The sequence below is a fragment of the Nocardioides marmoribigeumensis genome (genome assembly GCF_031458325.1).
Taxonomy (GTDB): Bacteria; Actinomycetota; Actinomycetes; order Propionibacteriales; family Nocardioidaceae; genus Marmoricola_A; species Marmoricola_A marmoribigeumensis.
Window position 1 is genome coordinate 1,969,561 of the sequence record NZ_JAVDYG010000001.1, and the last position, 56,221, is coordinate 2,025,781.

Annotated in this window: 57 protein-coding genes, 3 tRNA genes and 1 pseudogene (2 of these 61 running past the window's edge); 27 read left to right on the forward strand and 34 right to left on the reverse strand. The window is 71.6% G+C overall.

The annotated features are described in order from the left end of the window. Positions 1-105, reverse strand: partial view of a GNAT family N-acetyltransferase gene (locus J2S63_RS09415; protein WP_310301623.1) — the beginning only. It extends 600 nt beyond the left edge of the window; 105 of the gene's 705 nt are visible here — the first part of the coding sequence; its start codon is at positions 103-105; its stop codon lies off the left edge, out of view. Positions 106-169: 64 nt separating this feature from the next. On the opposite strand from J2S63_RS09415, the gene J2S63_RS09420 reads away from it, so the two are divergent. Genes J2S63_RS09420 through J2S63_RS09430 form a run of 3 tightly spaced genes read left to right on the forward strand, consistent with a single transcriptional unit; the run spans position 170 to position 3,270 of the window. Beyond that, positions 170-1,504: an aminotransferase-like domain-containing protein gene (locus J2S63_RS09420; RefSeq protein ID WP_310301625.1), complete on the forward strand. Its 1,335-nt coding sequence runs from the start codon at positions 170-172 to the stop codon at positions 1,502-1,504. 17 nt (positions 1,505-1,521) lie between these two features. After that, a complete protein-coding gene (locus J2S63_RS09425; RefSeq protein ID WP_310301627.1) occupies positions 1,522-2,463 on the forward strand; it encodes a D-alanine--D-alanine ligase family protein in 942 nt (313 codons plus the stop codon). Positions 2,464-2,484: 21 nt separating this feature from the next. Further along, positions 2,485-3,270 carry a lysophospholipid acyltransferase family protein gene (locus J2S63_RS09430; protein WP_310301629.1) on the forward strand — a complete coding sequence of 262 codons (786 nt, stop codon included), beginning with the start codon at positions 2,485-2,487 and terminating at the stop codon, positions 3,268-3,270. A gap of 1 nt (position 3,271) precedes the next feature. Here the strand turns inward: J2S63_RS09430 and J2S63_RS09435 are convergent, their stop codons facing one another. The 10 genes from J2S63_RS09435 to rpmH form a co-directional block, all read right to left on the reverse strand. After that, complete coding sequence (locus tag J2S63_RS09435; protein WP_310301631.1) at positions 3,272-4,198, reverse strand: Abi-alpha family protein; 927 nt, start codon at positions 4,196-4,198, stop codon at positions 3,272-3,274. 1 nt (position 4,199) lies between these two features. Then, positions 4,200-5,504, reverse strand: a complete 1,305-nt coding sequence (locus tag J2S63_RS09440; protein WP_310301633.1) for a DUF445 domain-containing protein — start codon at positions 5,502-5,504, stop codon at positions 4,200-4,202. A 174-nt stretch (positions 5,505-5,678) separates the two neighbouring features. Continuing rightward, positions 5,679-6,848, reverse strand: a complete 1,170-nt coding sequence (locus J2S63_RS09445) for a ParB/RepB/Spo0J family partition protein (protein WP_310301635.1) — start codon at positions 6,846-6,848, stop codon at positions 5,679-5,681. Continuing rightward, positions 6,845-8,080: a ParA family protein gene (locus J2S63_RS09450; RefSeq protein WP_310301637.1), complete on the reverse strand. Its 1,236-nt coding sequence runs from the start codon at positions 8,078-8,080 to the stop codon at positions 6,845-6,847. The genes J2S63_RS09445 and J2S63_RS09450 overlap by 4 nt, the downstream gene beginning before the upstream one ends. 364 nt (positions 8,081-8,444) lie before the next feature. After that, positions 8,445-9,113: a 16S rRNA (guanine(527)-N(7))-methyltransferase RsmG gene (gene rsmG, locus J2S63_RS09455; RefSeq protein WP_374725111.1), complete on the reverse strand. Its 669-nt coding sequence runs from the start codon at positions 9,111-9,113 to the stop codon at positions 8,445-8,447. 61 nt (positions 9,114-9,174) lie between these two features. Then, positions 9,175-9,684 carry a Jag family protein gene (locus J2S63_RS09460; RefSeq protein WP_310301641.1) on the reverse strand — a complete coding sequence of 170 codons (510 nt, stop codon included), beginning with the start codon at positions 9,682-9,684 and terminating at the stop codon, positions 9,175-9,177. Positions 9,685-9,742: 58 nt separating this feature from the next. Beyond that, positions 9,743-10,747 (reverse strand): membrane protein insertase YidC, encoded by a 1,005-nt coding sequence (gene yidC, locus J2S63_RS09465; RefSeq protein ID WP_310301643.1) that lies wholly within the window; start codon positions 10,745-10,747, stop codon positions 9,743-9,745. A gap of 9 nt (positions 10,748-10,756) precedes the next feature. Continuing rightward, entirely contained in the window at positions 10,757-11,041 is a 285-nt protein-coding gene (gene yidD / locus J2S63_RS09470) for a membrane protein insertion efficiency factor YidD (protein ID WP_310301645.1), read from the reverse strand. Beyond that, entirely contained in the window at positions 11,038-11,499 is a 462-nt protein-coding gene (gene rnpA, locus J2S63_RS09475) for a ribonuclease P protein component (RefSeq protein ID WP_310301647.1), read from the reverse strand. The genes yidD and rnpA overlap by 4 nt, the downstream gene beginning before the upstream one ends. Beyond that, positions 11,447-11,584, reverse strand: a complete 138-nt coding sequence (gene rpmH / locus J2S63_RS09480; RefSeq protein WP_310301649.1) for a 50S ribosomal protein L34 — start codon at positions 11,582-11,584, stop codon at positions 11,447-11,449. The genes rnpA and rpmH overlap by 53 nt, the downstream gene beginning before the upstream one ends. Before the next feature lie 633 nt (positions 11,585-12,217). Between rpmH and dnaA the strand changes: the two genes are divergently transcribed. The 13 genes from dnaA to J2S63_RS09545 all read left to right on the forward strand — a co-directional run bounded on the left by dnaA (position 12,218) and on the right by J2S63_RS09545 (position 25,209). Beyond that, entirely contained in the window at positions 12,218-13,696 is a 1,479-nt protein-coding gene (dnaA, locus tag J2S63_RS09485) for a chromosomal replication initiator protein DnaA (RefSeq protein ID WP_310306658.1), read from the forward strand. A gap of 409 nt (positions 13,697-14,105) precedes the next feature. After that, entirely contained in the window at positions 14,106-15,254 is a 1,149-nt protein-coding gene (gene dnaN, locus J2S63_RS09490) for a DNA polymerase III subunit beta (protein ID WP_310301651.1), read from the forward strand. A gap of 53 nt (positions 15,255-15,307) precedes the next feature. Further along, positions 15,308-16,264, forward strand: coding sequence for a phosphogluconate dehydrogenase (NAD(+)-dependent, decarboxylating) (gene gnd, locus J2S63_RS09495; RefSeq protein ID WP_310301653.1), 957 nt, complete (start codon positions 15,308-15,310; stop codon positions 16,262-16,264). A gap of 12 nt (positions 16,265-16,276) precedes the next feature. Next, on the forward strand, positions 16,277-17,404 hold the full coding sequence (gene recF, locus J2S63_RS09500) for a DNA replication/repair protein RecF (protein WP_310301656.1): 1,128 nt from the start codon (positions 16,277-16,279) through the stop codon (positions 17,402-17,404). Between the two features lies 1 nt (position 17,405). Continuing rightward, positions 17,406-17,969: a DciA family protein gene (locus J2S63_RS09505; protein ID WP_310301658.1), complete on the forward strand. Its 564-nt coding sequence runs from the start codon at positions 17,406-17,408 to the stop codon at positions 17,967-17,969. 308 nt (positions 17,970-18,277) lie between these two features. Continuing rightward, a complete protein-coding gene (gyrB, locus tag J2S63_RS09510) occupies positions 18,278-20,401 on the forward strand; it encodes a DNA topoisomerase (ATP-hydrolyzing) subunit B (RefSeq protein WP_310301660.1) in 2,124 nt (707 codons plus the stop codon). A gap of 65 nt (positions 20,402-20,466) precedes the next feature. Continuing rightward, positions 20,467-23,100 (forward strand): DNA gyrase subunit A, encoded by a 2,634-nt coding sequence (gene gyrA / locus J2S63_RS09515; RefSeq protein ID WP_310301662.1) that lies wholly within the window; start codon positions 20,467-20,469, stop codon positions 23,098-23,100. Beyond that, positions 23,100-23,738 (forward strand): DUF3566 domain-containing protein, encoded by a 639-nt coding sequence (locus J2S63_RS09520; protein WP_310301664.1) that lies wholly within the window; start codon positions 23,100-23,102, stop codon positions 23,736-23,738. The genes gyrA and J2S63_RS09520 overlap by 1 nt, the downstream gene beginning before the upstream one ends. Before the next feature lie 78 nt (positions 23,739-23,816). Continuing rightward, positions 23,817-23,893 (forward strand) — tRNA-Ile (locus tag J2S63_RS09525). Positions 23,894-23,927: 34 nt separating this feature from the next. Next, on the forward strand, positions 23,928-24,056 hold the full coding sequence (locus J2S63_RS09530) for a DLW-39 family protein (protein WP_310301665.1): 129 nt from the start codon (positions 23,928-23,930) through the stop codon (positions 24,054-24,056). Positions 24,057-24,087: 31 nt separating this feature from the next. Continuing rightward, positions 24,088-24,163 (forward strand) — tRNA-Ala (locus tag J2S63_RS09535). Between the two features lie 81 nt (positions 24,164-24,244). After that, complete coding sequence (locus tag J2S63_RS09540) at positions 24,245-24,406, forward strand: hypothetical protein (RefSeq protein ID WP_310301666.1); 162 nt, start codon at positions 24,245-24,247, stop codon at positions 24,404-24,406. 221 nt (positions 24,407-24,627) lie between these two features. Beyond that, entirely contained in the window at positions 24,628-25,209 is a 582-nt protein-coding gene (locus J2S63_RS09545) for a TMEM165/GDT1 family protein (protein ID WP_310301667.1), read from the forward strand. Between the two features lie 3 nt (positions 25,210-25,212). Here the strand turns inward: J2S63_RS09545 and J2S63_RS09550 are convergent, their stop codons facing one another. The 3 genes from J2S63_RS09550 to J2S63_RS09560 all read right to left on the reverse strand — a co-directional run bounded on the left by J2S63_RS09550 (position 25,213) and on the right by J2S63_RS09560 (position 27,696). Beyond that, the gene (locus J2S63_RS09550; protein WP_310301668.1) at positions 25,213-26,685 is read right to left on the reverse strand and encodes an MDR family MFS transporter; all 1,473 of its coding nucleotides are present in this window, start codon (positions 26,683-26,685) and stop codon (positions 25,213-25,215) included. 133 nt (positions 26,686-26,818) lie between these two features. Continuing rightward, entirely contained in the window at positions 26,819-27,112 is a 294-nt protein-coding gene (locus J2S63_RS09555; protein ID WP_310301669.1) for a hypothetical protein, read from the reverse strand. 110 nt (positions 27,113-27,222) lie between these two features. Next, positions 27,223-27,696: a CBS domain-containing protein gene (locus J2S63_RS09560; RefSeq protein ID WP_310301670.1), complete on the reverse strand. Its 474-nt coding sequence runs from the start codon at positions 27,694-27,696 to the stop codon at positions 27,223-27,225. 127 nt (positions 27,697-27,823) lie between these two features. Here J2S63_RS09560 and J2S63_RS09565 point away from each other — a divergent pair, with 127 nt between their 5' ends. Then, positions 27,824-28,936, forward strand: a complete 1,113-nt coding sequence (locus tag J2S63_RS09565; RefSeq protein WP_310301671.1) for an NAD(P)H-binding protein — start codon at positions 27,824-27,826, stop codon at positions 28,934-28,936. On the opposite strand, the gene J2S63_RS09570 is transcribed toward J2S63_RS09565, so the two are convergent. From J2S63_RS09570 to J2S63_RS09580, 3 genes are all read right to left on the reverse strand, one after another. Continuing rightward, a complete protein-coding gene (locus tag J2S63_RS09570) occupies positions 28,927-29,616 on the reverse strand; it encodes a response regulator transcription factor (protein WP_310301672.1) in 690 nt (229 codons plus the stop codon). The genes J2S63_RS09565 and J2S63_RS09570 overlap by 10 nt on opposite strands. A gap of 92 nt (positions 29,617-29,708) precedes the next feature. Next, the gene (locus J2S63_RS09575) at positions 29,709-30,581 is read right to left on the reverse strand and encodes an oxygenase MpaB family protein (protein ID WP_310301673.1); all 873 of its coding nucleotides are present in this window, start codon (positions 30,579-30,581) and stop codon (positions 29,709-29,711) included. Between the two features lie 5 nt (positions 30,582-30,586). Continuing rightward, entirely contained in the window at positions 30,587-31,498 is a 912-nt protein-coding gene (locus J2S63_RS09580; RefSeq protein WP_310301674.1) for an oxygenase MpaB family protein, read from the reverse strand. A 93-nt stretch (positions 31,499-31,591) separates the two neighbouring features. Here J2S63_RS09580 and J2S63_RS09585 point away from each other — a divergent pair, with 93 nt between their 5' ends. Next, complete coding sequence (locus J2S63_RS09585; protein ID WP_310301675.1) at positions 31,592-32,215, forward strand: TetR/AcrR family transcriptional regulator; 624 nt, start codon at positions 31,592-31,594, stop codon at positions 32,213-32,215. A gap of 15 nt (positions 32,216-32,230) precedes the next feature. Here the strand turns inward: J2S63_RS09585 and J2S63_RS09590 are convergent, their stop codons facing one another. After that, positions 32,231-33,034, reverse strand: coding sequence for an MBL fold metallo-hydrolase (locus J2S63_RS09590; protein ID WP_310301676.1), 804 nt, complete (start codon positions 33,032-33,034; stop codon positions 32,231-32,233). Positions 33,035-33,086: 52 nt separating this feature from the next. On the opposite strand from J2S63_RS09590, the gene J2S63_RS09595 reads away from it, so the two are divergent. Together J2S63_RS09595 and J2S63_RS09600 are read left to right on the forward strand one after the other, a co-directional pair. Beyond that, positions 33,087-33,965, forward strand: a complete 879-nt coding sequence (locus J2S63_RS09595; RefSeq protein WP_310301677.1) for an SURF1 family protein — start codon at positions 33,087-33,089, stop codon at positions 33,963-33,965. Continuing rightward, complete coding sequence (locus tag J2S63_RS09600) at positions 33,962-34,378, forward strand: DUF3817 domain-containing protein (protein ID WP_310301678.1); 417 nt, start codon at positions 33,962-33,964, stop codon at positions 34,376-34,378. The genes J2S63_RS09595 and J2S63_RS09600 overlap by 4 nt, the downstream gene beginning before the upstream one ends. A gap of 34 nt (positions 34,379-34,412) precedes the next feature. Here J2S63_RS09600 and J2S63_RS09605 read toward each other — a convergent pair whose 3' ends face one another. Continuing rightward, positions 34,413-35,045 carry a hypothetical protein gene (locus tag J2S63_RS09605; RefSeq protein ID WP_310301679.1) on the reverse strand — a complete coding sequence of 211 codons (633 nt, stop codon included), beginning with the start codon at positions 35,043-35,045 and terminating at the stop codon, positions 34,413-34,415. Positions 35,046-35,238: 193 nt separating this feature from the next. Between J2S63_RS09605 and J2S63_RS09610 the strand changes: the two genes are divergently transcribed. Next, the gene (locus J2S63_RS09610; RefSeq protein WP_310301680.1) at positions 35,239-35,760 is read left to right on the forward strand and encodes a peptidylprolyl isomerase; all 522 of its coding nucleotides are present in this window, start codon (positions 35,239-35,241) and stop codon (positions 35,758-35,760) included. Between the two features lie 26 nt (positions 35,761-35,786). After that, complete coding sequence (locus J2S63_RS09615; protein ID WP_310301681.1) at positions 35,787-36,692, forward strand: rhomboid family intramembrane serine protease; 906 nt, start codon at positions 35,787-35,789, stop codon at positions 36,690-36,692. Positions 36,693-36,799: 107 nt separating this feature from the next. Here the strand turns inward: J2S63_RS09615 and J2S63_RS09620 are convergent, their stop codons facing one another. The 3 genes and pseudogenes from J2S63_RS09620 to J2S63_RS09630 all read right to left on the reverse strand — a co-directional run. Next, on the reverse strand, positions 36,800-38,941 hold the full coding sequence (locus J2S63_RS09620; RefSeq protein ID WP_310301682.1) for a DEAD/DEAH box helicase: 2,142 nt from the start codon (positions 38,939-38,941) through the stop codon (positions 36,800-36,802). 41 nt (positions 38,942-38,982) lie between these two features. Continuing rightward, complete coding sequence (locus J2S63_RS09625) at positions 38,983-39,144, reverse strand: cell division protein CrgA (RefSeq protein WP_310306660.1); 162 nt, start codon at positions 39,142-39,144, stop codon at positions 38,983-38,985. Between the two features lie 54 nt (positions 39,145-39,198). Next, positions 39,199-39,432: pseudogene (locus J2S63_RS09630) on the reverse strand (cell division protein CrgA); the annotation flags it as partial. A 44-nt stretch (positions 39,433-39,476) separates the two neighbouring features. Between J2S63_RS09630 and J2S63_RS09635 the strand changes: the two are divergent. Further along, positions 39,477-40,220 (forward strand): DUF881 domain-containing protein, encoded by a 744-nt coding sequence (locus J2S63_RS09635; RefSeq protein ID WP_310301683.1) that lies wholly within the window; start codon positions 39,477-39,479, stop codon positions 40,218-40,220. A gap of 12 nt (positions 40,221-40,232) precedes the next feature. On the opposite strand, the gene J2S63_RS09640 is transcribed toward J2S63_RS09635, so the two are convergent. From J2S63_RS09640 to J2S63_RS09685, 10 genes are all read right to left on the reverse strand, one after another. Beyond that, positions 40,233-40,682: a hypothetical protein gene (locus J2S63_RS09640; RefSeq protein ID WP_310301684.1), complete on the reverse strand. Its 450-nt coding sequence runs from the start codon at positions 40,680-40,682 to the stop codon at positions 40,233-40,235. Beyond that, entirely contained in the window at positions 40,683-41,906 is a 1,224-nt protein-coding gene (locus tag J2S63_RS09645; protein ID WP_310301685.1) for a fatty acid desaturase family protein, read from the reverse strand. 37 nt (positions 41,907-41,943) lie between these two features. Further along, on the reverse strand, positions 41,944-43,038 hold the full coding sequence (locus J2S63_RS09650) for a ferredoxin reductase (RefSeq protein WP_310301686.1): 1,095 nt from the start codon (positions 43,036-43,038) through the stop codon (positions 41,944-41,946). Positions 43,039-43,162: 124 nt separating this feature from the next. After that, positions 43,163-44,974, reverse strand: coding sequence for a Stk1 family PASTA domain-containing Ser/Thr kinase (gene pknB, locus J2S63_RS09655; RefSeq protein ID WP_310301687.1), 1,812 nt, complete (start codon positions 44,972-44,974; stop codon positions 43,163-43,165). A 2-nt stretch (positions 44,975-44,976) separates the two neighbouring features. After that, complete coding sequence (locus J2S63_RS09660; RefSeq protein ID WP_310301688.1) at positions 44,977-46,458, reverse strand: serine/threonine protein kinase; 1,482 nt, start codon at positions 46,456-46,458, stop codon at positions 44,977-44,979. Beyond that, positions 46,451-47,920, reverse strand: a complete 1,470-nt coding sequence (locus tag J2S63_RS09665; RefSeq protein ID WP_310301689.1) for a peptidoglycan D,D-transpeptidase FtsI family protein — start codon at positions 47,918-47,920, stop codon at positions 46,451-46,453. The genes J2S63_RS09660 and J2S63_RS09665 overlap by 8 nt, the downstream gene beginning before the upstream one ends. After that, positions 47,917-49,302 carry an FtsW/RodA/SpoVE family cell cycle protein gene (locus tag J2S63_RS09670; protein WP_310301690.1) on the reverse strand — a complete coding sequence of 462 codons (1,386 nt, stop codon included), beginning with the start codon at positions 49,300-49,302 and terminating at the stop codon, positions 47,917-47,919. Before J2S63_RS09670 ends, J2S63_RS09665 begins: the two co-directional genes overlap by 4 nt. Continuing rightward, entirely contained in the window at positions 49,299-50,843 is a 1,545-nt protein-coding gene (locus J2S63_RS09675; RefSeq protein WP_310301691.1) for a PP2C family protein-serine/threonine phosphatase, read from the reverse strand. Before J2S63_RS09675 ends, J2S63_RS09670 begins: the two co-directional genes overlap by 4 nt. After that, on the reverse strand, positions 50,840-51,325 hold the full coding sequence (locus tag J2S63_RS09680) for an FHA domain-containing protein FhaB/FipA (protein ID WP_310301692.1): 486 nt from the start codon (positions 51,323-51,325) through the stop codon (positions 50,840-50,842). Before J2S63_RS09680 ends, J2S63_RS09675 begins: the two co-directional genes overlap by 4 nt. Then, a complete protein-coding gene (locus tag J2S63_RS09685) occupies positions 51,325-52,020 on the reverse strand; it encodes an FHA domain-containing protein (protein ID WP_310301693.1) in 696 nt (231 codons plus the stop codon). The genes J2S63_RS09680 and J2S63_RS09685 overlap by 1 nt, the downstream gene beginning before the upstream one ends. Positions 52,021-52,315: 295 nt before the next feature. Between J2S63_RS09685 and J2S63_RS09690 the strand changes: the two genes are divergently transcribed. Further along, a tRNA-Leu gene (locus J2S63_RS09690) sits at positions 52,316-52,399 on the forward strand. A 160-nt stretch (positions 52,400-52,559) separates the two neighbouring features. After that, a complete protein-coding gene (locus J2S63_RS09695) occupies positions 52,560-53,471 on the forward strand; it encodes a restriction endonuclease (protein WP_310301694.1) in 912 nt (303 codons plus the stop codon). Between the two features lie 14 nt (positions 53,472-53,485). Here the strand turns inward: J2S63_RS09695 and J2S63_RS09700 are convergent, their stop codons facing one another. Further along, the gene (locus tag J2S63_RS09700) at positions 53,486-54,715 is read right to left on the reverse strand and encodes a tyrosine-type recombinase/integrase (protein ID WP_310301695.1); all 1,230 of its coding nucleotides are present in this window, start codon (positions 54,713-54,715) and stop codon (positions 53,486-53,488) included. Further along, positions 54,712-55,251, reverse strand: coding sequence for a helix-turn-helix domain-containing protein (locus J2S63_RS09705; protein ID WP_344116906.1), 540 nt, complete (start codon positions 55,249-55,251; stop codon positions 54,712-54,714). Before J2S63_RS09705 ends, J2S63_RS09700 begins: the two co-directional genes overlap by 4 nt. A gap of 119 nt (positions 55,252-55,370) precedes the next feature. Between J2S63_RS09705 and J2S63_RS09710 the strand changes: the two genes are divergently transcribed. Then, positions 55,371-55,571: a hypothetical protein gene (locus J2S63_RS09710; protein WP_310301696.1), complete on the forward strand. Its 201-nt coding sequence runs from the start codon at positions 55,371-55,373 to the stop codon at positions 55,569-55,571. A gap of 37 nt (positions 55,572-55,608) precedes the next feature. After that, positions 55,609-56,221, forward strand: the 5' portion of a protein-coding gene (locus tag J2S63_RS09715) for a DUF7660 family protein (protein WP_310301697.1). The gene runs 89 nt beyond the window's last position; the window shows 613 of its 702 coding nt (coding positions 1-613); the start codon lies at positions 55,609-55,611; its stop codon lies off the right edge, out of view.

Consider the following 56,221-nt stretch of genomic DNA (forward strand, 5'->3'; position numbering starts at 1 on the left):
GGCTCGACGGCGCACCGGGTCGAGCTCCCACAGCAGGTCGGAGCGCACCGCGGGAGGCAGGTCGAGCAGCGTGTCCTGGGTGAGGCGGGCCAGGCGCCTGGACATGTCGTCTCCTCCCCCTCGTGCCAGTGGGATGATCCAGGGTAGGCCCACCAACGGAGGACACCTCATGCCCGACGGCTCCCGTCGCACGCCCGAGAGGGTGGCGAGCACGCGTCTCGACAGCTACGTCGACCGCTACGCCGCCCGCACCAAGGGAATGACCGCGTCGGAGATCCGAGCTCTCTTCGCCGTCGCCAGCCGACCCGAGGTGGTCAGCCTGGCCGGCGGCATGCCCAACATCTCAGGTCTCCCGCTCGACGTCGTCGGGGGGGCGATCAGCGACCTGGTCGCCACCAACGGCCCCGTCGCGATGCAGTACGGCTCGGGCCAGGGCGACCCGGTCCTGCGGGAGCAGATCTGCGAGGTCATGCGGCTCGAGGGCATCGAGGCCCACCCCGACGACGTCGTGGTCACGGTCGGCTCCCAGCAGGCAGTCGACCTGGTCACCCGGGTCTTCTGCGACCCGGGCGACGTCGTGCTGTGCGAGGCGCCGTCGTACGTCGGGGCGCTGGGGGTCTTCCGCGCCTACGAGTGCGACGTGGTGCACGTGGAGATGGACGCCGACGGGCTGGTGCCCGACGCGCTGCGCCAGGCGATCCAGACGGTCCGGGCGAGCGGCCGCACGATCAAGTTCCTCTACACGATCCCCAACTTCCACAACCCGGCCGGCGTCACGCTCAGCGCCGAGCGCCGGGCGGAGGTCCTCGAGATCTGCCGCGAGGCCGACGTGCTCGTCCTGGAGGACAACCCCTACGGCCTGCTCGGCTTCTCCGGGGAGCCGATGCGCGCGATGCGCGCCGACGAGCCCGACGGCGTGATCTACCTCGGGTCGTTCTCCAAGACCTTCGCCCCCGGCTTCCGGGTGGGGTGGGCGCTGGCTCCCCACGCGGTGCGCGAGAAGCTGGTCCTCGCCCAGGAGTCGGCGACGCTGTGCCCGCCGGCGTTCAGCCAGATGGCGATCTCGGCGTACCTCCGCGCCCACGACTGGCAGGGCCAGATCAAGCAGTTCCGCGAGATGTACCGCGAGCGCCGCGACGCGATGATCGAGGCGCTCGACGACATGATGCCGGCGGCCGCGCGGTGGAACGTCCCGCAGGGCGGGTTCTACGTCTGGGTCACGCTGCCGCCCGGCCTGGACGCCAAGGCGATGCTGCCGCGCGCGGTCACCGCGCGCGTGGCCTACGTCCCGGGCACCGCGTTCTTCTCCGACGGGTTCGGGTCGCAGTCGATGCGGCTCTCGTTCTGCTACCCCACCCCCGGTCGCATCCGTGAGGGCGTCCGCCGCCTGGTCGGGGTGATCGAGGAGGAGCTCGAGCTGCGCCAGACCTTCGGCGCCGGTGGCCTCCCGGGGAGCACGGCCCTGGCCCGGGGCTACGAGGGCCCCCACACCGACCTGTCCTGATCCTCCGAGGAGCTGCTGTGTCCGAACGTGTGCTGGTCCTGGCCGGCGGTCTGTCCCACGAGCGCGACGTCTCGCTGCGGTCGGGACGGCGGGTCGCCGAGGCCCTGCGCGACCGCGGCTTCGAGGTCGAGGTGCGCGACGTCGACTCCACCCTCCTGGCCTCGCTGCGCGACGACCCGCCGGCCTGCGTGCTCCCGCTGCTGCACGGCGCCACCGGCGAGGACGGCGCGATCCGGGAGGTGCTCGAGCTCGCCGGCATCCCCTACGTCGGCTCCGGGCCGGCCGCCTGCCGCGTCGCCTTCGACAAGCCGGTGGCCAAGACGGTGGTGGCGGCCGCGGGCCTGGCGACGCCGGAGTGCGTCGTGCTCCCGCACGAGACCTTCCGTGAGCTGGGCGCCGCGGCGGTGATGGAGGCGATGGCCGAGCGCCTGGGCCTTCCGCTGATCGTCAAGCCCGCCCGGGGCGGCTCGGCGCTGGGCTGCACCGTGGTCCGGTCGGTGGCCGACCTGCCCTCGGCGATGATCGACGCCTTCGCCTACGGCGACGTCGCGCTGGTCGAGCGCTTCGTGCAGGGCGAGGAGGTCGCGGTCGGGGTGTACGACGACGGCGACGGCCCGCGCGCCCTCCCGGTCGTCGGCATCGTCCCCGACGGCGGGGTCTACGACTACACCGCGCGCTACACCGCCGGGTCCACCGAGTTCACCGTCCCGGCCCGCCTCTCCGAGGAGCTCACGGCCGCGTGCGCCGACGTCGCGCTGCGGGCGCACGAGGCCCTGGGCCTGCGCGACCTCTCCCGCACCGACCTGATCGTCGACGCCGAGGGCACGGTCTGGTTCCTCGAGGTCAACGTCGCCCCCGGCATGACCGAGACCTCGATCGTGCCGCTGGCGGTGGAGGCCTCCGACGTCGAGCTCGGCGAGCTGTTCGGCCGCTTGGTGCGCGCTGCCGCCTCCCGCTGAGCGACCCCTAGGATCACTGACATGGCCGACCTGCCCTACCGCGCGATCATCGTCCTCGGCAAGACCTGGTTCCGCGCCATGGACTTCCAGTGGCGCGTCACCGGCTCCGAGCACATCCCCAGCGAGGGCGGCGCGGTCCTCGCGATCAACCACGTCTCCTACGTCGACTTCATCATGGCCGGCTACGGCGCGGTGCCGTCCGGGCGCCTGGTGCGCTTCATGGCCAAGCGGGAGACCTTCGACCACCGGCTCAGCGGTCCGCTGATGCGCAGCCTGCGTCACATCAGCGTCGACCGCGCCGACGGCCAGGCGTCCTACGACGAGGCGGTGCGCTACCTCAAGGACGGCGAGGTGGTGGGGGTCTTCCCCGAGGCCACGATCTCGCGCAGCTTCGAGATCAAGGAGCTGAAGACCGGCGCGGTGCGCATGGCCGCCGACGCCGGCGTACCCCTCGTGCCGATGGTGCTGTGGGGCACCCAGCGGCTGATCACCAAGGACCACCCCCGCGACTTCGGCCGCCACAAGACGATCAGCGTGACCATCGGTGAGCCGATCAGCCCCGAGGGCGCCACCGCGGTGGAGAAGACCGCCGAGCTGCGCACCGCGATGGGCGCGATGCTCGACAAGGCGGTCGCGGAGTACCCCCCGGACGAGCAGCCCCCGGGCTCCTGGTGGCTGCCGGCCCGCTACGGCGGCACCGCGCCCACGCCCGAGGAGGCCAAGCGCCTGGACCGCGAGGAGCTGGCCGAGCGCGCCGCGAAGCGCCGTGCCAGGGCCGAGGCGGCCCGCGCGAAGAGGAGCGGCTGAGCTACTCCGCCTGGGGCTTGGCGTGCCGCGGCACGTCCTCGAGCTCCTCCATCGACAGGTGGAGCCCGAGCCCGTCACGGCAGAAGTCCTCGCCGAACGGGGTCAGGTGGATCGAGCGACGCACCACCTTGGCCCGCCGCACGCTGGCCATCGCCTCGAGCACGTCCGGCTGGGCCTCGAGCACCTGGTACTCCATCGGGTCGCGCAGCGTCTCCCGCGAGAACCAGATCAGGCCGAGCCGCTCCAGGTTGTGCAGGTAGGACGGCACCCGGTCGACGAACCGGCACCCGGCCAGCGCCCCGATCATGTTGAGGTTGGGCTGCACGAGGTTGGACGAGACCGTGCCGACCAGCCCGCCCGTGCGCACGTCAACGGTGGCCTGCGGTCCCTTGCGCAGCAGGAGCAGGAGGATGCGGCCCTCGTCGGGGGCGAGCTCCTCGATGATCCGGGCGTACGCCGGGTGGCCGCGGTCCTCGCTCCAGACGTCGCGTGAGGCGCGCAGCAGGTCCTGGCCCGCCTCGTGGAGCGGGTTGACCGGCTCCGGCGCGGCCGGGGGCGGGGCGGCCTGGGCCGGCGAGACGTTCTCGACGGTCTCGGTGACCACGCGGATGACCGGGTGGTGCGCCGCGGCGGAGCGCACGTGCCGCAGTCGCTCCTCGACGTCCTTGCCGACCAGCGCGCGACTGATCGCGGCGGCGGCGACCTGCAGGTCCTCGGCCAGCTCACCGGCGTGACCGGGGTGCATCGCGACGTCGACGACCCGTCGACCGGCGCTGACCCCCGTCGCCGCGGCCCAGAAGCCGATGCGGAACGACGAGACCGCCACCACGCGGGCGAGACCCGGGATGTCGGCGGCGGTGATGTGGTCGGAGCCCTTGAGCACCTCGAGCTCGCGGCCGTCCTGGCGCCGCCCGTTGCGCTCGCTCACCTCAGCGCCCCCCGCTCGTGCCGAAGATCAACAGGTGGGCCACCCCGCCCGCGAAGCCCATGATCGCGCCGTGGGCGTAGAGCATCCACTCGTCCTCCTTGATCGCCGCGCGCAGCATCTCGACGAAGTCGCGGGGCGGCAGCTCGCGGACGCGGTGGGCGAACAGCACGCGGATCTTCTCGCTCTGCCGCTTGGAGAACCCGGGGTCGCGGAAGGGGGTGATGGTGTGCGCGGCCGAGTCGTGGGCCACCTGGTCGCGGATCGCGTCGAACTCCCGCGCCCCCACCGCCACCCGCAGCGCGGCGCGGGCCGGCCCCGCCGCCCGGTCGATGGCCGGGCCCATCGCCTGCTCGAGCATCTGCTGCGTGCGGTCGCCGCGCGGCCCGTAGAGCAGGAAGTCGCCGATGTTCTCCAGCGTGATGACGTCGTCGGCCACGATGCGGGCGTAGACGTCGGCCACCTGGGCCTGCCGACGCAGGAACAGGCCGTGCAGCTTGATGCCGAGGATGCGCTTCTCCTCGACCGGCTCGAAGATCAGGGCCATGCCGAGCAGGTTGGTCACCCAGCCGACGATGACCCCCATGAACGGCAGGAGCCACCAGATGCCGAACTGGTGGTCGATGAAGGCGACCGGGATGCCGAGCAGGAATCCGAAGACGAACCCGAAGTTGACCATGAGCTTGAGCTCGCGGCCGCCCACGTCGTAGAAGATCCGGTTGACCAGCGCCGGGTTGTGGCGGAAGTGCTCGATCACCATGATCTTGGGGTCGAGCAGCTGGTCGATGTGCTCGCCGATCTCGTCGGTGATGTCGCCGATGATGTCCGGGAGCTGCTCGGTCACGCGCGAGATGATCGCCTCGCGGATCCGCGGCGGCAGGTTCTTCCACAGCTGCGGGTGCTGGCGGCGCATCACGCCGTCGACGATCTCAGGGACCTGCGGCTCCATGATCGTGACGATGTGCTCGGCGATCGCAGGCGGGTCGAGCTGCTGGTAGAAGTCGGCCGGCGTGCCGATCTTGGCGATCACCTTGTCCACGGCGATCGAGCCCATCTTGGCCGCGCGGGCCGGGACGATCCCCTGCCACCCGATCTTGCCGTAGAGCAGTCCCGGCACCTCCTGCAGCTTGTGGGGCAGGAGCCGGGCGAGGTCGGCCAGGCCGGGCACGCTGACGCCGTACAGCCGCACGGGGTTGAACAGCATGATCACGCCGGTCCAGTTGATCAACCAGCCGATGACCGCGGTGAAGACCGGGATGGTCCAGAACACGACCCACTCGTTCGAGAAGAACTCGGAGATCGCGTCCACGCAAGCACTCCTCGGGCGACGGGCTGGTGTCGCCGAAGATTATCGGACCTCCCGCCCCCCGAGGGAGGGCAAACGGCTGCTCCGGGGTGTGATGCTCGTCCTGGGATCGATCAGTCGATCTGCTGACTTCTCGCTTTGTCGACAAAGCGATCAGTCGCTCAGTCGATGAGTGGCTCAGTCATCTTGGGGACTCGTCGACTCGTCGTCATGACGACGTTCGTACGACGGGTCGATCGTGCCGATGATGCGGTCGAGGTCCTCGAGCGAGGCGTACTCGATGGTGATCTTGCCCTTGGACCGGCCCAGGTCGACCTTGACCCGGGTGTCGAACAGGTCCGAGAGCCGGTCGGCCAGGTCGAGCAGCGCGGGCGAGGTCGGGGACTTGCGCCGCGTGGTGGCCGGCTTGTCGTCCTGGTGGTCCCCGAGCGCGACGATCTCCTCCAGCGCGCGCACCGAGATGCCCTCGGCCACGACCCGGCCGGCGAGCCGGTCCTGGGCCTCGCCGTCGAGCACGCCCAGGAGCGCCCGGGCGTGACCGGCGCTCAGCACGCCCGCCGCGACGCGTCGCTGCACCGACGGCGACAGCTTGAGCAGCCGCAGGGTGTTGCTGATCTGGGGCCGGCTGCGACCGATGCGGCTGGCCAGGTCCTCGTGGGTGCACCCGAAGTCCTCCAGCAGCTGCTGGTAGGCGGCCGCCTCCTCCAGCGGGTTGAGCTGCACGCGGTGCAGGTTCTCCAGCAGGGCGTCACGCAGCATCGCGTCGTCGCCGGTCTCCCGGACGATCGCCGGGATCGTGTCGAGGCCCGCCTCCTGGGTGGCGCGCCAGCGGCGCTCACCCATGACGAGCTCGTAGCGGGCCTCCTCGCCGGCGACCTCGCCCTCGGTGAGACGGCGTACGACGATCGGCTGGAGCAGGCCGACCTCGCGGATGGAGTGGACCAGCTCGGCCAGGCCCTCCTCCTCGAAGACCTGCCGGGGCTGGCGCGCGTTGGGGATGATCGCCGTGACGGGGAGCTCGGCGAAGTAGGCCCCGGCGACCAGCGGCGGGTCCCCCTGGCTCTCCTGGCTCTCCTGGGCCTCCTGAGCCTCCTGAGCCCTAGTCGTCGCACCCTCGTCGTCCGCCGACCCGGCCTGCTCGTCGGCGCCGTGCCGCGGTGTGCCCTGGGCCGGGGGCGCGCCGCCGGGCATGCGCCCGATCCAGTCCGGCGACGCCGTCACGCGGTCGACCACGGCCGTGCCGGTGCCTCCCTCTGCCGGGGGAGTGGCCGGCGACGGGGGCGCGGTGGGGATCAGTGAGCCGAGGCCCCGGCCGAGCCCGCGACGGGGAGGGGTGGTGTCGGTCATGCGGGTCCTTCCTCAGGGGCGGCGGGGGTGCTCGCGTGCGGGGCGCCCACCGGCACGGCTGCCGGGGCGGGGACGGTGGCGCTGGTGGTGCTGGTGGTGCTGGCGGTGCTGGCGGTGCTCGTGGTGGACGCCACGCTCGCCGGGACCGGGCGCAGGGCGACGGTCACGGTGATCGGCGCGGTGCGCTGCTCGCTCACGACCGGGCCGGCCCCGGGCGCCGGGTCGGCGTCCGCCTCTGCCCGAGGCTCCGGCGCGTGGACCGGCTCTGCCTCGGTCACCACAACAGCCTCAGCCTCGGCGACCGGCTCGGTGACCGGCTCGGCGGGACCGCCCTCGGCCTCCCCCATGGCCGCTCCACGCACGGCGATCTCACGCGCCGCCTCGAGGTAGCTGAGCGCACCGGGCGAGTAGGGGTCGTAGGCGATCACGCTCTGGCTGAAGCTGGGCGCCTCGGAGACGCGGACCGAGCGCGGGATGTAGGTGCTGAGCACCCGCTCGCCGAAGTGCGCGCGGACCTCGTCGGCGACCGCGGCGGAGAGCCGGGTGCGGGCGTCGTACATCGTCAGCAGGACCGTGCTGATCTCGAGGTCGGGGTTGAGGTTGGCCCGGACCAGCTCGACCGTCTCGAGCAGCTGGCCCACGCCCTCGAGGGCGTAGTACTCCGACTGGATCGGCACGAGCACCTCCTTGGCGGCCACCAGCGCGTTGAGCGTGAGGAGACCGAGGGAGGGCGGGCAGTCGACGAGCACGTAGTCGAAGCGGTCCTCCGCGGAGGCGTCGAGGCCGGGCAGCGCGTCGAGGGCCTTGCGCAGGCGGTTCTCGCGGGCGACCTGGCTGACCAGCTCGATCTCCGCACCGGCGAGGTCGACGTTGCTCGGGACGACCCAGAGGTTGTCCACCTCGCCGGCCGGTCGCGCGAGGTCGGCGAGCGAGGCGCCGTCGACCAGGGCGTCGTAGACCGAGGCGTGCTCCCGGCCGTGCTCGATCGCCAGCGCGGTGGAGGCGTTGCCCTGGGGGTCGAGGTCGATGACCAGCACCTTGAGCCCACCCTGGGCGAGGGACACGGCGATGTTCACCGCGGTGGTGGTCTTGCCCACCCCGCCCTTCTGGTTGGCCACGACGAGGACGCGTGGCGCGGTCGGGCGTGGCAGCCGGACGGGCTCGAACGAGGCCGGAGCGGTGGGGGTCTCCCCCGCGTGGGCCTGGTCGTCCGCCTCGAGGGTGCTCGTCACCCGGTCACCGTGGTGCGTGGCGGGCGTCGTTTCACGTGAAACAGGGCCGTCCTCGACCTCGGACCCCACACTTTTCCTCCCTTGTGGAAAAGCCTGTGCACGACGCGGGGCCGGGTCGACAGGAGCGACAGGGGTGACGGGCGGGGCCGGTGCGACGGTGGCGGCGGCGGGAGTGTCGGTGTCCTGGGGGGCCGGCTGTCCGGCCGCGGGGCTCGCACTGCCGGCCGGGCTCGCGCTGGGCCCGGTGGTGAGGGGCGTCCCGGCTGAGGTCTCCCGGCGGTCCCGGCGACGGGAGCTGAACCAGGCCCGGGCCCGTGCGGTCCGGTCGGCCTGGGCGGAATGACGAGCCGACACGGGGCACTCCTCAGTGAGGGCGACGGCCCTTCCGCTGGGTGCTGCGGGGGCGCGGCCGTCGCGACGAACGGGACGGGACCCAACCTAATTCTCGGGCCCGCGCCGCATCCACTCGCACCGCCGTGGTGGGGACAACTATCTGGTCTGCACCGAGGGTGAGCACCGTCGCAGCCTCGTCGGCGCGCGGCCACGGGAGCCCCGCGAGCTCCTCGGAGGCGCTCGCGCCCTTCATCGCCAGGACGGCTCCCGCGGGTGCGCAGAGCGGCAGGCACCACGCGAGCAGCCGCTCCAGCGGGGCGACGGCGCGCGAGGTGACCACGTCGAACCTCCGGGTGCCGTGCAGCTCCTCGGCGCGCCCCCGGACGACCTCGACCTGGTCCAGCGCGAGGTCGTCGACGACCTCCTGGAGGAACGTGGTGCGCCGCAGCAGCGGCTCGATCAGCGTCACGCGGAGGTCAGGACGGCGGACGGCGAGCACCACGCCGGGCAGGCCCGCGCCGCTGCCGACGTCGGCGACCGAGGCGCCCTGGGGGATCGCGTCGGCGACGACGGCGCAGTTGAGCAGGTGGCGCTCCCACAGCCTCGGCACCTCGCGGGGCCCGATCAACCCGCGCACCACCCCGGCCTCGGCCAGCCAGTCGGCGTACCGCTCGGCGACAGGGAGACGGGAAGCGAACACCCCCGTCGCCTCAGGAGGCGCCGGGGGTGTTTCACGTGAAACGTGGTAGGTCATCGCTCGCTCACGACGCCGGCGTGATCACCACGTAGCGCCGGGGCTCGACGCCCTCGGACTCCGAGGCGAGCCCCTCTCCGGCCACCACGTCGTGCACGACCTTGCGCTCGAAGGGCGACATCGGCTTGAGGGAGACCGGCTCGCCGGTGTCCTTCACCTCGGCGATCGCGTCGCGGGCGATGCCCTCGAGCACCTCGCGGCGACGCGCGCGGTGCCCGCCCACGTCGAGCATGAGTCGCGAGCGCTCGCCGGTCTCGCGCAGCACCGCGAGGCGGGTGAGCTCCTGGAGCGCGTCGAGGACCTCACCGTTGCGCCCGACGAGGCGGTCGAGGTCGCCGCCCACGATCGAGACGGCGGCACGGTCGCCCTCGACGTCCATGTCGATGTCGCCGTCGAGGTCGGCGATGTCGAGGAGCTCCTCGAGGTAGTCGGCCGCGATGTCACCCTCACGCTCGAGCTGCTCCCGCCGGTCGACCGGCGCGTCGTCCTGGACCGTCTCCTCCGCAGAGTCCGTCATCTCCGTCTTCTCCGTTCTCAGCACGTCTCGGTGCACTGGTGGTGGTCGTGGAGCCCTGTCAGGGCTTCTTCTTCGGGGGGTTCTTGGGTCCGCCCTTGGGAGGCGGGGCGCCCTTGCGCTGCTGCCGGCTCTGCCGCTTGGGCTGCTGGCGCGACTGCCCGGGCTCCGCCGCGGTGCCGGACGCGGCATCCGCCACCGGAGCGCCGTCCTCGACCGGCGGGAGCCCCTTGCGCTTGCGCTTCTCGGCGTCCCGGTGCGCCTTCGCCTTCTCAGCGGGGGTGCCGGGAGCGGGGTTGTTGCGGATCACGTAGAACTGCTGGCCCATCGTCCACAGGTTGGAGGTGGTCCAGTAGATGAGGACGCCGATCGGGAACGCGATGCCGCCGACGGCGAAGACCAGCGGGAGGACGTAGAGCAGCATCTTCTGCTGCTGGGCGTACTGACCCTGCAGGGCGTCGGCCGGCATGTTCTGGGTCATCAGCTGGCGCTGGGTGAGGAAGGTGGTCGCCGTCATCGCGATGACCAGCACGGCGGCGAGGACCTTGACCTGACCGGCGGAGTCCCCGCTGGCCTTGGTGAACGTGTCGGCGATGTGCGCGCCGAAGATCTTGGCCTGCGACAGGGAGTCCGCCTGGTCCTGGGTCAGCACCCCCTTGGCGATGCCGTGGGCCGCCCGGTCGATGGTGCGGAACAGCGCGATGAAGATCGGCATCTGGACGATGAGCGGCAGGCACGCGGCGAAGGGGTTGGTCCCCGACTCCTTGTAGAGCTTCATCGTCTCCTGGCCGAGACGCTCCCGGTCGTGGCCGTACTTCTTCTGCAGCTCCCGCACCTTGGGCTGGATCAGCTGCATGTTGCGGCTGGACTTGATCTGCTTGACGAAGAGCGGGATCAGCGAGGCGCGCACCACGAGCGTCAGGCCGATGATCGAGAGCACCCACGTGATGCCGGCGTCGGCACCGAACACCGCGCCGAAGACCCGGTGGAACCCCGAGAGCACCAGGGAGATGAGGAAGTACAGCGGCGCCATGATGGCGCCGCCGATCGCCGACAGGGCTGACACGCGCGCTCCTTAGGAGGTGGGGGTCGGGGTGGAGTCCGGGTGGTCGTGCTCGGCCTGCTCGTCCAGGACGGCTGATGCGCCCCGTCGCGGGACGGGGTCGTAGCCCCCAGGGTTCCAGGGGTGGCAACGCCCGACCCGGCGGACGGCGAGCCACGAGCCCCGCAGGGCGCCGTGCTCGGTCACCGCCTCGAGGGCGTAGGCGCTGCACGTGGGGTAGAAGCGGCACACCTGGCCGTAGAGCGGGCTGATCGCGAACCGGTAGCCCTTGAGCAGCCAGATCAGGACGTACTTCATCGACGTACTCCGGATTGGGCGCGGTGGAGCACGCGCTGCACGCCCCGCGTGAGGTCCTCACGCAGCTCGGCGTACGACGACTCGGCGGCCGGTGGCAGGGCGCGGACCACGAGCAGCGACCCGGCAGGGAGCTCGGCGACGACCTCGCGGCTGAGGTGGCGCAACCGGCGCTTGACCAGGTTGCGCTGGACCGCACCGCCGACGGCACGGCTCACCACGAACCCCACACGAGGGGGCTCGCCGGCCTCCGGACCCCCCTCGGGCACGGCCACGTGCACGACGAGCGAACGGGAACCCGCCCGCCGACCACCACGCATGGCGGTCTGGAAGTCGGCAGGAGAGGTCAGTCGCGAGGTGCGGCTCAGCACGGCGCAGGCCCGGACGGGCCCGGAGGGACGCAGCGCCTCAGGCGGAGAGACGCTTGCGGCCCTTGCTGCGACGGGCGGAGAGGATGGCACGGCCGGCGCGCGTGCGCATCCGCAGGCGGAAACCGTGCGTCTTGGCGCGACGACGGTTGTTCGGCTGGTACGTACGCTTGCTCACGGCGGTCTCCGGGTGTCAGGTGGCACTGGGTTCGTGGTGACCGGGGTGTCCGCCGCGCGCGGCTCGGGGGCAGGGGGCAGTCGTCGACCCGGTCAACCCCTGCACGGTACGCGAGCGTCGCGACCGGGGTCAATTTGGGCCGGCTCGGACCACGTCGGACCGATCACCCGCCCACGAGCGGGGCTCTGACCGACACGCCGGACGGACACGCCGCAGGGGGCCGGCCCCTTCGGGTCAGGCCTGGTCCCGGCCTGTGGAGAACTCCTTGCCCCGGTCGCCACCGGCTTGTTAGCGTCCTTCCGCTGACACCGCGGAGCACCCGCATCGCCCGCATCCACACGGCTCCTCACGTCCGCCCCGATCGCGCTCTCGGGCGGCCCCTCGTCTCGTGGCTCCTCATGGCCGTCCTGTTCGTGCACACCTTGTGGATAACTCTGTGGGTTTCGTGTGTGTCGCTTCGACATCGCCGCCCATGGGAGGAGCAGGACGCGTGAGCACCAGCCGGACGAGGGAGACATCGCTGTGACGGGACCGACAGGACCCACAGGACCCACAGGACCCACAGGACCCACAGGACCGCAGGACCGGGACGAGGCCGTCCTCGCGCCGGGCGCCGACCCGGCCCCGGGGACGATCGAGGGCGAGTCGGGCGCCGACCGCCTGCGGCGGGTCTGGGAGGGCCTCATCGCCGAGATGCCGCCGGCCAACCGCGCGTTCCTGGCCGCGACCCGCCCCGTCACGCTGCACGGCACGACCGGGATCATCGCGGTGCCCGACGAGTTCACCAAGACCCGGCTCGATGGTCGGGTGCGCTCGATGCTCGAGGACGGCCTGGTCTCGCGGATGGGCTTCACCGTCCGGCTGGCGTTCACCGTCGACTCCCAGCTCGCCCCGCCGATCGACCCCACCCTGCGCGCGGCCGCTTTCGACCCCGGCGACATCGAGCTCGACGACGACGACTTGTCGGCAGAGCGACCTGACGACATGTCGACACATCGACTTGACGTCTTCCCGCCGGCCCAGCGACGCGAGGAGGGCGCCCCGCGCAGCCCGCGGCCGACCGGCAGCGTCCTGGAGACGCGCCTCAACCCGAAGTACCTCTTCGAGAACTTCGTGATCGGCTCCTCCAACCGGTTCGCCCACGCCGCCGCCGTGGCAGCCGCCGAGGCGCCCGGCAAGGCCTACAACCCGCTGCTCATCTACGGCGACTCCGGGCTGGGCAAGACCCACCTGCTCCACGCCATCGGGCACTACGTGCGCGGGCTCTTCCCCGACGCGAGCGTCCGCTACGTGTCGAGCGAGGAGTTCACCAACGAGTTCATCAACGCGATCCGCGACGACAAGGCCCCGGTCTTCCAGCGGCGCTACCGCGACGTCGACGTCCTGCTCATCGACGACATCCAGTTCCTCGAGGGCAAGATCCAGACGCAGGAGGAGTTCTTCCACACCTTCAACACCCTTCACAACGCCAACAAGCAGATCGTGATCACCTCCGACCGGCCGCCCAAGCGGCTCGAGGCGCTGGAGGACCGGTTGCGCAACCGGTTCGAGTGGGGCCTGATCACCGACGTCCAGCCGCCCGACCTGGAGACCCGGATCGCGATCCTGCGCAAGAAGGCCGCGATCGAGCGCCTGACCGCGCCTCCGGACGTGCTGGAGTTCATCGCCTCCAAGATCCAGACCAACATCCGCGAGCTCGAGGGCGCCCTGATCCGCGTCACGGCCTTCGCCAGCCTCAACCAGCAGCCGGTCGACCTGGTGCTGACCGAGATCGTGCTCAAGGACCTCATCCCCGACGGCGGTGAGCCCGAGATCACCGCGTCGCTGATCATCGCCCAGACCGCGTCGTACTTCGGCCTGAGCATCGAGGAGGTCTGCGGGCCCAAGCGCACGCGCAACCTCGTCGCGGCACGGCAGATCGGCATGTACCTCTGCCGTGAGCTCACGCCGCTGTCGCTGCCCCAGATCGGGCGCGAGTTCGGCGACCGTGACCACACGACGGTGATGTACGCCAACAAGCGGATCCTCAACGAGATGGCCGAGCGCCGCAGCACCTTCAACCAGGTCACCGAGCTCACCAACCGGATCAAGCAGCAGGCCCGTCAGCAGTGACGCCGTCGTCGCAGGCCTGGGGATGTCGGTGTGCACAACCGGCCGAACGACAGCAATTGCGTGTGCACAACCCGAGGCGGTCCTGGGGAACGTGTCGTTCCCTCAACAGCAGCGACGAGTTCACCCGGTCTGTCTCCACACGCCGTCCCCAGGCACCTGTCCGGCCTGACCTGCGGTTTCGGGGGTTCTCCCCAGCTTCCACGGTGCCTATGACGAAGGACGAATTACCAATTCGCTCCTCGGCGGTGAACTTCTCCTGGGGCCCCGACCTGGGGAGAACCGCACTTCCGGGGTGGTCCCGGACCGGCCACGACCACGCCGCCCTCCTCAACGCCGGTGGTGCGTGGCAGGATGCAACTCCCCCGCAGACAGCGCAGTTCTTGTCGTTCCAGCCAGGAGGCACCGCGTCGTGAAGTTCCGTGTCGAGCGAGACGTGCTCACCGAGGCGGTCGCGTGGGCGGCCCGCGGGTTGCCTGTGCGTCCGAGCATCCCCGTCCTGGCGGGTCTCCTCATCGAGACCGCCGAGGGAGGCGACGGGCTGGTGCTCTCGACCTTCGACTTCGAGACCTCCGCGCGGGTGAGCATCCCCGCCAGCGTCCAGGACGAGGGCCGGGCGCTGGTCTCCGGCCGGCTGCTCGCCGACATCTGCCGCAGCCTGCCCAACAAGCCGGTCGACATGGCCATCGACGGCGCCAAGGTGACCCTGCGTTGCGGGTCGGCGACGTTCACGCTGCAGACGATGCCCGTGGAGGAGTACCCCTCCCTGCCCTCGATGCCCGAAGCCGCCGGCAGCGTGAGCAGCGAGGTCTTCTCCCAGGCCGTCGCCCAGGCCGTCACCGCCGCGGGGCGCGACGACATGCTCCCGGTGCTGACCGGCGTGCGGATCGAGATCGAGGGGAGCCAGATCGCGCTGCTGGCCACCGACCGCTTCCGTCTCGCCCTGCGCGAGCTGACCTGGGACCCGGGCACCACCGACGCCGAGGCCAACGCACTCGTGCCCGCCCGCGTGCTGGCCGACACCGCCAAGGCGCTCAACACCGGCTCCACCGTCACGATCGCGCTCTCGGGCAGCGGGTCGGGCGACGGGCTGATCGGCTTCGAGGGCGAGGTCAACGGCGGCTTCCGCCGCACCACGACCCGCCTGCTCGACGGGGAGTTCCCCCGCGTCCGCACGCTGTTCCCCAGCGAGCACCTGACCACGGTCCGGATCGACCGCGCGGCGCTGGTCGAGGCCGTCAAGCGCGTCGCGCTGGTCGCCGAGCGCAACGCCGCCGTGCAGCTGCGCTTCGACGACAGCGGGCTCACCCTCGACGCCGGCCACAGCGACGAGGCCCTGGCCACCGAGCTCATCGAGGCCCAGGTCAAGGGCGAGAGCATCACCACCGGGTTCAACCCGCAGTTCCTGCTCGAGGGCCTCACCGCGATCGACCACCCCGTCGTCGAGCTGGCGTTCACCCAGCCCAGCAAGCCCGCGGTGATCACCGGGGTGCCCGACCTCGACGGCGAGAAGGACTCCTCGTTCCAGTACCTCCTCATGCCGCGTCGCCTGCTCGGCTGAGCGGACCGACCTACGGTGGAGGGCATGAGCGGAGACAGCGAGGGCGTGGACGCATGAAGATCGGGCTCGTCGGACTCGGCCGCATGGGCGGCAACATGCGCCAGCGACTGCGGGACGCGGGGCACGAGGTGGTCGGTTTCGACCGCAACCCCGAGGTCCGCGACGCCGACTCGCTCGAGGCGATGGTCGAGCAGCTGGAGGCCCCCCGCGTGGTGTGGGTGATGGTCCCCTCCGGTGACCCGACCCACGAGACGGTCGCGACCCTGGGTGACCTGCTCGACGAGGGCGACCTGGTCATCGACGGCGGCAACTCCCGCTGGACCGACGACCAGCGGCACGCCGACGAGCTCGCCGCCAAGGGCATCGGCTTCGTCGACTGCGGCGTCTCGGGGGGCGTCTGGGGTCTCAAGGAGGGCTACGCGCTGATGGCGGGCGGGGAGGCCGACCAGGTCGAGATCGCCCAGCCGATCTTCGACGCGCTCCGCCCCGAGGGTGAGTTCGGGTGGGTCCACGCCGGCCGCACCGGCGCCGGCCACTTCGCCAAGATGGTCCACAACGGCATCGAGTACGCCGTGATGCAGGCCTACGCCGAGGGCTGGGAGCTGCTGGAGGCGGCCGACGCCGTCGACAACGTGACCGACGTCTTCCGCTCCTGGCGCGAGGGCACCGTGATCCGGTCCTGGCTGCTCGACCTGCTGGTGGCCGCGCTCGACGACGACCCGGGCCTGGAGTCGATCCGTGGCTACGCCGACGACTCCGGCGAGGGCCGGTGGACCGTCGAGGCCGCGATCGAGCACGCCGTGCCCGCGCCCGCCATCGCCGCGGCGCTGTTCGCGCGCTTCGCCTCCCGCCAGGACGACAGCCCGGCGATGAAGGCGGTCGCCGCCATGCGCAACCAGTTCGGAGGACACGCGGTCAAGGCCGACGACCGCCACGCCGGGGCCGACCAGGCCCCCGAGAAGGGCCGCGACACCTCGTCCGGCGACGCCACCGACCGGCAGGACGCCTGAGCCGGGCGGCGCATGTACGTCTCCCACCTGACGCTCCACCAGTTCCGCTCCCACGCCGCCCTCGAGGTGGCGCTCGAGCCGGGGGTCACCGCGTTCCTCGGCCCCAACGGCCAGGGCAAGACCAACATCGTCGAGGCCGTCGACTACCTCGCCCGGCTGTCGTCCCACCGCGTCGCCTCCGACGCCCCCCTTGTCGCGCAGGGCGCGGAGCAGGCGCTGGTCAGGGCGGCCGTGGTCAAGGACGGCCGCACCGCCGTGCTCGAGGTGGAGATCAACCCCGGTCGGGCCAACCGGGCCCGGGTGAACCGGTCGCCGCTGCCGCGGGCACGCGACATCGTCGGGCTGCTCCGGACGGTGCTGTTCTCCCCGGAGGACCTGTCCCTGGTCAAGGGTGACCCGAGCGAGCGACGCCGCTTCCTCGACGACCTCCTCGTGCTCCGCACCCCGCGCCTGGCCGGGGTCCGGGCCGACTTCGACCGGGTGCTCAAGCAGCGCAACGCCCTGCTCAAGCAGGCCGGTGCCGAGCGCCGGGGACGCTCCTCCCGCCCCGACGAGCACTTCGAGAGCACGCTGGCGGTCTGGGACGAGCAGCTCGTGCGCCTGGGCAGCGAGATCACCGCGGCCCGGGCGGCGCTGGTCGACGACCTGCTCCACCCCCTGGCCGAGGCCTACGCCACGGTCGCCAAGGAGTCCGGGCGCAACGAGGCGACGGTGACCCACCAGCCGTCGGTGGTGGCCGAGGACCCTCACGACCGGGAGTCGCTGGCCCAGGCCTACGCGACCCAGCTGGCCGAGCGACGCCGCGAGGAGGTGCAGCGCGGCCTCACCCTGGTCGGGCCGCACCGCGACGAGCTCGCCCTCGCGGTGGGCACGATGCCGGTCAAGGGCTACGCCTCCCACGGCGAGACCTGGTCCTACGCGCTGGCGCTGCGGCTGGCGTCCTACTCCCTGTTGCGGGAGGAGGGTGACGACCCGATCCTGGTCCTCGACGACGTCTTCGCCGAGCTCGACACCGACCGCCGCACGCGGCTGGCCGAGATCGCCGCCGGGGCCGAGCAGGTCCTGGTCACCGCCGCCGTCGAGGACGACGTCCCCCAGGCGCTGGCCGGCGCCCGGGTCCACGTACGACGGGAGGGCTGAGGTGCCGGACCAGCCCACCCCCGAGCCGTCCGAGCCGACCGGACAGCCCGAGGCCCCACCCCACGACGAGGCCGGGCTCGAGCTCGCGCGGGCCGTCGCCCGGTCCCTGTCCGGGGTGCGGCCGCTGGGGCGTCGCCGACCCCGGACCCGACGCATCGACCCCCGGCTCTCCGGAGCCCACCCCGACGACCGCGACCCGCAGACCCTGGACGCGACGCTGGGCCGGCTGGTGGCCGAGCAGGGCTGGGCCACCGAGATCCGCATGCACGGCGCGCTCGCGCGGTGGGCCGCGGTCGTCGGTCCGGAGATCGCCCAGCACGTCTCGCCGGTGACCTTCGAGGCCGGTGACGAGGGCAGGCCGGGGCGCCTGGTGGTGCAGGCCGACTCGACCGCGTGGGCCACCCAGATGCGGCTCCTGGCGTCCACGGTGGTGCAGCGGCTCAACCAGGAGCTCGGCGACGGCACCGTCGGGCTGATCGACGTCCGGGGACCGTCGGGACCCTCGTGGACCAAGGGTCGGCGATCCGTCCGCGGGGGTCGCGGACCACGGGACACCTACGGCTGAGGAGCCCGGCGCGACCGGAGGACCTCAGGCGCCGCAGGAGTCGATCTCCGGCCCCTCCCCGCGTATGGGGACCCACGACCATCCCTGTTCGTCGCTCTCAGGGCCGTTCCGAGGCCTCATGCGGGCTGTTTCGGACGCCCCGACGGGGATTTGCCACAGCCGACACCTCCGTTTCGGGCGTCTGGGGGGCTAGAATGGAGCACAGGATGTCTTCCCGCGCAGCCGCCTGTCGGCCCGGTCCGGGAGGACGTCTGTCGTGTCCAGACCAGGACGCCGTCGGCGACCGGGTCCCGAGCTGAGGATGGTCCGTGTCTTCGAAAGAGCCCGATGAGACCCCCGAGAACACCACCCCCGCAGCACCCGCAGCACCCGCAGTCCCTGCAGCACCCGCGAGCCCGGCGTACGACGCCAACGCCATCCAGGTCCTCGAGGGCCTCGAGGCCGTGCGCAAGCGTCCCGGCATGTACATCGGGTCCACCGGCGAGCGCGGCCTGCACCACCTGGTGTGGGAGGTCGTGGATAACTCGGTGGACGAGGCGATGGCCGGTCACTGCGACCGCATCGTCGTCACCCTGCTGGACAACGGCGGCGTCGAGGTGGTCGACAACGGTCGCGGCATCCCGGTCGACATCCACCCGGTCGAGGGCATCCCGGCGGTCACCGTCGTGCTCACCGTGCTGCACGCCGGCGGCAAGTTCGGTGGCGGCGGCTACAAGGTGTCCGGCGGCCTGCACGGTGTCGGCGTCTCGGTGGTCAACGCGCTGAGCGAGCGGGTCGAGGTCGAGGTGCGCCGCGACGGCTACCGCTGGAGCCAGGCCTTCCACTACGGCGTGCCCACCGGCGAGCTGGAGCGTCACGAGGAGACCGACGAGACCGGCACGACCACCCGTTTCTGGCCGGGCCCCGACATCTTCGAGACCGTCGAGTTCAACTTCGAGACGATCGCCAACCGCTTCCGCGAGATGGCCTTCCTCAACAAGGGCCTCGAGATCGTCGTGCGCGACCAGCGGCCGCAGGCCGCCGAGATCGCGGAGGCGGTCCAGGACGCCACCGCCGAGATCTCCGAGGACGCCACCGAGGCGGAGGCCCAGGCCGAGGCCAAGGCGTCGGCCGGCGGCGGCCTCGAGCGGGTCTTCAAGTTCGACCGCGGACTGGTCGACTTCGTCGAGCACCTCAACAAGCGCCGCACGCCGGCCCACCCGTCGATCGTGTCCTTCGAGGCGCTGGCCGACGCGACCTCGGTCTCGGGGCTGGCCCTCGAGGTGGCTCTGCAGTGGAACACCGGCTACGCCGAGTCGGTCCACACCTTCGCCAACGCGATCAACACCCATGAGGGCGGCACCCACGAGGAGGGCTTCCGCTCCGCGCTCACGTCGCTGATGAACAACTGGGGCGAGGAGTGGGGCCTGATCAAGAAGAAGGAGGACCGCGTCTCGGGCGACGACGTGCGCGAGGGCCTGACCGCCATCGTGTCGGTCAAGCTGTCGGAGCCGCAGTTCGAGGGCCAGACCAAGACCAAGCTCGGCAACACCGAGGTCAAGGGCTTCGTGCAGCGCGTGGTCAACGACCAGCTGGGCGCGTGGCTCGAGCAGAACCCCGCGGAGGGCAAGGAGGTCGTCCGCAAGGCGATGTCCGCGGCCCAGGCCCGCATCGCCGCGCGCAACGCCCGCGAGCTCGCCCGGTCACGCAAGGGCCTGCTCGGTCGCGGTGGCCTGCCCGGCAAGCTCGCCGACTGCCAGTCGACCAACCCCGCCGAGTGCGAGATCTTCGTCGTCGAGGGTGACTCGGCCGGCGGCTCGGCCAAGGGCGGCCGTGACCCGCGGGTGCAGGCGATCCTCCCGATCCGCGGCAAGATCCTCAACGTCGAGAAGGCGCGCATCGACAAGGTGCTGGCCAACAACGAGGTCCAGGCGATCATCTCCGCGCTCGGCACCGGCATCCAGGACGAGTTCGACGTCGACAAGCTGCGCTACCACAAGATCGTGATGATGGCCGACGCCGACGTCGACGGTCACCACATCCGCACCCTGCTGCTCACGCTGCTCTTCCGGTTCATGAAGCCGCTCATCGAGCACGGCTTCGTCTACCTCGCGCAGCCGCCGCTCTACCGCCTGCGGTGGAACAAGCCGGCCGAGCACGAGTTCGTCTACTCCGACGCCGAGCGTGACGCGCTCATGGCCGCGGGCCTCGCGGCCGGCAAGAAGCTGCCCAAGGAGAACCCGATCCAGCGCTACAAGGGTCTGGGCGAGATGAACCCCGACGAGCTGTGGGACACCACGCTCGACCCCGACAGCAGGCTGCTGCTCCAGGTCACCCTCGAGGACGCCGCCCAGGCCGACGAGATGTTCTCGATCCTCATGGGAGAGGACGTCGAACAGCGCCGCAGCTTCATCCAGCGCAACGCCAAGGACGTCCGATTCCTCGACATCTGACTCGCCGGTCGAGCCTGTCGAGACCACACCCGCCGTACTCCTCCGTCTGAGCAGAGAGACCTCGAATGACTGACACCCCGACCACGCCGCCGCCCAGCCCGGGCGGCCGGATCGAGCCGGTCGAGCTGCAGGTGGAGATGCAGCGCTCCTACATCGACTACGCGATGACCGTGATCGTGGGTCGTGCGCTGCCCGACGTGCGCGACGGGCTCAAGCCGGTGCACCGGCGCGTGCTCTACGCGATGTACGACGGTGGCTACCGTCCCGACCGCGGCTTCAGCAAGTGCGCCCGCGTGGTCGGCGAGGTGATGGGTCAGTACCACCCCCACGGCGACTCGGCGATCTACGACACCCTCGTGCGCCTGGCGCAGCCGTGGGTGATGCGGGCGCCGCTGGTCGACAGCCAGGGCAACTTCGGCTCGCCGGGCAACGACCCGGCCGCGGCCATGAGGTACACCGAGTGCCGCATGGCGCCGCTGGCGATGGAGATGGTGCGCGGGATCGACGAGGAGACCGTCGACTTCACGCCCAACTACGACGGCCGCTCCGAGGAGCCGTCGATCCTGCCGGCCCGCTTCCCCAACCTCCTGGTCAACGGCTCGGCGGGCATCGCGGTCGGCATGGCCACCAACATCCCGCCGCACAGCCTGCGTGAGGTCGCCGAGGGCGTGCAGTGGTCGCTGGAGCACCCCGACGCGTCCCGTGAGGACCTGCTCGAGGCGCTCATGGAGCGGATCAAGGGCCCCGACTTCCCGACCAAGGGCCTCATCGTCGGGCGCCAGGGCATCGAGCAGGCCTACCGCACCGGTCGCGGCTCGGTCACGATGCGGGCCGTCGTCGACGTCGACGAGGACGCCCGCGGCCGGACCCAGCTGGTGATCACCGAGCTGCCCTACCAGGTCAACCCCGACAACCTGGCGATGAAGATCGCCGAGCTCGCCGACTCAGGCAAGATCCAGGGGATCGCCGACGTCAAGGACAACACCTCGGCGCGCACCGGCCAGCAGCTCATCGTGGTGCTCAAGCGCGACGCGGTCGCCCGGGTGGTGCTCAACAACCTCTACAAGCACACCGAGCTGCAGACCAACTTCGCCTGCAACATGCTCGCCCTGGTCGACGGCGTGCCCCGCACGCTCACCCTCGACCAGTTCGTCTCCCACTGGGTGACCCACCAGCTCGAGGTCATCCAGCGGCGCACGCGCTTCCGCCTCCGCAAGGCCGAGGAGCGGGCCCACATCCTGCGCGGCCTGGCCAAGGCGCTCGACATGCTCGACGACGTGATCGCGCTGATCCGGGCGAGCGCCAGCGCCGAGGCCGCCCGTGAGGGCCTGAAGGACCTGCTCGACATCGACGACCTGCAGGCTCGCGCGATCCTCGACATGCAGCTGCGCCAGCTCGCGGCCCTGGAGCGCCAGCGGATCGTCGATGAACTCAACGAGCTCGAGATCAGGATCGCCGACCTCAAGGACATCCTCGACAGGCCCGAGCGTCAGCGTCAGATCGTCTCGGAGGAGCTCGCCGAGATCGTCGCCAAGTACGGCGACGACCGGCGTGCGCAGATCATCGCGGCCGACGGCGACCTGTCCATGGAGGACCTGATCCCCGACGAGGACCTCGTCGTCACGATCACCCGCGGCGGCTACGCCAAGCGCACTCGCGCGGATCTCTACCGGACGCAGAAGCGCGGCGGCAAGGGCGTGCGCGGCGCGACCCTGCGCGGCGACGACGTGGTCGACCACTTCATGGCGACCAGCAACCACCACTGGCTGCTGTTCTTCACCACGGCGGGCCGGGTCTACCGGATGAAGGCCTACCAGCTGCCTGAGGGCGGCCGGGACGCCAAGGGCGGTCACGTCGCGGGCCTGCTGAGCTTCCAGCCCGACGAGCGGATCGCCCAGGTCCTCGCGATCAGGGACTACGAGCAGGCGCCCTACCTCGTGCTGGCGACCAAGGCCGGGCTGGTCAAGAAGACCCGTCTCGGCGACTACAACTCGCCCCGCCAGGCCGGGGTCATCGCGATCAACTTCCGCGAGGACGACGACGAGCTGATCGGCGCCGAGCTGTGCTCGCAGGAGGACGACATCCTGCTGATCTCCCGCAAGGGCCAGGCGATCCGTTTCCGGGCCGACGACGCCCAGCTGCGGCCGATGGGCCGCGCGACCTCGGGCGTCAAGGGCATGGACTTCCGCGGCGAGGACCAGATGCTCTCGATGTCGGTGATCAAGGCCGACAGCGAGTCCGAGGAGACCCCGCAGCAGTACGTCTTCACCATCACCGACGGCGGCTTCGCCAAGCGGTCCCGCATCGAGGACTACCGCACCCAGTCCCGCGGTGGTCTCGGCATCAAGACCATGAAGCAGGACGACGACCGAGGGGTCCTCGTCGGTGGCTTCATCGTCGTCGACGGCGACGAGGTGCTGGCGATCAAGTCCTCGGGACAGGTCACGCGCAGTGCCATCGACGACTCCCTGCGACCGACCAGCCGCGACACCAAGGGCGTCAAGTTCGTGGGGGTCCGCGAGGGTGACGCCGTCGCCGTGGTCGCGCGGTCGATCGAGTCCACCCTCGAGCGGACGCTGGAGGAGTCGGAGGGACCGGTAGCCTCTACGGAGGACGAGCCCGCAGGGACCGACGGTCCCGACGAGCCCGTCGCGGACGAGACAGTGGTCGCCGACGGGGAGACGGAGGAGAAGTCCTGATGGCCGAACGTGCAGCGGGTGACGCCGCCTCCGCGGCGTCCGCGGGGTCGGGTCGCTCCGGGTCGGGTCGCTCGGGGTCGACGCCGGCCTCCGGCAAGACGCAGGAGCGGATCAAGGAGGCCTACGCCCACTCCTCCCCCGTCGTCTCCGACGACACCGGGGAGAGCAAGCCCAGCGCCGCCGACCGGTTCGCCGCCGCGATGGCGGTCGCGAAGAACGCCGCGTCCTCCAACCCCTCCTCGGCGCCGACCCCGGCCCAGGCGGGCCGCAAGGTCCGCAAGGCCCGGCTCCGCCTGAGCCACATCGACCCCTGGTCGGTGATGAAGACCGCCTTCCTGCTGTCCATCGCGCTGGGCATCGTCACGGTCGTCGCCGTCGCGGTGATCTGGTCGGTCCTGGGCGCGGCCGGGGTGTGGGAGTCGATCGACAGCGCCGTGGGTGACGTCGTCGGCGGCACCGGCGCGTCGTTCGCCATCGAGGACTACCTCGGCACCTCCCGGGTCCTCGGCTTCACGATGCTCGTGGCCGTCGTCGACGTGGTGCTCGTGACCGTCGTCGCGACCCTCGGCGCGTTCCTCTACAACCTCGCGGCGGCCCTGCTCGGCGGCCTCGAGGTGACGCTGGCCGAGGACGCCTGATCCGGTTTGGGGCGGTCCCGGCGGGTGCGGTAATCTCTCTCGTCGGCCGGGCTGTCCATCTGCCCGGCCTCGTTGCGAGGGCCTATAGCTCAGACGGTTAGAGCGCTTCCCTGATAAGGAAGAGGTCACAGGTTCAAGTCCTGTTAGGCCCACCACCCAGCACCTTTCGGCGAAGGGACACCCTCTGCGATGAAGAAGCTCCTCCTGCTGGTCGTCGCCGGTGCCGGCGCCGCCCTGGCCCTCAAGAAGAACCAGGAGGCCCAGCACGAGCTGGCCCTCTGGTCCGAGGTCACCGACCGGGTGAAGAAGTCCTCCTGAGCCACCCTGCCGTCGTACGACGGCGGCACCCGGGGCCATGGCGCAATTGGTAGCGCACCTGCTTTGCAAGCAGGGGGTTAGGGGTTCGAGTCCCCTTGGCTCCACCACGATCCCCGGTCCGGTCCCGGGGTCGATCCCGGGCCCGAGGTCCCTGGACACCCCCCAGACCCGGGCGTCTACTGCCAGACATGACGTGGTCCGACGCGCACGAGCACACCCCCCGCTGCTGGTGGGACCACCGCCGTGCCGGGTGGACGTGTCCGCCTCCCGTCGCCGTCACGACGCTGCCGGCCCAGGCGTCCCCCGTGGAGCTCGAGACGGAGGTCGGGGCGCTCGCCGACGTCCCGTAGGATGGGCGGCGTCGAGAGGGAGTAGTCCCCAACAGTCGCATCGACACACTGGCTCCTCCGGGGGCCCGGTGCGACCGGCCACCAGGTCCCGTGCGGACCGTGGCGGACGAGACTCTCGGCCGATGCAGTGACCTGTCGTCGACGCCCGTCGACCCGACCCCACTGCCCGGCCGAGGGACGTCTGAGAGGGCAGACCGCGGCCGGGCCGCGAAGGAGCCCCTGTGTATGCCTTCTGGCTGAGCACCGCCGTCATCTTCGTCGCCGAGCTCGGCGACAAGAGCCAGCTCATGGCCATGACGTTCGCCACCCGCTACCGCGCCCGCGACGTGCTGCTCGGCATCACCGTGGCGACCGCGGTCGTGCACCTGGCCTCGGTGGCCATCGGCCACACGGTCGGGGCGGCCTTCGGGGACTACCAGGGCTGGATCTCGGTGGCCGCCGGCGCGGCGTTCCTGGCGTTCGCCGTCTGGACGCTGCGCGGCGACGAGCTGACCGACGAGGAGGCCGACAAGGCCCGCAGGGCCACCGGCGCCGCGATCCTCGCCGTCGGCACGGCCTTCTTCCTCGCCGAGCTCGGCGACAAGACGATGCTCGCGACGATCACCCTGGCCACCAAGGAGAACTGGCTCGGCACCTGGATCGGCTCGACGGTCGGCATGGTGGTGGCCGACGCGCTCGCCATCGGGGTCGGGGCGGTGCTCGGCAAGAAGCTGCCCGAGCGGGCGATCACGATCGGCGCGACCATCGCCTTCGTGCTGTTCGGCCTGGCGCTCATCGTCCAGGGCACACGCGCGATCGCCTGAGGCTCAATGGCCGTGCGGGGCCTCCGCGCCCTGGGGGAGCCGGTTGGGCAGCACGAACGCCAGGGCCACCACGACCAGCGCGAGGCCGGCCGCGACAGCGAAGGACGTGCGCAGTCCACCCACGAACGCAGCGTCGGCGCTCGCCCCACCGGCTGCGAGGGACGCGGCGCGGGACGACACGACGGTGACCGCGACGGCGGTGCCGATCGCGCCGGCGACCTGCTGGACCGTGCCGAGCATCGAGCTGCCGTGGGAGTACAGGTGCTGCGGCAGCGCCCCCAGCCCGAGCGTGAACGCGGGGGTGAAGAGGGCGGCCAGGCTGATCATGAGGAGCAGGTGCGCCCCCAGGATCACGGCGTACGGCGTCGACTCGCCGATGCGGGACAGCGCGGCGAGCGCGGCGACCACGCCGATCGACCCGGGGATCACGAGCATGCGGCCGCCGAAGGAGTCGAACGCCTTGCCGACGCGCGGCCCCAGCAGGCCCATCGCGATGCCACCGGGCGCCACGAGGAGACCGGTCTGCAGCGGGGTGAGGCCGCGCAGCTGCTGGAGGTAGAGCGGCAGCAGGATCATCGAGCCGAGCATCGCCATGAACGCCACCGACTGGAGGAGCAGGCTCACCGTGAAGGTGCGGTGGGTCAGCGTGCGCAGGTCGAGCAGGGCGCCCTTGCCCTGGGCCAGGCGGTGCTGGCGCAGGGCGAAGCCGCCGATGACGAGCAGGCCGAACCCGATGTAGGCCAGGGGCGGCACCGCGCCACTGTGCGTGGAGCCGATCTCGCTCAGGCCGTAGACCAGCGTGCCGAAGCCGAAGGCGGCCATCACGACGCTGGACCAGTCGACCTGGCTGGCCTGCGGCTCGCCGACGTCCTCGAGCCGGCGCAGACCGAGCACCGCGACCGCGCCGGCGATGGGCAGCACCACGAGGAACAGCCCGCGCCACGAGGTGAACTGCAGCACCAGGCCGGAGACGGCGGGGCCGAGCGCCGGCGCCACCGAGATCGCCAGCATCACGTTGCCCATCACCCGGCCGCGGTCGTGCTCGGGCACCACCATCATCAGCGTCGTCATGAGCAGCGGCATCATCACCGCGGTGCCGGAGGCCTGCACGACCCGGGCGCCCACGAGCAGCCAGAAGAACGGCGCGACCGCGGCGACCGCGGTGCCGCCGATGAACAGCGACATCGCCACGGTGAAGGCGGTGCGCGTGGTGACCCGCTGGAGGAACCAGCCGGTCACGGGGATCACCACGGCCATCGTCAGCATGAACGCGGTGGACAGCCACTGCGCGCTGCGGGCGGTCACCTCGAAGTCGGTCATGAGGCGCGGGATCGCGTTGACCATGATCGTCTCGTTGAGGATCACCACGAACGTTGCGGTCACCAACCAGCGCAGCACGGCGTAGGGGTGGGCGACCGTGGTCTCGGCGGCGGTGGTCGGCGCCTCGAGGACGGGGTCGGACATGGGGCTGGTCACGGAGTCTCCTGCACGGTGCTCAGGGCTGGTCTCGGGTTGTTCGGCGGATGGCGCTCGTGGAGGGTCAGACCGCTCGCCGCGCCAGAACTCATCGGACCATGCCGGTGATCCTCCCCCGTGAAGGTGCGACCGGTCATCCGGTTTTCGGCCGACCACGACGGCTGCGCGGGTGGGCAGCGGTGTCCCGCCGCGCGAGCTGCTGGCCCGTGCCCGCGCCGAGGTCAGGGCGTACGGCGGCCGGGTCGTCGGCGGTGAGGTCGCCACGGTGGTCCGCGAGGACGGCGGCTTCCGGGTGCACCTGTCCGACGGTCGCGCGACCCGGTGCCGCCGCCTGGTCCTCGCGACCGGGGTGGTCGACCACCTCCCCGAGGTGCCCGGGCTCGCGCGGCACTGGGGTGGCGACGTGGTGCACTGCCCCTACTGCCACGGGTGGGAGGTGCGTGGTCGGCGCGTCGGCGGCGGCCGGGGCCCTCGCCGGGGCGCACGTCAACGGCGACCTCGTGCTGGAGGAGAGCGACCCGGACCTGGTGTGAGGGCTCAGGCCCCGGGGGTGCGGCTGGCCGGGAAGGACGCGGGCTCGGGCCGCAGCTCGGGCAGGAAGTGCCCGAGCAGGTCGCGCCAGGTGACCGCCCCGAGCGGGCGGCCGGACGGCTCGACGACGGGCAGCCAGGAGAAGCGGTGCGTGGCGAACAGCCGCGCGACCTCCTCCAGCGTCGCCTCCGGCCCCACGGTCACGGGGTGGTGGTCCATCACCTGGTGCACCGGGCGGCGCAGGGTCTGCAGGTCGCGCGCCTGCTCCGAGGCGGTGTCGAGGTAGGGGCTCAGCGCTCGCAGCACCTCGCGGTCGGAGACGACACCGCGCAGCGTCGAGTCCTCGACGACCAGGACGTGCTGCACCCCGTGGCTGACGAAGACCTGGCGGACCGTGCCCAGCGTGGCGTCGGGCCCCACCGTGATCGGCGGGCCGCTCATCAGGTCGGCGGCACGGACCGTGCCCAGGCTCAGCTCCACCCCGCGACGGTACGACGGGCCGCGGGTCCGTGACCGGCGGAAACGACTGCTTCGGGACGCAGGACCGTGTGAGCCAGGACCTAGGACCCGGATGCGTATCGACCGCCACCGGGGGCACCCTGCGGGCATGACACGTCACGCACCCCAGCGCGTCCTGGTGACCGGCGCCGGCGGCTACATCGGCTCCCGCCTGGTGCCCGAGCTGCTGCGGCGCGGTCACCACGTGCGGGCGACGTTCTCCCGGGGCACGTCCGACCCGGCCCTGTGGTGGGTGCACGAGCGCGGCTGGGCCGACCGGCTCGAGGTGGTCGGCATGGACGCCGGCGAGCCCGAGCAGGTCGAGGCGGCCGTCGAGGGCGTGGACGCGGTCTACTGGCTGGTCCACGCGATGGGCGGCCCCGACTTCGCCGCCCGCGACCGCGAGTGGGCGGGCACGATGAGCAAGGCGGCCGCCCAGGCCGGGGTGGGCCGCATCGTCTACCTCTCCGGACTGGTCCCCGACGTCGAGGAGAGCCGGCTCTCCGAGCACATCGCCTCGCGGCTGGAGGTCGAGCGGCTGCTGTCCACCGACGGCGTCCCCACCCTGACGATCCGGGCGGCGATCGTGATGGGGTCGGGCTCCACGTCCTTCGAGATGCTGCGTCACCTCAGCGAGCGGCTGTGGGTGCGCGGGGTGCCGATCTGGCTGCGCTCCAAGGTCCAGCCGATCGCCGTGTCCGACGTCGTCGAGGCCCTCATGGGCGCGCTCTCCGCGGACCCGGTCACCCGCTCCTACGACGTGGGTGGCCCCGACGTCGTGCCCTACCCCGCCCTCATGGCCACCGCCTCGCGGCAGATGCGGCTGGTGCGGCCCAGCCTGCCGCTGCTGCTCGCCCCGACGCGGCTGGTCGGGTTCGTCGGCGGTCGTATCGCACCGGTGCCCACCACCACGGCCGAGTCGCTGGTCGGGAGCCTGCACCACGACATGGTGTGCGGGCCCGACGCCGAGGACTTCCTCCGCGACCTGATGCCCGAGGGCCACCGGCTCGTCGGGGTCGAGGAAGCCGTGACGCGGTCGCTGACCCGGCCGCGCGCCGGCGTACGCGCGCGGGACCGGGACCCGCTCGGTCCCCTGCCCGGTGACCCGGCGTGGGCAGGCGGCACGACCCACCTCTTCGACGGCCGGGTGAGGCGCCGCGGTGGCCTCCTGCGCCGCCTGGCGCTCGGCCCGGTGTGGCCGGAGTGGCCGCCCTACGACTGAGAGGGGTCGGTGCGACGCTCCGGGCTGAACCCGTGGTCGAGGCCCCACAGCACGGCGTTGGTGCGGCTGGTGACGCCCATCTTGCGATAGCTGGTGCGGATGTAGGACTTGACCGAGTTGATCGACAGTGAGGCGTGCTCGGCGATCTCCTGGTTGGACAGCCCCTGGGTGATCAGCGCGATCACCTCCGCCTCACGAGCGGTCAGGCCGGCGTCGCGTCCGGGCCACCCGTCCTGGGCGTCAGAGTGCGAAGACCCGTTGGCCCGGCCGTCGACGACCCGGTCGGCGCCGTGGACGCCGTCGAAGGTGCCGTGGTGCCCGTCGACCACGCACTCCCCGGCGTGGACCCGTCGGAGCGCGGAGACCAGGTCACGGGCGTTCGCGGTCTTGGAGAGGTAGGCCGACGCCCCGCGCTGGAGCGCCTCGTCCACCAGACGCCGGTCGAGGTTCCAGGAGTAGACCGCGACGCGACGCACGCGCGGGTGACCGACCAGCTCGTGCAGCGCGGCGGAGCGGCCGTGCAGGGCGACGTCGACCAGGGCGACGTCGAGGTCGTGGTCGAGGGGCTGGCGCGAGTCGAGGGAGCGGAGCTCGACCTCCTCGGCGAAGGGTCGCAGCATCTCGGCAAGTCCGCGGACGACGACCTCGGCGTCGTCGATGATGGCCAGACGGATGGGCATGCCAAGGAGTTTATGTAATCAGCATCCGTCACCCCTCAGGGTGATGCTCGCCGCGGACACCCCATCATCGCAGGTCAGGGCGCCGCGGGGCCTCAGACCAGCGGCCGTCCGAGCCGGTGGCGCAGCCGCATGTCCCACACGTTGAGGTGGATCGGCCCCCACCACAGCACCGACGGCGTGAGCGCCTTCACCCGGCGTACGACGGCACACAGCCGCCGCAGCCGCCGCTCGTCGCGCTCGGTCCACCGCAGGCCCATGGCGTCGCGGAACTCGGGGTGCAGGAAGCCGGTGTTGACCCAGCGCATCCACCGGCCCATGAGGAGCTGCAGCGGCCGAGGGAGGAAGCGCACCTCGAGGATGTCGAGCAGGTAGGCACGCGTGCGCTCGTCGATCGAGATGCGCTGCTTGCCGGCCTCCCAGTAGTCCCAGAAGTCGGCCAGCGTCGGGGGCCACAGCTCGCGCGGCACCTGCAGCGAGGTGGCGAAGCGGGTCGCGTGGCGGTAGAACTCCTCGGCGTCCTCCGGTGACGGCTCGCCGTGCACCCGGCAGCGGTAGTCCCACGGTCCCAGGAACAGGCACGCCGCGACCCAGCGCTGCAGCTGGGGCGAGAAGGCGTTGTAGCGCACCGGGCTCGACGCCCGCGAGCGCACCTGGCGGTGGACGGTGTCGACGGCCGTGCGGAACAGCTCGCGGTCGCGGTCGGAGCCCACCAGCGCGACCGCGAGGTAGGTGCCGGTCGTGCGCGCCCGCTTCCACGGGTGGAGGAAGATCTTGCCGCTGTCGACCACGCTCTCCTGGACGCCGTAGCCCACCTCCGGCCACGCCAGCTGCATGACGACGTTGGCGCCCCCGCCGAAGGCGACGGCGGTCAGGTCGATCCACGGCCTCAGGTCGTACGCCGGGTCGGGGTCGGGCACGACCCGGCCGCCCCAGTCGCCGGGTCCGGGCAGGTGACGGGTGCTCATGCTCGTCAGACCAGGGGACGGCCCAGACGGCGTCGCACCGCGACGTCGACGAGCAGCAGGTTGAACGGGAAGGCGCGCAGCGCGTCGGGCAGCGGCCACAGCGCCGCGCCGAGCACGCGCAGGAACGTGGCGTGCCACAGGTCCTGGGTGCTGCTCCACTCCAGGCCGAGGAGCTCACGGACCTCCGGCGGAAGGAACCCGGTGTTGGAGAAGCGGACGAGCGGCGCCAGGGCCGCCGAGAGGGGGAAGGGCAGCACGCGGGCCTCGAGCAGCGAGCGGAGCATCCGGACCGTGTCGTCGTCCATGCCGCTCGCGGTGGCCTGGGCCAGCCCGTTGGCCCAGTACTCCTCGAAGGCCTCGAGGCTCTCGTGCCACATCTCGTCGGTCACCTGGAGGGTGGTGCCGAAGCGGCGGCCCATCTCGAAGACCTCCCGCTCCTGCTCCGGGTCGAGCGGGCCGTGCATGCGCTGCGCCATGTCGCGCGCGCCGTAGTACAGGCACGAGGCGACCCACAGCTGCAGGCCGCGGTCGAAGGCGTTGTAGGGCACCTCGGCGCCCGGCGCCGACCGCACCTGGCGGTGGGAGCCGTTGACCGCCTCGCGGTAGGCGGCGCGGGTCTCCTCGTCGCCGTACATCGCGACCGCGAGGTAGGTCAGCGTGGTGCGGGTGCGCTTGAGGGGGCGGGTGAAGATGCTGCCCGAGCTGACCGGCGACTCCAGGACGCCGCGCGCCACCGGGCGCCACGAGAGCTGCAGGGCGACGTTGGCCCCACCAGCCAGGACGGCTCCGATGCCGTCGACCTTGCGGTGCAGGCGGCGGCGCTGGTCGGGGTCGCGGCCCAGCAGGTCGCCCCGGCGCGTGCCGGTCGGGAGGTGCCGGACCGGCGCGTCCGCGGCGGATGCCCTCGTGGAGACCACGGTCGACCCCTTCCCGTGCGTTACCGTTTCCTGGACCCTAGGAGTGACAACACCCGTAGTCAATCGCCCGGACGTGCCAGAGAGGGGTGGGTCGTGGACCAGCCCGGTGCCGACGACGAGCACCGCCTCTGGGGCGGCACGACGCTGGCCGACCGCCGGGCCGGGCGTCGCGAGAAGCTCCTCGCCGCCGGCCTCGACCTGCTCGGCTCCGACGAGACCGGCGGGGTCTCGGTGCGGGCGGTGTGCCGCCGCGCCCAGCTGACCGAGCGCTACTTCTACGAGTCCTACCGCGACCGCGACGCCCTCGTCGTCGCGGTGTACGACGAGGTGGCGGCCGAGACCCAGCGGGTGCTCCACGAGGCGACCCAGGGGCTGGAGGACCAGGAGGCCGTGGCCCGGGCCGCGGTCGAGGCGATGGTCGGTCTCGTCCTCGACGACCCGCGCAAGGGCCGGGTGCTCCTCCTGGCCCCGATCACCGAGCCCCAGCTCGCCGGCCGCGGGATGCGCTTCATCCCCGCGGTGATCGACATGGTCCGCGAGCACCTCTCGCGCGACGTCTCCGACCAGGACCGCGCGATGATCGCGACGGGCCTGATCGGCGCGCTCATGGGGCTGTTCCACGGGTTCCTCACCGGCACGCTCGACGGGGTCACCCGCGACCAGTTCGTCGAGCACTGCGTCAAGCTGCTCGTGACGGCCGACCGCCTCGAGTCCTGAGGGCCGGCGCGGCGCTCAGCCGCGCAGGGCGTCGTACTCCTGCTGGTCGTGGGCGCTGAACACCCGGACCTCGTCCCCGTGCTCGGCGTGCAGGGTCTGCAGCCGGGCGAGGTTGTCCACGCGCCGCCGGTCGTCGGCGGCCAGGACCCGCTGGAACGCCCTGAGCGCCGGCGGGCAGGTGCGCGGGGTGGCCTTGTCGCCGTGGAAGAAGTAGGCGTCGCCGGCGTGCAGCAGCCAGCCCTCGTCGCCCGGCCGGCGCACCGCGACCGCGCTGTGGCCGCGGCTGTGGCCGTGCAGGGGCACGAGGAGCACGTCGTCGGCGACCACGCTCGCCCCGCCCAGCCCGAAGAAGTCCTCGCCCGGCTCGTCGTGCTCGACCCACCGCGGGCCGTGCGCCCACTGGGCCGGGACGTAGCGCATCCGCTCGTCCAGCCGGGGGTGGCGGGCGGCCTCGAGCTCGCGCCGGTGCACGTGGACCCGTGCCTGGGGGAAGTCGCCCAGCCCCCCGGCGTGGTCGAGGTCGAGGTGGGTCAGGACGACGTCGGTGACCGCTGCGGGGTCGACCCCGCGGCCGGGCAGCTGCGCGAGGGCGGTGTCCTCCCGGCGCAGGTCGAACCCGATCAGAGCCGGGGCCACGTGACCGATGCGGCTCCGGCCCTCGCGCACGTCGGCGGTGCCGAAGCCGGTGTCGACCAGGACGACCCGGTCCCCGGTCTCGACCAGCAGACAGTGGGCCACCCAGTCCCGCGGGACGAGCCCGACCCGGCCCGCCAGGGGGTGCATGCTCGCGCAGCTGAGGTGCTGGATCCGTGTGGTCACCGCGACATCCTGGCAGGACCGGCGACCCCCGCTGCTCACGTACGCTCGAGGGGTGCCTCCCACACCCGCGCGACACCCCTCGACGGTGCGTGTGCTGGTCGGGCCTCCCCTCCTCCTGCTGCACCTGGCCGGCGTCCTCGCCGTGAGCGCGGCCGGGTGGCTGGGCTGGTGGCAGGTCGGGGCCTGGCAGGCCCACCGCGAGGACCGTGCGGCGGCCATCGCCACGGCCGACCCCGTCCCGCTCGACCGGGCCCTCGGCCCCGACGACGCGTTCTCGGGCGAGGACGTCGGCCGGCCGGTGGAGGTGCGTGGGCAGTGGCTCCCGCAGGTGCTGCACGTCGACCAACGACACCGCACCGCCGACCCCGCCTCGGCGTCCGGGGCCTGGCAGGTCGGCCTGCTCCAGGTCTGCGACGACGGCGCCGACTGTGCCGGGGCCTCCACCCTCCCGGTGGTGCTCGGCTGGACCCCGACCACGCAGGGGGGACTCGCCCCGCGCGGTCGGGTCGACCTGACCGGCTGGCTTCAGCCCTCGGAGAGCAGCGACGAGGTGGGCGGACCGGTGACCGGGGACGTCCTTCCCGCCCTGCGGACCGCCGACCTGCTCGACCGGGTGCCCCACGACGTCTACAGCGGCTACGTCATCCTCCGCTCGCCTGCCGCCCAGCGGGGCGACCTGGTCCCGGTCACGCCCGAGTCGCTGCCCGACCCCCCGGCCTCGACCGCGCTGCGCAACCTGTTCTACGGGGTGGAGTGGTGGGTCTTCGCCGGGTTCGCGGCCTACCTGTGGTTCCAGTGGTCCCGCGACGCGGTGCGCACGGCCCAGGGACGCGGCGGCACCGACGGCACCGACGGCACCGCCGGCACCGACGGTGAGGGGCCGACCGCCGACCCGACCCCGGACCCCCGCCCGATAGTTTCGAGCCCATGAGCACCGGGACCGACGGCGTGACTGGCACCGACCGCATCCGGCTGGCCGCGGCGCTGGCGCGCTACCGCGCGCTGGCCAACGTCGTGGGGGTGCTGCTGATCGTGCTGTGCCTGGTCGGCCTGCCCCTCAACGAGGCCCACCTGGTCGATCCGGCGTGGTTCCCCGTCGGCAGCACCGGCCAGCAGGTCGGGGACGCGATCTCGAAGTACCTCGGCGTCGCGCACGGCTGGCTCTACATGCTGTTCCTGCTGCTCGCCTTCGTGCTCTCGCGGCGGGCCCGCTGGGCGCCGGGCTTCACCCTCGTGACGCTGGTGTGCGGCACCGTGCCGATCTTGTCCTTCTGGGCAGAGCACCGCGCCACCCAGCAGGTGCGAGCACAGCTGGATGGCGCGGATGGTGGGACTGCCGGCTGACCCAGCCGCCGAGTCGGTCCCGGTGTTCTCCCGATCAGTTCTTGCTGACGTCGACCTGCTCGGCCGGAGCGTCGGGCGTGGTGGGCTCGTGGGGCTCGTCGACCTGGTCGGAGGCAACCTCGCCCGGGGTGCCGCCCGCGGCGTCGCCCTCCGCACCCGAGGCGGGAGCGGCCGGGGTCACCGGGGTCTGCGCGGTCGGGGCGCCGGCGGCCGGACGCGGCGCGGGGGCCGGCGGCGGGGTGGCGGCCTGCCACGTGGGGGCGGGGTCACCCTGCAGGCGCTTGACCACCAGGGCGGCGACGCCGCCCAGCCCGGCCAGCACGAGCAGCTTGCGCAGCTTGCCGCCCTTCTTGTTGGTCGAGGCGTCCGCGATGAAGTCCGGCGTGCGGTCGTCGGGCAGCCGGTCGTCGAGGCGGGTGGCGACGTTGGCCGCGGCGTCGGCCAGCCGCACGCGGGCGGCGTCACGGGCACGCTCGGCCGCGGGGACGGCGCGGTCACGCGCGTCCTCCAGGACCGGGGTGATGCGCTCGCGGGCGTCCTCCAGCGCCGGCCCGAGGCGGTCGCGGGCGTCGCTGAGGGCGGGTCCGACGCGCTCGGAGAGCTCGGCGGCCTGCTCCTTCGCCTGCGCGGCGACCTTCGCCAGCTTGTCGGACTTCGAGGACCTCATCGTGTCTCCTTCACAGAACCTGGGTGAGCCCGGCTGAGCCCGGTGGGGCTGCGGGCCTCTACATGGCGACCGTGCCCGTCGCCCCGAGGGCGAAACCTCGCCCGGCTGGGGCCGGATGAGAGGATCGACGGGTCCGGACCCCGGACACGTCCCTGACCCAGAGTCCGACGAGACCCGAACGAGAGAGGCACTCGTGGCCGACCAGCTCGCAACGCTCCGCACCAACCGTGGAGACATCACCATCACGCTCTTCCCCCACCACGCCCCGGCGACGGTGGAGAACTTCGTCGGCCTGGCCACCGGCACCAAGGAGTACGCCGACCCGGAGACCGGCGCCAAGCGCACCGGCAACTTCTACGACGGCCTGACCTTCCACCGGGTCATCGACGGTTTCATGATCCAGGGCGGCTGCCCGCGCGGCGACGGCCGCGGCGGCCCGGGCTACCAGTTCAAGGACGAGTTCCACCCCGAGCTGCAGTTCGACCGCCCCTACCTCCTGGCGATGGCCAACGCCGGCCCGGGCACCAACGGCTCGCAGTTCTTCATCACCGTCGGCCCGACGCCCCACCTCAACCGTCGCCACACCATCTTCGGCGAGGTCGCCGACCAGGCCAGCCGCGAGGTCGTCGACGCGATCGCGACCACCGCGACCGGCCGCGGCGACGTCCCGGTCGAGCCCGTGGTGATCGAGTCGGTCACCATCGAGGAGCGCTGAGCGCGCCCGACCCCGACCCCGACCCCATGAGCCAGCACGAGACCGGGGCGGCCTCCGAGGCCGTCCCGGTCTGCTACCGCCACACCGACCGCGAGTCCCACATCCGGTGCCAGCGCTGCGAGCGCTCGATCTGCCCGGACTGCATGCGCCCCGCCGCGGTCGGGTTCCAGTGCCCCGACTGCGTCAAGGAGGGGGCGCGGACCACCCGTCAGGCCCGCACGCCGTACGGCGGCACGCGGCACGGGGGCGGCCCCGTCGTCACCTGGACCCTGCTCGGGCTCAACGTGCTGGTGTTCCTCGCGATCAGCTCGACCGGCGGCAACAGCAGCCGCGTGCTGAGCACCCTCGGGCTGCTGCCCCGCAGCGTCGGCTTCCCCGACCCGTCGTCGCCGCAGGGGTTCTACGTCGCGCGCGGCGTCGCCGACGGGGCCTACTGGCAGCTGCTGACCTCGACGTTCGTGCACGTCCAGGTCTGGCACGTCTTCTTCAACATGATGGCGCTCTACCTGCTCGGCCCCCAGCTCGAGCTGGTGCTGGGCCGGCTGCGCTTCGCCGCGGTCTACCTGCTCTCGGGCCTGGTCGGGTCGGCCACCGTCTACTGGCTGGCCCCCGCCTCCTCCCTCACCGTCGGCGCCTCGGGGGCGATCTTCGGGCTGATGGGAGCGCTGCTCGTGCTGGCGCTCAAGGTGGGGGGCAACGTGCAGGGCCTGCTCACCCTGGTGGCCGTCAACGGCGTCATCACGGTGCTCGGCGCGCAGTACATCTCCTGGCAGGGCCACCTGGGTGGTCTAGTCGGGGGCGTCGTCCTGGGGGCCGTGATGGTTTACGCCCCGCGTGAGCGGAGAGGAATGCTGCAGATCGTGGGCTCTGGCCTCGTGGCTGCCCTGATCCTCGCCGCGGTGGTCGCGCGGTCGGCGGTGCTCTCGGGCTAGCCGATCCGGACGGGAGTCTTTCCACACCGCGGAACAACCATGTGGACAACTACACCGGTGTGATTCCCTCACAGCCGTGGAGAACCCTGTGGATAACCCGGGGATGATCAGGCCGGCGGAGCCGACCGGGCCTCCAGCGCCTCGGTGAGCAGCCCGACCAGCGTGTCCAGCTGCGGCCCGGTGGTGTCGACCTCCTCGGCCGACCCGTCCAGCGCCCGCGCGGCCAGCCCGGCCTTGGTGCCGATCAGCTCTGCGACCCGCGCGTCCACGGTCTGGGCCGCGATGATGCGCCACGCGGTGACCGGGTCGCTCTGACCGATGCGGTGGACGCGGTCGATGGCCTGGGTCTGCTCGGCGTCGGTCCACGACAGCTCGGCCAGCACCACGTTGGAGGCGACCTGGAGGTTGACCCCCACCCCCGCTGCGGTGAGGGAACAGACGATGACCTGCACGTCCGGGTCGTTGACGAAGGCGTCGATGCTGGTCGCGCGCTGACGAGGGGTCTGGTCGCCGCGGATCGCCGACCAGCGGATGCCGCGCTTGGTGAACGTCTCCTGGGCGGTGTCCATCACGTCGATGTGCTTGGCGAAGAACACGACCTTGCCGACGCTGCGGGCCAGCTGGGCGGTGTAGTCGGCCGCCAGGGGTGCCTTGGCGCGGCCGATGCGGCGCACCATCGAGAAGATGTTCTCCCCGCTCTCGGAGGAGGACTCCTCCAGCTCGCGGGTGGCGACGCGACGCACGAGCTCGAGGTCGAGTCCCTCCGCCGGCGGCTCGGCGGTGCGCGCCTCCACCGCGGCGTCGTAGCGACCCACCAGGCGCCGGACCAGCTGCTCCTCGGCGGCCCGGATCGAGGCGCCCGCCTCGTCGTCGAGCTCCACGGGCAGGTCGGCGATGCGGCGCTCGGGGATGTCGGCGGCCACGTCGACCTTGCGGCGGCGGACGATGCCGAGGTCGATGACGCAGCGGCGGGCCGCCGGGTAGAAGCCCGGGTCGAGCGGGGACAGCCCGGTCTCCTCCAGGGAGTCCATCAGCTCGGCGAGCGGCTTGCGGTCGTCGATCCAGCCGAGGAACTGCCAGATCGCCCGGAAGTCCTCGATGTCGTTGATCAGCGGGGTGCCGGTCAGGGCCATGAGCAGGGGCCGCGTCACCCGCGTCCGGATGCGCTCCGAGAGCTCGAGCACGTGCTGCGAGCGCTGGGAGGTCTTGTTCTTGATGAAGTGCGCCTCGTCGACGACCATGCCGCGGAAGCCCAGGTCACCGAGCCACCCGACGTGGCGGTCGAGCACCTCGTAGTTGACCACGATGATGTCGGCGAACCCGTCGATGGTCTCGCCGTCGCCGTGGATGACGGTCGCCCGGTGGCGCGGGGTCCACAGCTCGGCCTCGTGGGCCCAGTTGGCCTTGACCACGTTGGGGACGACCGCGAGCAGCGGGTAGGCGTTGGCCGCCTGGGCCGCCAGCAGCGCCTGCGCGGTCTTGCCGAGACCCGGCTCGTCGGCGAGGAGGAACGTGCGGTGGCCCTGGCGCGCCGCCGTGACCAGCCGGGCCTGGTGGCGCATCAGACCACGGCCCTGGGGGACGAGCACGTCGTCGGCCTCGGGCAGGTCCATGCACGCCGACTCGCCCGGGACGGACTCCTCGAACGCCCGGAACAGGGGCCCGAGGAGCTCCCAGTGGGCCAGCTGGCCGCGGGGACGCGAGGGCCGCCGGGGCGCGCTGAAGTCGGGGGCGAGGAAGGGGTTGGCCAGCTGGCGGGAGACGACGGACTGGGGGACGACCCGCCGTTCGCCGCCCCCGCCGGGACCCGAGGTCGACAGTCGGTCGGTGGGCTCCTCCTCGGGGTCCGGCTCGAGGCCGGCAGCGGCCTGCATCTCCCGCTTGAGGCGGCGCGCCTCGGCCGAGACGACGGCGTCGTCGCCGAGGAGCTCCAGCAGCGAGGACTCACGGGCCGCCGTCTTGGCCAGGATCGTGGCCACCCCGTCCAGACGCTTGAGCTGCTGGTCGCGGAACGACTCGCTCACGGTCTGGTCGGCGCGGACCGCGGCGCGGGCCTCGCGGACCAGCAGGGAGACCACCTGGAACCGGGTGCGCACCGAGGAGGTCACCCGGCCGCGCTCGACCGCGCTCTCGATCTCCCGCACGCCGCGCGCGAGCACGGGGATGATGCCGTCCTCGTCGTGCTGACGGCGCTCACCGCGCTGCGAACCCCCGCGCGACCGGGGCGGCTGCTGACGCCCTCGTGCCAACGGTGTCCTTCCTCTTTCCCTGGTGTCCTGCGACCGCCCGCTCACTCCCAGTGAGTGGCGTAGACGAACCCGACGGCCATGAAGGCGACGCCCACGATCAGGTTGTAGTTGCCCAGCTCGCGGACCAGCGGGAGGCTCGCGTCCTGGCTCGTCACGTAGTAGACGACGATCCAGACCAGTCCGAGCAGGAAACATCCCAACATGCCGACCACGACCCCGCGACCGCGGCCCAGTGGGGTGGACGGACGGGCGGCGACCGCGAGGCCGAGGAAGATCAGGCCGAAGCCGATCAGCCAGTTCCAGTCCTTGAGGTCGGCGAGCTTCTTGGGCGTCTGGTCGTCGTAGACCTGCGTGACGTAGTAGACGACGTAGGCGATGCCGGCGACGACGAGCAGGGCCGCGAGCGCGGTCGGCACCACCTTGACCGGGTTGGCGGCCGGGGTCTCCAGACGGGTTGCGGTGCTGCGCGGCTTGGACACGGAGGTGCTCCTCGGGGCGGTTCGGTCACGGGTGGCCGTCCGTTAGCGTAGTCAACGTGCGCTGGAGACCTGACTGGAGCCGCCGGACCGTGGTCGCACGCACGCTCACGGTCACCGTCTTCGCGGCTGCCGGGCTGCTCATGGTCACCAGCGCCGAGCACGCCGCGGGCACCGACCTGCGGCCGGAGAGGTACGACGACCTGGCGGGCCTGGCCCGCGAGCAGGCCGGCCGGGTGGCCGACCTGCGCGCCGAGGTGACCCGGCTCAACCGGGAGGTCGACGCGCTCAGCAAGGGCGCTGCCGGCTCCGCCCTGCGCACCGTGCGCGACCGGGCCCCGGCCGAGCGGCGCGCGGCGAGCCTCGACCCGCTGATCGGGCCCGGGCTCGTGGTGACCCTCGACGACGCCCCCAAGGACGTGCTCGCCTCGGCCGGTGACCTGGTCAACCAGGCCCTGGTGCACCAGCAGGACATCCAGGGGGTGGCCAACGCGCTGTGGGCCGGCGGTGCCGAGGCGTTGACCATCCGCGGGGTGCGGGTCATCTCCACCACCGGCATCAAGTGCGTGGGCAACACCGTGATCCTCAACGGCGTGCCCTACGCCCCGCCGTACGACATCGCCGCGATCGGCGACCCCGAGCGCCTGCGGCAGGCGGTCGAGGACAGCCCCTACGTGCAGGCCTACCTCGACCGGGTCGACGTGTGGGAGCTCGGCTGGCAGGTCGAGGCGCAGGAGCGGCTCAGGGCCCCGGCGTTCAGCGGGCTGCTCGACCTGCGGCACGCGAAGGTCATCACCCCCTGACCCCGGGCAGGGTCAGCCGGGATCGACCGCCAGCACCGAGTTGGGCTCGAACCGTGGACGCTGGTCGAGGTCCTCCCGCGTGGGGCGGACGAACTCGAACCCGCCGGTGGTGACCAGGTGCCACTCGTGGTCACCGCCGGCACGTCCGAGCACGGGCTCGCTGACGCCGGCGTAGGCGTCGATGAGCCGGGTGGCGCACTCCAGGTGGCTCGGCGGGAAGTGGAAGGCGTTGCGGTCCACCTCCTCCTGGCTGCCCAGCAGCGTCAGCGGCCGGCCCAGGCTCGCCCCGCAGACCCCGCACACCCGGGACAGGGCGCACTGGATGACCCGGCTGCGCTGGAGCTCGCGGGCGGTCGGCGTGCGGGGCGACCCCGGCACGGGCGTCCCGCACGCGAACGGCACGGGAAGCCCGAGGTCGGGGTCGAGCGGCAGGTCGTCGAAGTCGCGTGGTGCGGGGTCCACTCAGACCTCCGCGGGGCTGCGCGACCAGCCACCGAGCTCCCGGCGACGCGAGGGCCGCTCGGCGTCGGATTTGCGGCGGTAGTCCCGGGTGTCCTCGTCGCCCCCACGGCCGGCGGGCGGCTCGGGGCGGGAGGGCTGGTTGCTGGAGGTGTACTTGTTGGGCAGCGACAGCTTCATGATCGTGCGCAGCGCCTGGCCGTACTGCTTGTACAGCGGCCCCGTCGTGTAGGGGATGTCGTACTTCGCGCACAGCTCCCGCACCCGCTCCGAGATCTGGCCGTAGCGGTTGCTCGGCAGGTCGGGGAACAGGTGGTGCTCGATCTGGTAGCCGAGGTTGCCCGACAGGATGTGCAGCAGCGGACCACCCTCGAAGTTCGCGGCACCGAGGATCTGGCGGAGGTACCACTCCGAGCGGGTCTCGTCCTCGATCTCCTCCTCGGTGAAGTGCATCGCACCGTCGGGGAAGTGCCCGCAGAAGATGATCATGTAGGACCACAGGTTGCGCATCAGGTTGGCCGTGGCGTTGGCCGTGATGGTGGTCTGCCAGTTGGGGCCGCTCAGGGCGGGGTAGACGACGTAGTCCTTGACCACCTGGCGGCGGACCTTGCGGCCGATCTGCTTGAGCTGCCGCATCATCTCCTTGGGGTCCTTCTCGCCCTTGCGGATCCGCTCGATGTCGAGGTCGTGCAGCGCGACGCCCCACTGGAAGAGCGTGGCCAGGAGTGCGTTGTAGACGGGCTGGCCGAGGTTGGCCGGGTGCCACTTCTGCTCGCGCGCCATGCGGAGGATGCCGTAGCCGATGTCGTTGTCGTAGCCCAGCACGTTGGTGAACTGGTGGTGCACGTAGTTGTGCGAGTGCTTCCACTGCTCGGCCGGCTGGGCGGTGTCCCACTCCCAGTTGCTGGAGTGGATCTCCGGGTCGTTCATCCAGTCCCACTGGCCGTGCATGACGTTGTGGCCGATCTCCATGTTCTCGAGGATCTTGGCGATCCCGAGCATGGCGGCGCCGGCGGCCCAGGCGGGCTTCTTGTTGCTGAACATCAAGGTGACGCGGCCGGCGAACGCCAGACCGCGCTGGACCTGGATCATCCGGTTGATGTAGGCGGCGTCGGCGTCGCCGCGCGACTCCTCGACCTCCTTGCGGAGGGCGTCGAGCTCGCGTCCGAGCTGCTCGACCTCCTCCTCGGTCAGGTGCATGTACTCCGCCACGTCCGAGATGGCCATAGGTGTCCTTTCGTTGGGTCCGGTGGTGGGACCGGGGTCAGATGTCGAGGGTGCAGTCGCCGGACGCCGCGGTCACGCAGGTCTGGATCTGCTCGTTGGGCTGGTCGAAGACCTCGCCGTTGCGCAGGTCGACGGCCTTGCCGTCGATCTTGGTCAGGGTGCAGGTGTGGCAGATGCCCATCCGGCAGCCGTAGGGCATGCCGATGCCGACCTCCTCGCCGGCCTCGAGCAGCGTCGTGGCGCCGTCGGCGTCGAAGGTCTTGCTGCTGTTGCGGAACGTCACCGTCCCGCCCTCGCCGTCGCCGCCGAGCTCGAGGGTGAACCGCTCCAGGTGGAGCTTGTCCTCGAGGTCGTGGGACTCCCAGTGCTCGGTCAGCGCGTCGAGCATCGGGGCGGGACCACAGGCCCACACCTCGCGCTCCTTCCAGTCCGGGCAGAGCTCGTCGAGGTGCTGGGCCGGGTCGAACATGCCGGCCTCGTCGGTGTAGAGCTGGTGCAGCGTGAGGTGGTCGGCCTCGGACTCGAGCTTCTCCAGTTCCTCGCGGAAGATCATCCGCTCCTTGGTCGGCGAGGAGTAGTGCATGACCACGTCGGGAGCGTCCGCCCCGCTGAGCTGGCCGCGGCGCTGCATCGTGCGGATCATCGCCATCACCGGCGTGATGCCGCTGCCGGCGACCAGGAAGAGCATCTTGGACGGCGGCGGGTCGGGGAGGATGAAGTCGCCCTTGGGCGCCGCGAGCCGCACGATCGTGCCGGGCTCGAGGCCGTTGACCAGGTGGGAGGACAGCAGGCCCTCGGGCATCGCGCGCACCGTGATCGACAGGGTGCGCCCCTTGCGCTGCGGGGGCGAGCTGACGCTGTAGGAGCGCCACTGGAACTTGCCGTTCACCGGGATGCCGATGCCGACGTACTGCCCCGGCGCGTGGTCCCAGCGCCACCCCCAGCCGGGGCGGATCACGATCGTGGCGGCGTCCTCGGTCTCAGGGATCACCCGCTCGATGCGCCCCCGCAGCTCGCGCGAGGTCCACAGCGGGTTGACCAGCGAGAGGTAGTCGTCGGGGTGCAGCGGTGTGGTGAGCTGGGAACCGATGCGTCGGACGCGCTCCCACGGGACGGTGCTGCTGGACCCCATCGCGACTCCTTCACGAGACGACCTCATGGACAGACGGACGCCCGGACGAGGTGTCCCGAGCGACCCGGCTCAGTGAACAGGTGTTCGCTGGCCTGCGCAAGGGGTGTACCCGTGGTGACGCGTTCTAACCGGACGGCGTCGGAGTCGGGGTCACCGTCGTCCCAGGCTCCTCACCAGCCGCAGGAGTGGTCGCGGAGGTCGACGAGGGGGCGGGCTGCGACGGGGTCGGGGTGGGCGTCGGGGTGGGCGTGGGCGTCGGGGTCGGCTCCTCGTAGGTGGAGACGACGATGCGCACGGTGGAGCCACGCGGGGCGGTGGTGCGCCCGGTCGGGTCCTGGTCGAGCACGATGCCCTTCTGCGCCGGTGTGTCGGGGTCCTCGTCGACCTGGACGTCGAACCCGGCGTCCTGGAGCCGCTGGCGGGCGGCGTCCTCGGTGTAGCCGATGACGTTGGGCACCTCGACCTGGCCGCGCGAGAGCACCAGCGTCACGCTCGAGCCGGCCGGCACGGTCTCGCCGGCATTGGGGTCGGTCTCGATGACCTGGTTGCGGGGAGCATCGGAGTCCCGCACCTTGTAGGTGACGTCCAGGCCGAGGTCCTGCATCACCTGCGTGGCCTCGGCCTTGCTCATGCCGATGACGTACTTGACCACCACGTCGGACTTGCCGGCCGAGACCTTGAGGTCGACCGACGACCCCTTGTCGACCTCGTCGCCCGCCCCGGGGTCCGACTCGAGCACCTGCCCCTTGGGGACGCTCTCGTCGTTGACCCGCTCGACGTCGTTGACCGTGAGGCCGGCCTTCTGGAGCTTGGTGACCGCAGCCTGCTCGCGCAGCCCCACCACCTGGGGCACCGTCACCTGGGGGGTGTCGTCGCCGAAGAGCTTGAGGCCCGCCCAGAGCGCCCCGGCGAGCAGGAGCAGCGCGAGGAGGGTGAGCAGGACGACCGGCCACGAGCGCCGCTTGTCCTGGTCGTACTCCGCGACCGGGCCGCGGAAGATCGAGGTCTCCTCGGCGTCGGGGACGGGCACCGGCGGCGGGACGACGGCCGTGGGCGCGTCGACGGGGTGCCCGTCGAGGTAGCGGCGGATGTCGGCGAGCATGTCGGCGGCGGACTGGTAGCGGTCCTCGACGCGCTTGGCGAGCGCCTTCATCACGATCGCGTCGAGCGCGGGGTCGAGGTCGGGGTTGAACCGCGACGGGGGCTCGGCCTGCTCGCGGACGTGCTGGTAGGCCACGGAGAACGGGGAGTCGCCCACGAACGGCGGGCGGCCGGTGAGCAGCTCGAAGAGCAGGCAGCCCGTGGAGTAGACGTCGGAGCGGGAGTCGACCGTCTCGCCACGGGCCTGCTCGGGGGAGAGGTACTGCGCGGTGCCGACGACCGCGGAGGTCTGGGTCATCGTGCTGGTCGCCTGGGAGATCGCCCGGGCGATGCCGAAGTCCATCACCTTGACGTCGCCGCTGGGCGTCAGCATCACGTTGCCGGGCTTGATGTCACGGTGCACGATGCCGTTGCGGTGGCTGTAGTCGAGTGCCGACAGCACGCCGGAGATGATCTCCAGCGCCCGCTCGGGGAGGAGCTTGCGGCCGTCGTTGAGCACCTCGCGCAGGGTGCGTCCCTTGACGTACTCCATGACGATGTAGGGCTGGACGTGGCTGCCGTCGGGCGCCATCTCCTCGCCGGTGTCGTAGACCGACACGATCTGCGGGTGGTTGAGGCCGGCTGCGGCCTGGGCCTCGCGGCGGAAGCGGGCCTGGAAGCTGGGGTCCGTGGCCAGGTCGGTGCGCAGCCGCTTGATCGCCACCTCGCGCCCCAGGCGGACGTCCTGGCCGTGGCGCACCTCGGCCATGCCACCGCGGCCGAGCAGGTCGCCCACCTCGTAGCGACCCCCGAGGCGCAGGGGCTGGGGGTCCGCGGGGCCGTCGGTGCGGTCCATGCTCACCCCTCTCCCAGACCGGGCAGCCCGTCGACCGGGCCGCCCTTGCCCTTGCCCTTGCCCTTGCCGTCCTTCTCGTCCTTCGCGGGCTTGTCGGGCTTGTCGCCCTTGCCCGGGCCCGGCTGCGCCGGCTCGTCCCACACCTCGAGCGTCACCTGCGAGCCCCGGTCGACCTGGCCGGTGGGCCGCACTGCAGCGACCGTACCGGCCTGCTCGCCGCCCGGGTTGGTCCGACGCTCGGAGACGGGTTGCAGACCCTGGTCCTGCAGTCGCTGCGAGGCGGTGTCCTCGGGCTGCCCGACGTAGTCCGCCGGGTCGACCGTCACGGTGTCCGAGCCCTGGTCGGCACCCGACCCGGCACCCGACCCGGCACCCGACCCGGTGCCGGAGCCGGTCCCGGAGCCGTCGTCGCCGGACCGGACGGCCCGCACGAACCCGGCGAGGAGCAGCAGGGCGAGGAGGGCGAGGAGGACCATCAGCGCCACGCGGCCCCGGCCGGCACCGCGGCGTCGGCCGGAGCCGGCGTACGACGGCAGGTGGGTGGTCGGGGGGCCGGGCGCCCCGGGCGCCCCGGGCGCCCCGGACGTCATGGCCAAGGTGGCGGTGGGGTCGTCGGAGGTGGCCGCGGCCCCGGGAGGCGCGCCCTCGGGCCACACCGGGGTGTCGCCGCGCAGGGCGGCCGCCATCTCGGCGCCGTCGGCGAAGCGCATCGCGGGGTCCTTGGCGCAGGCCCGGTCGACGACGGCGCGCATCCGCTCCGGCACGTGGTCCGGCAACGGCGGCAGCGGGTCGCGCACGTGGCGCAGGGCCGTCACCACCGGGGAGTCGGACTCGAACGGCTTGGTCCCGGTGAGGCACTCGAAGAGCACGACCCCGAGGGCGTAGACGTCGCTGCGCGGGGTGGCGCGCTCGCCCTCGGCCTGCTCGGGGGAGAGGTAGTGCGGGGTGCCGACCAGGTGGCCGGTCATGGTGAGCGAGGCGGCGTCGGCGGCCCGGGCGATGCCGAAGTCGGTGACCTTGACGTGGCCCCGCGGGTCGACCAGGAGGTTGCCCGGCTTGACGTCGCGGTGGACCACTCCGCGGGTGTGCGCGGCGGCGAGGCCCTCACCCGCCTGCGCCACCAGGTCGGCGGCCCGCTCGGGAGTGAGCGCGGGGTCGCCGATGATCGCCGACAGCGGCTGGCCCTCCACCAGCTCCATCACGAGCATCGGTCGCGGGGCGCCGCCGTCGGGGTCCTCGCGTTCGCCGTAGTCGAGGACCGAGGCCACGTGGGGGTGCTGGATGGCCGCCGCCAGGCGCGCCTCCTGCACGAAGCGGGTGCGGAACAGCTCGTCGCCGGCGTACTCGGCCTTGAGCACCTTCACCGCGACGTCACGGTGGAGCAGGGTGTCCTCGGCGCGCCACACCTGGCCCATGCCGCCGGTGGCGATCAGCTCGACCAGGTCGTAGCGGGGCCTCGGCTGCGTGCCGGCCGGCTCAGTCATTGAAGATCACGGCTTCCATGACCCGCTTGGCGATCGGCGCGGCGAGGCCGCTGCCGGAGATCGCGTCGCGGGCGACGCCGGCGTCCTGGACGATGACCGCGACGGCGACCTTGGGGTTGTCGGCGGGGGCGAAGGAGACGAACCAGGCGTAGGGGTTGCGGTCCTCCGCGCTCTGGGCCGTGCCGGTCTTGCCGGCCACCTCGACCCCGGGGATCTGCGCCGGGGTGCCGGTGCCGCCCTTGACGACCTCGACCATCATCCGGGTCAGCTCCTGCGCCGACGAGGCCGACATCGCGCGCTCGGGCATCTGCTCGCCGTTGTTCTTGTCCAGCACGCTCAGGTCGGGGGAGCGCACCTCGTCGACGAGGTAGGGCTTCATGCCCTGCCCGCCGTTGGCCACGGTCGCCGCCACCAGCGCCATCTGCAGCGGCGAGGCGGCCACCTCGTACTGGCCGATCGCGGAGTAGGCGGGGTAGGGACCGGGTGCCTCGGCGGGGAAACGGCTGATCGCCTGGGGTCCGATGCCGGAGAGGTACTTCTGGCCGAACCCGAACTTCTGGGCCTCCGCGCGCAGCTTGTCGACCCCGAGGTCGAGGCCGATCTTGCCGAAGGAGACGTTGCACGAGGTCATCAGCGCCTGCGTGAGCGTGATCTTGTCACCGCCGCACGTCGAGCCGTTCTCGTTGGTCAGCGGCTTGCTGGCCTGCGGGAGCTTGAGCGAGGCGCCACCCTGCACGATCGTGTCGCCGTCGTACTTCCCGGTCTCCAGCGCGGCCGCGGCGGTGACCAGCTTGAACGTCGACCCGGGGGGATAGATCTCCTGGATCGCCCGGTTGACCAGCGGCTCGGTCGGGGCCTTGAGGAGCCGCTCGTAGGCCGTGGTCTGCTTGGCCGGGTCGTGGTCGGCGATCAGGTTGGGGTCGTACGTCGGGTTGGACACCATCGCGAGGATCTTGCCGCTGCGGGGCTCGAGGGCCACCACGGCCGCCTGGGTCCCGGACCCGAGGGCCTGGATGCCGTCGAAGGCCGCGGTCTGGGCGGCGGGGTCGATGGTGAGGGTGACCGAGCCGCCCTTGGGCGGGGTGTTGGACAGCGTGTCGACCACGCGGTTGACGAACAGGCGCGGGTCGCTGCCCGAGAGGACGTCGTTCTGGCTGGCCTCGACGCCGGTCGCGCCGTAGACGTAGGAGAAGAACCCGGTCAGGTGGGCGTACTTGAACGGCTGGGGGTAGCGGCGCTGGAAGGAGTAGCGGTCGCCGCTCTTGACGCTCTCGGCGACGGCCTTGCCGCCCACGAGGATCGCGCCGCGCTCCCGGGAGAACTCCGCGTCGCGCACCCGACGGTTGTCGCTGCGGTCGTTGAGGTCGCCCGCGTGGACGTACTGCAGGTAGGTCGCGTTGAGCAGCAGGGCCAGGAAGAGCGCCAGGCACCCGACCGCCATCGTGCGGATCTGCTTGTTCACCGCACGCTCACCACCTGGGTGTCGTCGTCCATGCCGGCGCCCTCGGGGCCGTCGGCGGGGCGGAAGTCGGGCGCGGGCCGCCGCACCTGGTCACTGATGCGCAGCAGCAGGGCGACCACGACCCAGTTGGCGACCAGCGAGGAGCCGCCGTAGGACATGAACGGCGTGGTGAGGCCGGTCAGCGGGATCAGCTTGGTGACCCCGCCGATGACCACGAACACCTGGATCGCGAAGACGACGCCGAAGCCGGTGGCCATCAGCTTGCCGAAGTCGTCGCGGGCGATGAGGGCGGTGCGGAGCGCGCGCTCGACCACGATGCCGTAGAGCAGCACGACCGCGATGAGGCCGGTCAGGCCCAGCTCCTCGCCGACGGCCGCCACGATGAAGTCGGACTCGGCGAACGGGATGCGCCACGGCGAGCCCTGGCCCAGGCCGCGGCCGACCAGCCCGCCCCACGCCATGCCGTACATCCCCTCGATGATCTGGCCGTACTTGCCCGGGTCGGAGAACGGGTCGAGCCAGCCGCCCACGCGGGTCTGGACGTGGGTGAACGCGGCGTAGCCCATCGCGGCGCCGCCGACGAACATCACGCCGCCGAGGACGAGCCACCCGGGGCGCTCGGTGGCGACGTACAGCATGACCACGAAGATCCCGAAGAACAGCAGGCTCGAGCCGAGGTCCTTCTGGAAGACGAGGATCGAGAGGCTGATCAGCCACATCACGAGGATCGGGCCGAGGTCGCGGCCGCGGGGCAGGTCGATGCCGGCCACCCGGCGACCGGCGAGGGCCAGCGCGTCGCGGTGGAGCACGAGGTAGCCCGCGAAGGCGACCACGAGCGCGAGCTTGGCGACCTCGCCGGGCTGGAAGGAGAAGCCGCCGATGCCGATCCAGATGCGGGCACCGTGGATGTTGCGGCCGAGCCCCGGCACGAACGGCAACAGCAGGAGGACGACGGCGGCCAGGCCGGCGGTGTAGGTGAACGCCTGCAGGCGGCGGTGGTCGCGCAGCACGAGCAGGACGACCGCGAACAGCACCACCCCGAGCGTGGTCCACATCAGCTGCTTGGAGGACAGGTCACGGTCGAGCGCGAGGTCGAGGCGGTAGATCACCGCGAGACCGAGCCCGTTGAGCGCGGTCACGACCGGGAGGAGCACGGGGTCGGCGTAGGGCGCGGCCAGGCGGACGACGACGTGGGCGCCCACGGCGAGCACGGCGAGCCAGGAGGCGTAGCCGACCATGTCGGCCGGGATCTTGCCCTCGCGCCCGAGCCCGACGGCGGCGTACGCCCCGATCCCGACGGCGAGGGCGAGGAGGAGCAGCACCAGCTCCGCACCGCGCCGGCGACGGTGGACGAACTGCTCCACGCCGGCGAGCACGCTCACGAGCTGCCTCCGGAGGGGCTGGCGGACGACGAGGGGCCGGGAGAGGGCGACGCGGTGCCACCGGGGCACTCGGCGCCGACGGAGCCGCTGCCGCCCGGGGAGGCCGAGGAGGCCGGGGAGCTCGGCGCGGCGCCGGGGCTCGCGGTCGCGCGCGGGGAGCGCGACGCCTTGGGCGACCGGGAGGCCTTCGGTGAGGCGGCGGTGGTCGGGCTGACCGCCGGGCAGTCGGACTTCTCCTTGTCGCGGGCCAGGTTGGCCACGACCTTGCGGGCCCCGGTGAGGCTCTCGGCGGTGATGCCGTCCTCGACCAGGCCCCGGTTGTAGGAGGTGAGGTCGGACAGTGCGAGGTCGGTCGGCTGCTCGACGTGGCTGAGGCTGACCAGCGGGAGGTCGACCTGGACCCCGCGGTAGATCGCGACGGTGTCGCCGTCGTCGGCGACGTAGTACTGGCTCTGGGTCCAGGTGTAGCCGGCGTAGAGCGCGCCGATCGCGAGCAGGAGGGGCACCAGCAGCAGGAGGCCGCGCCGCAGGGTGAGTCCACGCCGAGGCGGGCGGGGGGCGTAGCGCAGCTCCTCGGGGTCGAGGGCGTCCGCGGCGTCGGCGGGCACGGCCTCGATCTCCCCGGTGTCGTGCGGCCGCCCGCGCAGGCGCGACAGGACGCCGCGCCGAGGCTGGGCGGCAGCGGCGCCGACCAGCATCGGGCCGACCGAGGCGGCGGCCGACTCGGGGTCGTCGGCGACGTCGGCACCCACGACCTCGGCCGTGATCACCGTGACGTTGTCGGTCGAGCCGTGGTCCAGCGCGGACTGCACGAGCCCGAGCGCCGCGGAGTCGACCGAGCCCTCGCCCAGCAGCTCGGCGATCTGGGCGTCGGACAGGGCGCCCGAGCAGCCGTCGCTGCACAGCATCACCCGGTCGCCCGGCTCGAGGTCGACGTAGAACAGGTCGGGCTCGGTCTCGTGCACGCCGTCGACCGCCCGCAGGATGATGTTGCGGTGGGGGTGGACCCGGGACTCCTCCTCGGTGATCCGGCCCTCGTCGACCAGCGTCTGCACGAACGTGTGGTCGGCCGTGACCTGGCGCAGGGTGCCGTCGCGCAGGAGGTAGGCGCGGGAGTCGCCGACGTGGGCGAACCCGAGCCGGTGACCCTCGAGGAGCGCCGCAGTGAGGGTGGTGCTCGTGCCGTCGAGCTCACGGTCCTGCTCGACCATCTCGGCGAGCCGGTCGTGCACCTTGAGCACCGCCCCGGCCAGCGCGGTCAGGGCGGCGTCGTCACCGGCGTGCCCCGCGGGGGCGGGACCCTCGGGCGCGTCGAGGCGCCGCAGGATCGAGATGGCGGTCGAGCTGGCCACGTCGCCGTAGGCCTGGCCACCCACCCCGTCGGCCACCACGAGGAGCCGGCCGCTGGCGTAGCCCGAGTCCTGGTTGTCCTTGCGGTGGCGACCGACGTCGGAGACGGCCGCGAAGCGCAGCCGCACGGCGTCGTCCGGGAGGTCGCCCGGGAGGTCGCCCGGGGTGGTGGCCGGGGTGTCGTCGGTCATTTCTTGAGCTCGAGGGTCGTCTTGCCGACCCGCACCCGGGTGCCCAGGGAGATCGCGGTGGCCTGGGTCAGTCGCTGGGAGCCGAGGTAGGTGCCGTTGGTCGAGCCGAGGTCCTCGACGTACCAGGTCTCCCCGGACCTGGCGATGCGGGCGTGTCGCGTGGAGACGTAGTCGTCCTCGAGCCGGATCGCCGCGTCGGTGCCCCGGCCGACCAGGATCGGGGCGTCGGCCAGCGAGACGGTGGTGCCACGGCTGGGTCCGTCCAGCACGACCACCTTGGTGGGTTGGCCGCGACCGGCCTTGGGCGGCTTGGCCGCGGCCCGCTCGGCGGCCTTGCGCTCGCGGCGGCTCGGCGTGGCCGGGGCGCTGTCGACCCGGGCGCCGAACATGTCGGACCGGATCACCGAGATCGCCCCGAAGACGAAGATCCACAGGATCGCCAGGTAGGCGAAGCGGATCAGCATGAGGGTGAGCTCCTGCATCAGGCGTCCCCCACCCGTACGACGATGTCGGTGTTGCCCAGGCGGACGGTCGCGCCGTCGCGGACCGTGGTCTCGCGGATCTTGTGCCCGTCGACCAGCGTGCCGTTGGTCGAGCCGAGGTCGGCGACCTTGACCTGGCGGCCGTCGAGGCGGAACTCCGCGTGGCGGCGGCTGATGCCCGGGTCGTTGATGCGCAGGTCGGCCTCGGCGCCACGACCGACCACGAGGCCGTCGTCGGTGATCGCGTGGCGTGAGCCGTTGACCTCGACGGTCGCACGCCGGCTGCCCGCCTGGGTCTCCGGCGCCTTGCTGCCGCCCTGGACGCTGGCTGTCGCGCTGCTGCGCACCCGGAAGCGCCCGGTGACCAGGTCCTCCTGCTCGCTGAGGTCGATCGTGACCTGACCGGCGAAGACGTAGTGCTGCTCGTCGGCGTGCTCGCGCAGCATCTCGATCAGCTCGGTGGTGAGCGTCTCCTGGTAGGGGCTCAGCCGGTCGTAGTCCATCGGGGAGAGCTCGATGTGGAACGTGTTGGGGACCAGCCGCCGGTTGCGGGAGAGGATCTGGGCGGAGTTGTCGACCTCGCGCTGGAGCGCCGCGGCCAGCTCGACCGGCTGCACCGCGCTCCGGAACGCCTTGGCGAAGGCTCCGGAGACGGCGTGCTCCAGTCGCATCTCGAACCGCTGCAGCATGCCCATGCGGGTGCCTCCTCTCGATCGCCGGCTCGAAACCCCTGCGCGTGGGGGCGCGCGGGGTGCCCGCCTCGGTCGTGCGGGGTCGGTGGACACCGCTTGGACACTGCCCAGCCCGACCCGGTCCTGAACACCCGTGAGGGTGTGTCTCCGGTCATGCCCGGGGACACGGTCGATGCTATCGGGGGTGGTCGCCGTGGACGCGTCGCCCCGCGCCGCCCGTGCGACCGGGGGGCGACGGGCGTGCGGCGGCCCGGTTTGGGTGGCCCGGACGCCGTGGGATATCGTGAGCGCGCTTCTGGCGCGAGTGGCGGAATAGGCAGACGCGCACGGTTCAGGTCCGTGTGCCCGAAAGGGCGTGGGGGTTCAACTCCCCCCTCGCGCACAAGACAACGAGCCCCTGGCCTGCGGTAACGCAGAGCCAGGGGCTCGTTCGTTCGCCCGCGATACTCGCGGCGATACTTACGCCTCGCGCATGTCGGCTTCCCTGTGTGGCCCTAGCCTTGTGGTGTGTTGCCGTCGAGGGTGTGCTGGAGGAACCGGCCATGAGTTTGCCGCCGTGGGACTACTTCATGATCCCCGTGTTGCAAGTCCTGAGCGGCGGCGAGGTCCAGAGCCTTCGGGAGCTTCGGGATGCCACCACGACCTTGACTGGACTGACCGAGGCGCAGCTGGCTGAGACACTTCCAACGGGAAAGTCCATGGCCGCCAATCGAATTGGCTGGGCAGCGTCGTACCTCACCCGCGTCGGCGCACTCGATCGTCCCCGTCGTGGGCATTACCAGGCGACGGACCTCGGCATGGAGCTCCTCGCTGAGCATCCGGCAGGGATCACCGAGGCTGAGCTCAGAAAATTGGCGAAGGAGGGGGACGAGTGGTGGCTCGCTGGCCGAGCAGTCGACGCGAGCGTCGGACCTAGTGTCGAGCCAGTTCCGGTCACCGCGATTGATCCGACCGAGCAGGTTGAGCAGGGTGTTGCTCGGATTCACCAAGACGTGGCGGCGGAGTTGCTAGAGAGATTGGTCGCCAACGAGCCGACATTCTTTGAGCGGGTGGTCGTCGATCTGCTTGTCGCGATGGGATACGGCGGAGCTGACGGTCGCGCTTCAGTCACGAAGCAATCGGGCGATGAAGGCATCGACGGGATCATCGATCAAGACGCCCTTGGCCTCAACCGTGTATACGTTCAGGCGAAGCGCTACGCCGTAGACCGGGCCATTGGGCGGCCGGACCTCCAAGCCTTCGTCGGCGCCCTGAGTGGCAAAGCTGACGGCGGTGTCTTCATCACTACTGCCCGCTTCTCGCGGGATGCGAGCGTGTACGCCGACGGAGTTCCTACCCGCCTCGTTCTCATCGACGGCGCCCGGCTGACGAGTCTGATGATCCGATACGGCGTCGGGGTGCAGGTCAAGGACACCTATCGAATCGTCGAGATCGACGAGGACTTCTTCGAGTAAGGCTGGGTGGGTGCCTACGAGTTGTGGTTGTAGAGCATCGCCCCAAGTTGGGCCGCGGCTTCCTTGCCCATCGACGGCATCACGTGGGAGTAGATGTCCATCGTGATCCCGATCGTCTCGTGGCCGAGGCGCTCCTGGACCACCTTCGGGTGGACACCAGCCTTGAGCAGCCAGACCGCGTGGGTGTGGCGCAGCGAGTGAAAGTGGATCGCCGGGATTTGGTGGTTCACCGGCTGGGTACGACGGAAGCGGGCGAGTTGCTGGCGGAAGGTTCGGGAAAACGACTCCGGCAGCCTCCACGAACCTTCCTCGTCGCCGAAGACGACCATGTCGGGGTTCACGAGCTTGATGGCGAGGTTGCCCGCCCGGTAGACGCGGAACCAGCGGAGCCGGTTGGCCGTCTGCTCGTCGATATCGACCACGCGGGTGCGCCCGCTCTTGGTGGGCCCTTCGACGAGTCGCTGCTTCTCACCCTTGACCTTGACGGTGGTGACAGAGCGGGCGACGGCGATGGTGCGGTTGTCGAGGTCGATGTCCTTCCAGCGCAGCCCGAGCAGCTCGCCGCGGCGCATGCCGGTTGCTAGGGCGACCTTCCAGGCAACGACGTACTCGTCGCCGACGTTGTCCTCTGCCCAGGTGAGGAACTGTTGGGCGTCCTCGGGCGACCACCACATCATCTCGGGGGCCTTCGCTGCCTTGGCGCTCGGCGGGCGGGCGTTGTCGGCCGGATTGGTGGGAAGGCCACGGCCGGCGTCCTTGATCGCGTCCGCGAGGGCCTTGCGGAGAATCGTGTGGACGTAACGGACCGTGCGCGCGGAGAGCCCGCCCGTCCCGTCCGCCCGTCCCTCCCGTTCCAGGTCGCGGTAGAACGCGTCGATCTTCGACGTGGAGAGGTGGGCGAGAGTGATCGAGCCGATGCGCGGCTTGATGTGGATGCGCACATTCTTGCGGTACGACGCCTCGGTGGACGGCGCGACCCGGATGCCGTCGAGCCACTCGTCCAGATACTCCCCAAGCGTCTGCCTTGTCGGCGGGACGTAGCCGCCCGCCTGCTCACCGGAGCGGATCAGGTCTCGTAACCCCTTGGCTGCCTCCTTCTGCGTCAGGAAGCCACGCTTGACCCGCTGGCGGGGAGTGCCCGTGTCGTCAGGGACGGTGGCCTTGACGTAGTAGCGGCGACCGGCCTTGGTGTCGTACTCGACGATCGACCCTTCACCACGCGCCCGCCTGGGCCGGCCAGTCATGTCCGCTTCGCCTTCTTCGCCCTTGTGGTGCCGAGCACCGCGTCGACTGCTTGGACCTCGGCGGTCTCGCCCTCGGGGTCGGTCTCCAGAAGCCGTTCGCGATGCCACTTCAGCCGTGGCGTGAGTCCCGCATGCTCGTCGACCAGTGCGCGAGCCTGGGCGACGGCAGCGTCGTACTCGGTCCGTGCCTCACGCAGCCTCTCCAGCTTGTCGACCGCTGTCATGTACGCACCCCAACCGCCGACCTCGTAGGTGATCGAGGTGGGCAGGACGAACTCGTCCATCGGGATGCCGAAGACGCGGACGAACGCGAGCAGGTCGTCGACAGTGATCTCGCGCGGGTTGTCGTATGCGAGCATGCGGCTGATCGCACCCTGGGACAGGTGGTAGGGCGGACGCAGGTCGGCCAGACGACGGCTCAGTTCGCTCTGCGACCAGCCGCGTGCCTCGAGCTCGCTGCGGAGCCGCTCCACGACCGAGTCCTGAGCGCCGTACCGCTCGACGAGCCGGAACGTTTCGTGCGGGAGCATGGGCACCTCCTAACGGAATACGCTAGAAATCTACGCCGGTATCCGCTAGACAGCAAGAGGGGGCGCGCGTAGCGTTATCGGACAACGGAGCAACGTTCCCCTCGTTCTCCGATAGGAGCCGATCCATGAACCCGACCGAGCTGGAGACCCGCACCTTCATCAAGACGACCGAGTGGGCAGAGCTGACGCTCACCGACGCGCGCACCGTCCGTCGCGCTATCGAAGCCGGCCAGATACCCGCCGTCCACATCTGCGCAGCGATCAGGATCCCCGCGGAATGGGCACGCCGACAGCTTCGTCTCGGGCTCGATCGTGAGGCGTCGTGATGCTTACGACGAATCCGTACGCCACGACATACACGTCATGCAGAACGAGGGCGGGTTCCGTCCGTACGGATCACGGGCAAGCCCGATGACCGGGGAAGGGCGCATCAAACGCCACGTCAACGTCTGCCCGCGCTGCGGCGAGCCCGTGCCGGTCAAGACGACTGGCCGGCCCGCCAAGTGGTGCTCCCAACGGTGTCGGCGAGCAGCCTACGAGGAGCGCCGCGCCGCCAAGCGGGGCGCCATCGCCGTCGAAGTCGTCGAGCATGTGAAGTACGTCGAGCACGACCTCGACCAGTGCCTCGCCGAAGTGCTGACCTCATCACTGATGTGCCGCCGAGCCGTCTACCGCTGGCGACAGATGCTCCGAGACGGCGAGCTCCACCAGGCCGGCTGGCGTGAGCTCATCGCACCGCTCCTCGGGCTGGCGGAAGCGATCGAATGGCGAGCCAAGGGCGACGGCCGCGAGAAGATCGACCTCCCGAACGACCACGGGCGACCGCGTCGGAGCAGCGAGATCACCTTTACCCGCGACCATTTCTCCCGCGAGATCCGCTGGCTCATCTCGAAGGCGGATGCCGACCCGTGGGAGTGGGAGCGCCAGGGCCTCCGCGAGTTCCTCCGGGCGCTCGCTGCGGCGCTCACGCAGATGG

Coding starts and splice junctions, on each gene's coding strand:
- J2S63_RS09460 (WP_310301641.1), bottom strand. CDS start 9,684: ATGACGGACTCTGCGGAGGAGACGGTCCAGGACGACGCGCCGGTCGAC.
- recF (WP_310301656.1), top strand. CDS start 16,277: ATGTACGTCTCCCACCTGACGCTCCACCAGTTCCGCTCCCACGCCGCC.
- J2S63_RS09570 (WP_310301672.1), bottom strand. CDS start 29,616: ATGCCCATCCGTCTGGCCATCATCGACGACGCCGAGGTCGTCGTCCGC.
- gnd (WP_310301653.1), top strand. CDS start 15,308: ATGAAGATCGGGCTCGTCGGACTCGGCCGCATGGGCGGCAACATGCGC.
- J2S63_RS09675 (WP_310301691.1), bottom strand. CDS start 50,843: ATGACCGACGACACCCCGGCCACCACCCCGGGCGACCTCCCGGGCGAC.
- J2S63_RS09625 (WP_310306660.1), bottom strand. CDS start 39,144: ATGTTGGGATGTTTCCTGCTCGGACTGGTCTGGATCGTCGTCTACTAC.
- J2S63_RS09695 (WP_310301694.1), top strand. CDS start 52,560: ATGAGTTTGCCGCCGTGGGACTACTTCATGATCCCCGTGTTGCAAGTC.
- J2S63_RS09575 (WP_310301673.1), bottom strand. CDS start 30,581: ATGAGCACCCGTCACCTGCCCGGACCCGGCGACTGGGGCGGCCGGGTC.
- J2S63_RS09615 (WP_310301681.1), top strand. CDS start 35,787: ATGAGCCAGCACGAGACCGGGGCGGCCTCCGAGGCCGTCCCGGTCTGC.
- J2S63_RS09605 (WP_310301679.1), bottom strand. CDS start 35,045: ATGAGGTCCTCGAAGTCCGACAAGCTGGCGAAGGTCGCCGCGCAGGCG.
- J2S63_RS09520 (WP_310301664.1), top strand. CDS start 23,100: ATGGCCGAACGTGCAGCGGGTGACGCCGCCTCCGCGGCGTCCGCGGGG.
- J2S63_RS09600 (WP_310301678.1), top strand. CDS start 33,962: ATGAGCACCGGGACCGACGGCGTGACTGGCACCGACCGCATCCGGCTG.
- J2S63_RS09540 (WP_310301666.1), top strand. CDS start 24,245: ATGACGTGGTCCGACGCGCACGAGCACACCCCCCGCTGCTGGTGGGAC.
- J2S63_RS09660 (WP_310301688.1), bottom strand. CDS start 46,458: ATGACTGAGCCGGCCGGCACGCAGCCGAGGCCCCGCTACGACCTGGTC.
- J2S63_RS09680 (WP_310301692.1), bottom strand. CDS start 51,325: ATGCAGGAGCTCACCCTCATGCTGATCCGCTTCGCCTACCTGGCGATC.
- J2S63_RS09445 (WP_310301635.1), bottom strand. CDS start 6,848: ATGACCGACACCACCCCTCCCCGTCGCGGGCTCGGCCGGGGCCTCGGC.
- J2S63_RS09530 (WP_310301665.1), top strand. CDS start 23,928: ATGAAGAAGCTCCTCCTGCTGGTCGTCGCCGGTGCCGGCGCCGCCCTG.
- J2S63_RS09645 (WP_310301685.1), bottom strand. CDS start 41,906: ATGGCCATCTCGGACGTGGCGGAGTACATGCACCTGACCGAGGAGGAG.
- J2S63_RS09700 (WP_310301695.1), bottom strand. CDS start 54,715: ATGACTGGCCGGCCCAGGCGGGCGCGTGGTGAAGGGTCGATCGTCGAG.
- J2S63_RS09685 (WP_310301693.1), bottom strand. CDS start 52,020: ATGGGCATGCTGCAGCGGTTCGAGATGCGACTGGAGCACGCCGTCTCC.
- yidD (WP_310301645.1), bottom strand. CDS start 11,041: ATGAAGTACGTCCTGATCTGGCTGCTCAAGGGCTACCGGTTCGCGATC.
- pknB (WP_310301687.1), bottom strand. CDS start 44,974: ATGGACCGCACCGACGGCCCCGCGGACCCCCAGCCCCTGCGCCTCGGG.
- J2S63_RS09650 (WP_310301686.1), bottom strand. CDS start 43,038: ATGGGGTCCAGCAGCACCGTCCCGTGGGAGCGCGTCCGACGCATCGGT.
- J2S63_RS09430 (WP_310301629.1), top strand. CDS start 2,485: ATGGCCGACCTGCCCTACCGCGCGATCATCGTCCTCGGCAAGACCTGG.
- J2S63_RS09565 (WP_310301671.1), top strand. CDS start 27,824: ATGACACGTCACGCACCCCAGCGCGTCCTGGTGACCGGCGCCGGCGGC.
- gyrA (WP_310301662.1), top strand. CDS start 20,467: ATGACTGACACCCCGACCACGCCGCCGCCCAGCCCGGGCGGCCGGATC.
- J2S63_RS09420 (WP_310301625.1), top strand. CDS start 170: ATGCCCGACGGCTCCCGTCGCACGCCCGAGAGGGTGGCGAGCACGCGT.
- J2S63_RS09710 (WP_310301696.1), top strand. CDS start 55,371: ATGAACCCGACCGAGCTGGAGACCCGCACCTTCATCAAGACGACCGAG.